40 protein-coding genes and 1 tRNA gene are annotated in these 46,893 nt (G+C 69.8%); 16 read left to right on the forward strand and 25 right to left on the reverse strand.

Translation table 11 applies throughout. The features are described from left to right. From AC1HC7_RS07555 to AC1HC7_RS07565, 3 genes are all read left to right on the forward strand, one after another. Positions 1 to 928 (forward strand): TIGR01620 family protein (locus AC1HC7_RS07555; protein WP_479498895.1); only part of this gene is annotated, 928 nt, incomplete at its 5' end. 109 nt (positions 929 to 1,037) lie between these two features. Further along, positions 1,038 to 2,243, forward strand: coding sequence for a Na+/H+ antiporter NhaA (gene nhaA / locus AC1HC7_RS07560; protein ID WP_479496189.1), 1,206 nt, complete (start codon positions 1,038 to 1,040; stop codon positions 2,241 to 2,243). Between the two features lie 112 nt (positions 2,244 to 2,355). Then, positions 2,356 to 3,705 (forward strand): Nramp family divalent metal transporter, encoded by a 1,350-nt coding sequence (locus AC1HC7_RS07565; protein ID WP_479496190.1) that lies wholly within the window; start codon positions 2,356 to 2,358, stop codon positions 3,703 to 3,705. Positions 3,706 to 3,724: 19 nt separating this feature from the next. Here AC1HC7_RS07565 and AC1HC7_RS07570 read toward each other — a convergent pair whose 3' ends face one another. Next, on the reverse strand, positions 3,725 to 4,738 hold the full coding sequence (locus tag AC1HC7_RS07570) for an adenosine kinase (RefSeq protein ID WP_479496191.1): 1,014 nt from the start codon (positions 4,736 to 4,738) through the stop codon (positions 3,725 to 3,727). Positions 4,739 to 4,830: 92 nt separating this feature from the next. Continuing rightward, positions 4,831 to 5,475: an endonuclease III gene (nth, locus tag AC1HC7_RS07575; protein ID WP_479496192.1), complete on the reverse strand. Its 645-nt coding sequence runs from the start codon at positions 5,473 to 5,475 to the stop codon at positions 4,831 to 4,833. A 121-nt stretch (positions 5,476 to 5,596) separates the two neighbouring features. Here nth and AC1HC7_RS07580 point away from each other — a divergent pair, with 121 nt between their 5' ends. Further along, on the forward strand, positions 5,597 to 6,493 hold the full coding sequence (locus AC1HC7_RS07580) for a bifunctional transcriptional activator/DNA repair enzyme AdaA (protein ID WP_479496225.1): 897 nt from the start codon (positions 5,597 to 5,599) through the stop codon (positions 6,491 to 6,493). A 41-nt stretch (positions 6,494 to 6,534) separates the two neighbouring features. On the opposite strand, the gene AC1HC7_RS07585 is transcribed toward AC1HC7_RS07580, so the two are convergent. Further along, positions 6,535 to 6,771 (reverse strand): DUF1127 domain-containing protein, encoded by a 237-nt coding sequence (locus AC1HC7_RS07585; protein WP_479496193.1) that lies wholly within the window; start codon positions 6,769 to 6,771, stop codon positions 6,535 to 6,537. A gap of 270 nt (positions 6,772 to 7,041) precedes the next feature. On the opposite strand from AC1HC7_RS07585, the gene AC1HC7_RS07590 reads away from it, so the two are divergent. Then, positions 7,042 to 8,250 (forward strand): MFS transporter, encoded by a 1,209-nt coding sequence (locus tag AC1HC7_RS07590; RefSeq protein ID WP_479496194.1) that lies wholly within the window; start codon positions 7,042 to 7,044, stop codon positions 8,248 to 8,250. A gap of 29 nt (positions 8,251 to 8,279) precedes the next feature. Here the strand turns inward: AC1HC7_RS07590 and guaD are convergent, their stop codons facing one another. Together guaD and AC1HC7_RS07600 are read right to left on the reverse strand one after the other, a co-directional pair. Further along, a complete protein-coding gene (guaD, locus tag AC1HC7_RS07595; protein ID WP_479496195.1) occupies positions 8,280 to 9,605 on the reverse strand; it encodes a guanine deaminase in 1,326 nt (441 codons plus the stop codon). Beyond that, positions 9,595 to 10,824, reverse strand: coding sequence for a urate hydroxylase PuuD (locus AC1HC7_RS07600; RefSeq protein ID WP_479496196.1), 1,230 nt, complete (start codon positions 10,822 to 10,824; stop codon positions 9,595 to 9,597). Before AC1HC7_RS07600 ends, guaD begins: the two co-directional genes overlap by 11 nt. Positions 10,825 to 10,936: 112 nt before the next feature. On the opposite strand from AC1HC7_RS07600, the gene AC1HC7_RS07605 reads away from it, so the two are divergent. Further along, positions 10,937 to 11,869 carry a LysR family transcriptional regulator gene (locus AC1HC7_RS07605; protein ID WP_479496197.1) on the forward strand — a complete coding sequence of 311 codons (933 nt, stop codon included), beginning with the start codon at positions 10,937 to 10,939 and terminating at the stop codon, positions 11,867 to 11,869. Here AC1HC7_RS07605 and xdhC read toward each other — a convergent pair. From xdhC to xdhA, 3 genes are read right to left on the reverse strand one after another with little or no spacing between them, the layout of a single operon-like run. Continuing rightward, positions 11,866 to 12,738, reverse strand: a complete 873-nt coding sequence (xdhC, locus tag AC1HC7_RS07610; protein WP_479496198.1) for a xanthine dehydrogenase accessory protein XdhC — start codon at positions 12,736 to 12,738, stop codon at positions 11,866 to 11,868. The two genes, AC1HC7_RS07605 and xdhC, sit on opposite strands and share 4 nt — an antisense overlap. A gap of 1 nt (position 12,739) precedes the next feature. Then, positions 12,740 to 15,055: a xanthine dehydrogenase molybdopterin binding subunit gene (gene xdhB, locus AC1HC7_RS07615; RefSeq protein WP_479498896.1), complete on the reverse strand. Its 2,316-nt coding sequence runs from the start codon at positions 15,053 to 15,055 to the stop codon at positions 12,740 to 12,742. Next, positions 15,052 to 16,515: a xanthine dehydrogenase small subunit gene (gene xdhA, locus AC1HC7_RS07620; RefSeq protein WP_479496200.1), complete on the reverse strand. Its 1,464-nt coding sequence runs from the start codon at positions 16,513 to 16,515 to the stop codon at positions 15,052 to 15,054. Before xdhA ends, xdhB begins: the two co-directional genes overlap by 4 nt. 179 nt (positions 16,516 to 16,694) lie before the next feature. On the opposite strand from xdhA, the gene puuE reads away from it, so the two are divergent. The 4 genes from puuE (at position 16,695) to AC1HC7_RS07640 (ending at position 21,061) form a co-directional block, all read left to right on the forward strand. Further along, positions 16,695 to 18,116, forward strand: a complete 1,422-nt coding sequence (gene puuE, locus AC1HC7_RS07625; RefSeq protein ID WP_479496201.1) for an allantoinase PuuE — start codon at positions 16,695 to 16,697, stop codon at positions 18,114 to 18,116. Between the two features lie 69 nt (positions 18,117 to 18,185). Continuing rightward, the gene (gene alc / locus AC1HC7_RS07630) at positions 18,186 to 19,193 is read left to right on the forward strand and encodes an allantoicase (protein ID WP_479496202.1); all 1,008 of its coding nucleotides are present in this window, start codon (positions 18,186 to 18,188) and stop codon (positions 19,191 to 19,193) included. Further along, positions 19,190 to 19,678 (forward strand): ureidoglycolate lyase, encoded by a 489-nt coding sequence (locus AC1HC7_RS07635; RefSeq protein WP_479496203.1) that lies wholly within the window; start codon positions 19,190 to 19,192, stop codon positions 19,676 to 19,678. Before alc ends, AC1HC7_RS07635 begins: the two co-directional genes overlap by 4 nt. A 24-nt stretch (positions 19,679 to 19,702) precedes the next feature. After that, a complete protein-coding gene (locus tag AC1HC7_RS07640; RefSeq protein ID WP_479496204.1) occupies positions 19,703 to 21,061 on the forward strand; it encodes an 8-oxoguanine deaminase in 1,359 nt (452 codons plus the stop codon). 186 nt (positions 21,062 to 21,247) lie between these two features. On the opposite strand, the gene bhcB is transcribed toward AC1HC7_RS07640, so the two are convergent. Further along, positions 21,248 to 22,201 (reverse strand): beta-hydroxyaspartate dehydratase BhcB, encoded by a 954-nt coding sequence (bhcB, locus tag AC1HC7_RS07645; protein WP_479496205.1) that lies wholly within the window; start codon positions 22,199 to 22,201, stop codon positions 21,248 to 21,250. Between the two features lie 186 nt (positions 22,202 to 22,387). Here bhcB and AC1HC7_RS07650 point away from each other — a divergent pair, with 186 nt between their 5' ends. The 3 genes from AC1HC7_RS07650 to AC1HC7_RS07660 are packed head-to-tail and all read left to right on the forward strand — an operon-like array spanning position 22,388 to position 25,388. Further along, positions 22,388 to 23,575, forward strand: coding sequence for a 3-hydroxybenzoate 6-monooxygenase (locus AC1HC7_RS07650; RefSeq protein WP_479498897.1), 1,188 nt, complete (start codon positions 22,388 to 22,390; stop codon positions 23,573 to 23,575). 18 nt (positions 23,576 to 23,593) lie between these two features. After that, the gene (gene gtdA, locus AC1HC7_RS07655; RefSeq protein WP_479496207.1) at positions 23,594 to 24,679 is read left to right on the forward strand and encodes a gentisate 1,2-dioxygenase; all 1,086 of its coding nucleotides are present in this window, start codon (positions 23,594 to 23,596) and stop codon (positions 24,677 to 24,679) included. A 13-nt stretch (positions 24,680 to 24,692) separates the two neighbouring features. Beyond that, positions 24,693 to 25,388, forward strand: a complete 696-nt coding sequence (locus AC1HC7_RS07660; protein ID WP_479498898.1) for a fumarylacetoacetate hydrolase family protein — start codon at positions 24,693 to 24,695, stop codon at positions 25,386 to 25,388. A 50-nt stretch (positions 25,389 to 25,438) separates the two neighbouring features. Here the strand turns inward: AC1HC7_RS07660 and AC1HC7_RS07665 are convergent, their stop codons facing one another. The 5 genes from AC1HC7_RS07665 to AC1HC7_RS07685 form a co-directional block, all read right to left on the reverse strand. Beyond that, on the reverse strand, positions 25,439 to 27,526 hold the full coding sequence (locus AC1HC7_RS07665; protein ID WP_479498899.1) for an oxidoreductase: 2,088 nt from the start codon (positions 27,524 to 27,526) through the stop codon (positions 25,439 to 25,441). Positions 27,527 to 27,620: 94 nt separating this feature from the next. Beyond that, positions 27,621 to 28,670 (reverse strand): extracellular solute-binding protein, encoded by a 1,050-nt coding sequence (locus tag AC1HC7_RS07670; protein WP_479496210.1) that lies wholly within the window; start codon positions 28,668 to 28,670, stop codon positions 27,621 to 27,623. 83 nt (positions 28,671 to 28,753) lie between these two features. After that, the gene (locus AC1HC7_RS07675; protein ID WP_479496211.1) at positions 28,754 to 29,569 is read right to left on the reverse strand and encodes an ABC transporter permease; all 816 of its coding nucleotides are present in this window, start codon (positions 29,567 to 29,569) and stop codon (positions 28,754 to 28,756) included. Between the two features lies 1 nt (position 29,570). Continuing rightward, positions 29,571 to 30,494, reverse strand: coding sequence for an ABC transporter permease (locus AC1HC7_RS07680; RefSeq protein ID WP_479496212.1), 924 nt, complete (start codon positions 30,492 to 30,494; stop codon positions 29,571 to 29,573). Between the two features lie 19 nt (positions 30,495 to 30,513). Next, positions 30,514 to 31,635, reverse strand: a complete 1,122-nt coding sequence (locus tag AC1HC7_RS07685; RefSeq protein ID WP_479496213.1) for an ABC transporter ATP-binding protein — start codon at positions 31,633 to 31,635, stop codon at positions 30,514 to 30,516. Between the two features lie 126 nt (positions 31,636 to 31,761). Here AC1HC7_RS07685 and argE point away from each other — a divergent pair, with 126 nt between their 5' ends. Beyond that, positions 31,762 to 32,916: an acetylornithine deacetylase gene (gene argE / locus AC1HC7_RS07690; protein WP_479496214.1), complete on the forward strand. Its 1,155-nt coding sequence runs from the start codon at positions 31,762 to 31,764 to the stop codon at positions 32,914 to 32,916. Here the strand turns inward: argE and AC1HC7_RS07695 are convergent. From AC1HC7_RS07695 to AC1HC7_RS07715, 5 genes are all read right to left on the reverse strand, one after another. Beyond that, positions 32,913 to 33,848: a LysR substrate-binding domain-containing protein gene (locus AC1HC7_RS07695; protein ID WP_479496215.1), complete on the reverse strand. Its 936-nt coding sequence runs from the start codon at positions 33,846 to 33,848 to the stop codon at positions 32,913 to 32,915. The genes argE and AC1HC7_RS07695 overlap by 4 nt on opposite strands. Positions 33,849 to 33,891: 43 nt before the next feature. Then, a complete protein-coding gene (locus AC1HC7_RS07700) occupies positions 33,892 to 34,566 on the reverse strand; it encodes a DUF1028 domain-containing protein (RefSeq protein ID WP_479496216.1) in 675 nt (224 codons plus the stop codon). After that, a complete protein-coding gene (locus AC1HC7_RS07705) occupies positions 34,563 to 35,018 on the reverse strand; it encodes a RidA family protein (protein ID WP_479496217.1) in 456 nt (151 codons plus the stop codon). The genes AC1HC7_RS07700 and AC1HC7_RS07705 overlap by 4 nt, the downstream gene beginning before the upstream one ends. A 49-nt stretch (positions 35,019 to 35,067) precedes the next feature. Then, positions 35,068 to 36,363: a flavin-containing monooxygenase gene (locus AC1HC7_RS07710; RefSeq protein WP_479496218.1), complete on the reverse strand. Its 1,296-nt coding sequence runs from the start codon at positions 36,361 to 36,363 to the stop codon at positions 35,068 to 35,070. A 279-nt stretch (positions 36,364 to 36,642) separates the two neighbouring features. Continuing rightward, positions 36,643 to 36,717 (reverse strand) — tRNA-Gly (locus AC1HC7_RS07715). 191 nt (positions 36,718 to 36,908) lie between these two features. Between AC1HC7_RS07715 and AC1HC7_RS07720 the strand changes: the two genes are divergently transcribed. After that, a complete protein-coding gene (locus tag AC1HC7_RS07720; protein ID WP_479496219.1) occupies positions 36,909 to 39,131 on the forward strand; it encodes a glycosyltransferase in 2,223 nt (740 codons plus the stop codon). A 181-nt stretch (positions 39,132 to 39,312) separates the two neighbouring features. Further along, positions 39,313 to 39,969, forward strand: coding sequence for a carbonic anhydrase (locus AC1HC7_RS07725; RefSeq protein ID WP_479496220.1), 657 nt, complete (start codon positions 39,313 to 39,315; stop codon positions 39,967 to 39,969). A gap of 54 nt (positions 39,970 to 40,023) precedes the next feature. On the opposite strand, the gene AC1HC7_RS07730 is transcribed toward AC1HC7_RS07725, so the two are convergent. From AC1HC7_RS07730 to AC1HC7_RS07755, 6 genes are all read right to left on the reverse strand, one after another. Continuing rightward, entirely contained in the window at positions 40,024 to 40,371 is a 348-nt protein-coding gene (locus AC1HC7_RS07730; protein ID WP_479496221.1) for a hypothetical protein, read from the reverse strand. Position 40,372: 1 nt separating this feature from the next. After that, complete coding sequence (locus tag AC1HC7_RS07735) at positions 40,373 to 41,071, reverse strand: hypothetical protein (RefSeq protein WP_479496222.1); 699 nt, start codon at positions 41,069 to 41,071, stop codon at positions 40,373 to 40,375. Then, positions 41,064 to 41,771 carry a response regulator transcription factor gene (locus AC1HC7_RS07740; RefSeq protein ID WP_479496223.1) on the reverse strand — a complete coding sequence of 236 codons (708 nt, stop codon included), beginning with the start codon at positions 41,769 to 41,771 and terminating at the stop codon, positions 41,064 to 41,066. The genes AC1HC7_RS07735 and AC1HC7_RS07740 overlap by 8 nt, the downstream gene beginning before the upstream one ends. Beyond that, positions 41,764 to 43,467: a sensor histidine kinase gene (locus tag AC1HC7_RS07745; protein WP_479498900.1), complete on the reverse strand. Its 1,704-nt coding sequence runs from the start codon at positions 43,465 to 43,467 to the stop codon at positions 41,764 to 41,766. The genes AC1HC7_RS07740 and AC1HC7_RS07745 overlap by 8 nt, the downstream gene beginning before the upstream one ends. After that, positions 43,464 to 45,731, reverse strand: coding sequence for a PAS-domain containing protein (locus tag AC1HC7_RS07750; protein WP_479498180.1), 2,268 nt, complete (start codon positions 45,729 to 45,731; stop codon positions 43,464 to 43,466). The genes AC1HC7_RS07745 and AC1HC7_RS07750 overlap by 4 nt, the downstream gene beginning before the upstream one ends. Then, a partial coding sequence (locus AC1HC7_RS07755; protein ID WP_479498901.1) for an FIST N-terminal domain-containing protein occupies positions 45,728 to 46,893 on the reverse strand: 1,166 nt, incomplete at its 5' end. The genes AC1HC7_RS07755 and AC1HC7_RS07750, both read right to left, overlap by 4 nt.

The raw sequence follows: 46,893 nt of genomic DNA on the forward strand, positions 1-46,893 counted from the left end.
GCGGGCGGCCCGCGCCCGGCGCCGCCCCCCCCCCCCCCCCGGCCCCGGCTGGGTCGGGCGCATGTTCTGGGGGGCGCTGGGCGGGCTGCTGACGCTGGCGATTTCGGTGGCGGCGTGGGATTTCGTCGCCGGGCTGATGGCGGCCTATCCGGCGCTGGGCTGGCTGGCGCTGGCGCTGGCGGCGACGCTGGTCCTGGCGCTGCTGATCGCGGCGCTGCGCGAGGCGGCGGCGCTGGCGCGGCTCGGCAAGGTGGAAACGCTGCGTCTGGCGGCGGAACGGGCGCTGCGCGGCGACGCCGGCGACGGCGCCACGTCGGAGGCGCGAAAGGTGCTTGCCGGGATCGACCGGCTTTACGCCGCGCGCCCCGATCAGGACTGGGCGCGGGGCCGCGTGGCGGCGCGCGCCGGCGATCTGGTGGACGCCGAGGCGCTGATCAGGCTCGCCGAGCGCGAATGCCTTTCGCCGCTCGACGCCGAGGCCCGCGCCGCGATCGAGACCGCCGCGCGGCAGGTGGCCGGGTTCACCGCCTTCGCCCCCGTGGCGCTGCTGGACGTGACCGCGGCGCTGACCCTGAACCTGCGCATGATCCGACGCATCGCCGAAATCTACGGCGGGCGCGCCGGGGCGCTGGGGTCGTGGCGGCTGCTGCGCGCGGTGGCCACGCATCTGATCGCCACCGGCGCCGTGGCCATGGGCGACGATCTGCTCGGCCCGCTGCTGGGCGGCGGCGCGTTGTCCAAGCTGTCCCGGCGGTTCGGCGAGGGGCTGGTCAACGCCGCCCTCACCGCCCGCGTCGGCGTCGCCGCCGTCGAGGTCTGCCGCCCGCTGCCCTTCGCCGCCCTGCCCCGCCCCAGAGCGCGCAATCTCGTGGCCCGGGCGCTGCGCGGCATCGTGCCGGGCGCGGATCGCGCCGCGCCCCCGGACTGACCCGCGCTCTTCCGGCGTTCACGCCGTTCACGCATTGGCGCCATTGGCGCCGCACTCGCCGCCGCGCCCGCCCCCCCGGGCCAAGACCCAGTTGAAAAGGACACCGACCATGGCTCCTCGCATATTCGGACTGCCCTCGGACATCGCCGGCGGGCTGGTGCTCGCCCTCGCGGCGGCGCTGGGCCTGGCGTTCAAGAACATCGGCGGGCTGGAACCGCTCTACGACGCCTTCCTGTCCACCTACGTGACGGTGAAGGTGGATGACGCCGGGATCTCCAAGCCGCTGCTGCTGTGGATCAATGACGGGCTGATGGCGCTGTTCTTCCTGGTGGTGGCGCTGGAAATCAAACGCGAGGTGGCGCGCGGGTCGCTGTCGACCTGGAACCGCGCGGCGCTGCCGGTGTATTCGGCGGTGGGCGGCATGGCGGCGCCGGCGCTGGTGTTCCTGCTGGTGGTGGGGTTCGACAGCCCCGAGGCCCGCGGCTGGGCGATCCCCGCGGCCACCGACATCGCCTTCGCGCTGGGGGTGCTGAGCCTGTTCGGCAGCCGCGTGCCCACGGCGCTGAAAACTTTCCTGCTGGCGCTGGCGGTGGTGGACGACCTCGGGGCCATCGTCATCATCGCCGCCTTCTACACCGCCGATCTGTCGACCACCGCGCTGCTGGCGGCGGGCGGCGCGCTGGTCGCGCTGGCGGCGCTGAACTTCGCCGGGGTCAAGCGCGGCGCGCCCTATGTGATCCTCGGCGTGGTGCTGTGGGTGGCGGTGCTGAAATCCGGCGTGCACGCGACGCTGGCCGGCGTGGCGCTGGGCTTCGCGATCCCGCTGGAGCCCGACCGCGAGGGCCGCTCGCTGGCCGAGGATTACGAACACGGCCTGCACCCCTGGATCGCCTTCGCGGTGATGCCGCTGTTCGCCTTCGCCAATGCCGGGGTGCCGCTGGCGGGCATGTCGGTGGACAAGCTGATGCAGCCGACGCCGCTGGCCATCGCGCTGGGGCTGTTCCTGGGCAAGCAGATCGGCGTGTTCGGCACCGCCTGGGTCTGCATCAAGCTGGGGCTGGCCTCGCTGCCCGCCTCGATCAGCTGGCGCAAGCTCTACGGGGCCTCGCTGCTGGCGGGGATCGGCTTCACCATGAGCCTGTTCATCGGCTCGCTGGCCTTCTCGGACCCGGCGCAGGGGGATCTGGTGCGGCTCGGCGTGCTGACCGGCTCGATCCTGTCGGGGCTCGCCGGGGCGCTGGTGATGCTGACCACCAGCAAGGCCGGCCCCGAAAAGCCCGAGGAATTCTCGGACGCCACGCGCGCCCCGGTGTGACCGGGCGCGGGGGCGGCCCTTGATGCGAATGATTTGCATTTACACCGGCAAACGGCTGGTGTAGCTTCGCGGCGAAATCAACAGATCCGCGAACCGCAAAGGCCGCCCGCCCATGTCCGACGCCAACGCCATAGACGCGCCGCGCGACCGACGCCCGATCGCCGGAGACACGCCGTCCATGGTGGACTCCTTCCGCTCGGTGCCGGTGCCGGCGCGCGGCCGTTTCATGCGCAGCTTCTTCGCGTTCATGGGCCCGGGGTTTCTGGTGTCGGTGGGCTACATGGACCCGGGCAACTGGGCCACCTCGATCGCCGGGGGCTCGCAATTCGGCTACACGCTGCTGGCGGCGGTGCTGGCCTCGTCGCTGATGGCGATCCTGCTGCAGGCGCTCTGCGCCCGCTTCGCCATCGCCACCGGGCGCGATCTGGCGCAGGCCTGCCGCGACAATTATTCGAAACCGACGGCCTTCGCGCTGTGGGCGCTGGCCGAACTGGCGATCATCGCCACCGACCTCGCCGAGGTCATCGGCGCCGCCATAGGGCTGCAATTGCTGTTCGGCCTGCCGCTGATCTGGGGCGTGGCGATCACCGCGCTCGACGTGTTCCTGATCCTGTGGCTGCAATCGCGGGGCTTTCGCTATCTCGAAGCCTTCATCGCCGCGATGATCCTGGTCATCGCCGGCTGTTTCGTGGGCCAGCTGATCCTGGCGCAGCCGTCGCTGTCGGGGATCCTCGCCGGGTTCCTGCCCTCGCCCGAGATCGTCGCCAACGACAAGATGCTGTATCTGGCGCTGGGCATCCTCGGGGCCACGGTCATGCCCCACAACCTGTATCTGCACACCGGCATCGTGCAGACCCGCGCCTATGACACCGACGAACGCGGCAAGAAGGACGCCATCCGATTCGCGGTGCTCGATTCCACCGTCGCGCTGGGGCTGGCGCTGCTGGTCAACGCCTCGATCCTGATCCTCGCCGCCGCCGCCTTCTACGACAGCGGCCAGGGCGTGGTCGATGATCTGGCCGAGGCCCACGCGCTGCTCGCGCCGCTGCTGGGCGCCAGCATCGCCCCGGGGCTGTTCGCGGTGGCGCTGCTGGCCTCGGGGCTCGCCTCGACGGTCACCGCGACCATGGCCGGGCAGATCATCATGGAGGGGTTCCTGCGCCTGCGCCTGCCGCTGGCGGCGCGGCGGCTGATCACCCGGGGCGCGGCGATCGTCCCGGCGGTGGCGATGATCTACATGTTCGGCGAACGCGGCGCCACGGACCTGCTGATCCTGAGCCAGGTGGTGCTGTCGCTGCAGCTGCCCTTCGCGGTGGTGCCGCTGGTGATGTTCTCGCTGGACCGCAGGCGCATGGGCGCGTTTCGCGCGCCCGTCTGGATGCTGGCGCTGGCGGTGTTCATCGCCGCGACGGTGATCGCGCTGAACCTCAAGCTGCTGATCGATTTCGCCGCCACGCTCTGACCCCGGCGGCGGCCCCTTTTCAGACCAGCCCGAATCGCGCGAACAGCTGCTTCAGGTCCTCCTCGGGCCGCGCCCCGATATGCGAGATCACCTCGCCCGCGCAGACGCAGCCCATGGCGCCGCAGGTCAGCAGGTTGCGCCCCCGCGTCAGCCCGAACAGGAAACCGGCGGCGAACAGGTCCCCCGCCCCGGTGGCGTCCACCCGCGCCATGGGCGCGGCGGGGGCGTGCACCGTGCGCGCGCCGTTGATCACATAGGCCCCCGCCGGGCCGACGGTGACGGCGGTCATCTCGACCTCGGCGCGGGCGGCCTCCATGGCGTCCTCCAGCGAGGCCGACTGGTACAGCGACACCAGTTCGAATTCATTGGCGAACAGCAGGTCCGCATCCTCGCGGATCAGCTTGCGGAACAGGTCGCGGTGGCGCTCGATGCAGAACGGGTCGGACAGGGTGATCGACACCTTGCCCCCCGCCGACTTGACCGCGGCGATGGCCTTGCGAAACGCCGCCTGACTGTCCAAGCCGTCGAACCGGTAGCCCTCCAGATAGATCCACTCGGCGCTGGCCATCAGGTCCGCGTCGATGTCGCCGGGGCCGAGATCGGCGGACACGCCCAGATAGGTGTTCATCGACCGTTCGCCGTCCGGGGTCACCAGCACCATGCAGCGACCGGTTTCCTCGCCGGTCACCGCCATGGGGGCCATGGGGGTGTCGAACCCGACCCCGAGCGCGCGGATGTCATGGGCGAAGATCGCCCCGAGCTGGTCGTCGCGCACCTTGCCCACATAGGCGGCGCGCCCGCCCAGCATCCCCAGCCCGGCGATGGTGTTGGCCGCCGAGCCGCCGGAGATTTCCTGCGCCGGGCCCATCCTGGCGTAAAGCTCCACCGCGCGCGCGGCGTCGATCAGCTGCATGATGCCCTTCTCGACGCCGTTCGCGGTCAGAAATTTGTCCGGCACCCGGCCCAGCACGTCGACGATGGCGTTGCCGATCCCGACCACGTCATAGGTTTTTTGGCTTGCGGTTTGCGACACGAAACATGTCCTTCCAGATTCAGCAGCGCGTTGGTCCCGCCGCGTTTCGGCGGCGGTCGATCAGTTTTCGGTCCCGGCGGCGCCGAGGCGGATCACGGCGTTTTCTCGTCGAACAGGCAAAGGTCGCGGATCAGGCAGCCGGCGCAGGCGGGTTTTCGCGCCTTGCAGTCGTAGCGGCCATGCAGGATCAGCCAGTGATGGGCGTGACCGGCGAATTCCACCGGGGTCTGGTCCTCGATGGCGCGTTCGACGGCGATCACGTCCTTGCCGGGCGCAATGCCGGTGCGGTTGCAGACCCGGAAAATATGCGTGTCCACCGCCTGCGCCGGGTAGTGGAACCACATGTTGAGCACCACATTCGCGGTCTTGCGCCCCACGCCGGGCAGGCTTTGCAGCGCGGCGCGCGACGAGGGCACCTCGCCGTCGAAGGCGTCGATCAGGCGCTGAGACAGCTTGATGACGTTCTTCGCCTTGTTGCGGAACAGCCCGATGGTCCTGATATGCTCGATCAGCCCGGCCTCGCCCAGCGCCAGCATCTTCTGCGGCGTGTCGGCGATTTCGAACAGCCCGCGGGTGGCGCGGTTCACGCCCTTGTCGGTGGCCTGCGCGGACAGGGCCACGGCGACCAGCAGCGTGAAGGCGTTGGTGTGTTCAAGCTCGCCCTTGGGCGCCGGCTCGCGAAGCCGGAAACGGCGGAAGATCTCGCGGATGGCGCGGTAGTCGAGCTGCTGGGTCATGGCGGCGCGGACTATGCGACGATGAACCGGGCGAGCGCAAGCGGCGCGGCGCAAGATTCGGGTGGCCCGGGCGCGCCGAACGCGCGATATCCGATGCCCAGGGAGACAAGCCATGACCGAGATGCGCAAACCCGACCGCGGCTACGCCGGGTCGGGACAGGGGTTTCACTACGATCTCGTGGGGGCGGCGCTGGCGATGATCGAGGCCAACGCCGCCGAACAGCCCTCGCTGGAGGATCTGGCGGCGCGCATGGGGCTGAGCCCGACGCATTTCCAGCGGCTGTTCAGTCAGTGGGTCGGGGTCAGCCCGAAACGCTACCTGCAATTCCTGACGCTGGACCACGCGCGGGCGCTGCTGCGTGAGCGCCACACGGTGCTCGACGCCACCTACGCGACCGGGCTGTCGAGCCCCGGGCGCCTGCATGACCTGTTCGTGCGGTGGGAGGCCATGAGCCCCGGCGCCTATGCCAGCGGCGGCGCCGGGCTGACCATAAGCTGGGGCTGGTTCGACGGCCCGTTCGGCGACACGCTGGCCATGGGCACGGCGCGCGGGCTCTGCGCCATGGGATTCGCGGCCGAGGCCGGGCGTGCGGCGACGCTCGCGGATCTGCGCGCGCGCTGGCCGAAGGCGGATTTCATCGAGGCGCCCGAGGCGCTGGCGCCCTGGGTCTCGGCGGCGTTCGGAAAAGGCGGCGAGGCGCGGTTGCAGCTGATCGGCGCGCCGTTCCAGATCAAGGTCTGGGAAGCGCTGCTGGCCATTCCGTCAGGCCACGTCACCACGTATTCGGACATCGCGCAGGTCATTGGCGCCCCCAGGGCGGCGCGCGCGGTGGGCACGGCGGTGGGGCGCAACCCCATAAGCTGGCTGATCCCCTGCCACCGGGCCCTGCGCAAATCCGGCGGGCTGGGCGGCTATCACTGGGGTCTGCCGGTGAAGCGGGCGATGCTGGCCTATGAAACCGCCCGGCTGGAAACCCGCGAAGGCGCGGCGGCGGGCGGCGGCCCCCCCGCGCCCTGAGGGCGCGGGGTTCGGCAATGGTCGTTCGGCTGGCGGAGGCCTCAGGCCTCCCGCTTGCCGTAGACGGCCTCGTAGGCGATGCCGGCGAGACCGCCGCGCGGCAGGCCGATATCGTCGAGTTCACGGGCGTCGAGCGTCGACAGCTCGGCCAGGGTCTGGCGATACAGGCGCCATTTGGCGAAACGCTCGCGCAGGGCGGCGATGCGGCCGAACAGGCCGAAGAGAATCGAATCGTAAGTCGCGGACGCGACCGGGAGCTGATGAGCGAGAGTGGCCATTGCGGTGTCCTTTCAGTTTGCGGCGGGCGACGCGGCGCGTGCGCCCGTCCGGTGACGCCCTGCGGACGATCGCCGCCATCGGGCGGCGTCGGCAGGTGTTGTTGCACTGCGATATGACTATGTGCGCCGCAACATTCAATGCAGGATCGCGCAAGGCCGCGTTGCGCCGAATGCATGACTGGCCCGGCGAAACGCCCTGAACGCAAGGTTATTTCGCGCCGGGCGCGCGCGGCGCTGGACCCGGGCGCGGTTTCGCGCGAAACACGGGCCATGCTGTCATCCGGGATCCCCGCGCCGCTGCGCCACAAGGCGTTTCGCCTTTACCTGATCGGCGGGTTTTTCGGGCTCAACGGCATGTGGATGCTGCGGCTGGTGATGGCCTGGCTGGCCTGGGACCTGACCGGGTCGGCGACCTGGACCGGGATCGTGGCGTTTCTGGGCTTCGCGCCGACGATCTTCGTCGGACCGCTGTTCGGGGTGGTGGCCGACCGGGTCGATCCGCGCCACGGCATCATCATCACCCAGATATGCCAGGCCGGGTTCGCGATGCTGCTGCTGGGGCTGGCGCGGGGCGGGGCGCTGTCCATCGCGCCGCTGGCGGCGACGGCGGCGGGGGTGGGGCTGGCGTCGAGCGCCTATCACCCCATGCGCATGACCCTGGCCCCGCGCCTGGTGCCGCGCGCCATCGTCGGCCAGACCATCGGCGTGGCGGCGGTGAATTTCAACCTCAGCCGCATGATCGGCCCGGCGCTGGGCGGCTGGCTGGTGGCCCATGCGGGGGCGGGCGCGGCGCTGGGGCTGGCGGCGCTGTGCTTCGCGCCGCAGGTGCTGGTGATGACCCGGCTGCCGGCCCTGGGCCCGGCGACGCGGAGGCCGGAGGCCGACCCGCCCCGGCGCGACATGATCGCCGAACTGCGCGAGGGCGCGCGCCACGCCTGGACCGAGGGCCGCCTGCGCGAGGCCATCGCCATCAGCGGCGCCTATGCGCTGATCGGGCGCGCGGTGCTGGAAATCCTGCCGGTGGCCGCCGACGGGCTGTTCAACCGAGGCGCGGCCGGGCTCGGCGCGCTCAGCGCCGCGGCAGGGGCGGGCGCGATGCTGACCTCGCTGCATCTGGCGCGGCGCGCGAAGGAAAAGGCCGGCCTGCTGCGCATGAGCCGCCGCGCCGCCTATCTGGGGCTGACCCTGACGGCGCTGCTGGGGCTGAGCCAATCCTGGCCGCTGGCGCTGGGGCTGGTGGCGGGGATCGGGCTTGCCGGCACGGCGGTCGGGGTCGGCACTCAGGCGGTGGTGCAGATGGAGGCCCCGGACGAACTGCGCGGCCGCCTGGCGTCCCTGTGGATCGTGGTCAGCATCGGCGCCGCGGCGCTTGGCGCGGCGACGCTGGGCGGCGTCGCCGACCTGCTGGGCCTGCGCGCGGCGCTGGAGATCGGCGCCGCCGCGGCGGCGCTGGCGCTGTTCTTCGCCGGCCGCCGCTAGCCCCGTCGGGCGGCCGGCCCCCGGCGCGCTCAGCCCGGATCGACCGCCCGCCCCGCCACATAGGTCGCCGCCACCGCGCGGTCGTCGCCCAGGGTCTGCACCACGAACAGCTCCTGCGCCAGCGTCTCGACGGTCTCCATGCGCAGCGCCATCGCCGGGGTGGCGCGGCTGTCGATGACCGCGATATCGGCCTCGGTCCCGGCGTCGAGCGTGCCGATCTTCGCCTCGAGCGACAGCGCCCGGGCGTTGCCCAGCGTGATCCAGTAGAAGGATTTCAGCGGGTTCATCTGCTGGCGGCGCAGTTGCAGCGCCTTGTAGCCCTCGTCCAGCGTGCGCAGCATGGAAAAGCTGGTGCCCCCGCCCACGTCGGTGGCGATGGCGGTGCGCACGCCGTCGCCGCGCAGCCCGGCCTCGTCGAACAGCCCGCTGCCCAGAAACAGGTTCGAGGTCGGGCAGAACACCGCCACGGATCCGGATTCGGCCATCGCGGCGCGCTCGCGCGGCTCCAGATGCAGGCAATGGCCGAACAGGCTCCTGCGCCCCAGCAGCCCGTGGCTTTCGTAAACGTCCAGATAGTCCCGCGCCGTTGGGTGCAGCCGTTTGGTCAGGGCGATTTCGTCATGATTTTCCGACAGATGCGTCTGCATGTAGCAATCGGGGTTTTCGCGCAGCAGGGTCCCGGCCATCCGCATCTGCGCCGGGGTCGAGGTGATGGCGAAGCGCGGCGTGATCGCGTAATGCGCCCGCCCCTTGCCATGCCACCGGGCGATCAGCGCGGCGCTGTCGTCATAGGCGGATTGCGGCGTGTCGAGCACGCCGCCCGGCGCGTTGCGATCCATCATCACCTTGCCGCCGATCACCCGCATGTTGCGGCGCGCGGCCTCGGCGAAATACGCCTCCGCGGACGCCCGGTGCGACGAGCAATAGGCCACGACGGTGGTGGAGCCGTGGCGGGCGAGTTCGTCGAAGAACCGCACGGCGATGCGGGCGCAATGATCCGGGTCGGCGAACCTGGCTTCCTCGGGGAAGGTGTAGTCGTTGAGCCAGTCCAGCAGCTGTTCGCCCCAGGACCCGATCACCTGCATCTGCGGGAAATGGATATGGGCGTCGATGAAGCCGGGCATCAGCAGATGCGGGCGGTGGTCGATCACCGCGACGGTTTCGGGCGCGGCGGCGCGCACCGCGTCGTAATCCCCGACCGCCGCGATCAGCCCGTCGCGCAGCAGCACCGCCCCGTCCGGGCGATAGAGGCAGGCGTCGAGGTCGTCGACCCCCCGGGGTTCGGCGCGAAACGACAGCACGCGCCCGCGCAGCAGGGTCGCGGCGGCGGTTTTCGCAGACGGGTCACTCGCCATTGGCGACGCTTTCGAACCAGGCGACGATCAGCGCGCGCTCCTCCGGCTCCATCATCGAGGCGTTGGCCGGCGGCATGGCGGTGGTCCGCCCGGCGTGAAGGTAGATTTCCCGCGCGCGCTCGGCCACCTGCGATGCGGTCTCCAGCAGCACCCCCTTGGGGGCCCGGAGGATGCCGTCCCAGCCGGGTTCGCGCGCATGGCACATGGAACAGCGCCCCAGCACCGTGTCATGCACCTCCTCGAACAGCTCGGCGGCGGCGAAGCGCTCGGCGCTCGGCGACAGGCGGGCCTCCGCGTCATCGGCGTCCGGGCCGGGCAGCGTCGACAGCCACATGATGGCGGCGAACAGCAGCGCGGTGGCGGCCCAGGTCCAGTAGGGCGCGCCCTTGCGCGCGTGCCTGGAATTGAACCAGTGCCGGATCGTCACCCCCATCAGGAACACCAGCGCCGCGATCGCCCAGCTGTAGGGCGTGGCGAAGGCCAGCGGATAATGCGTGGACAGCATCAGGAAGATCACCGGCAGCGTCAGGTAGTTGTTGTGGGTCGAGCGCTGCTTGGCGATGCGCCCGTATTTCGGGTCCGGCACGCGCCCGGCCTTCAGGTCCGCGACCACGATCTTCTGGTTGGGGATGATGATGAAGAACACGTTCGCCGACATGATGGTGGCGGTGAAGGCCCCCAGATGCACGAAGGCCGCGCGCCCGGTGAACACCTGCGCATAGCCCCAGGCCATGACCACCAGGATGGCGTAGAGCAGGATCATCAGGCGGCGGTTGTCATCGCCGAATTTCGACTTGCAGATCAGGTCGTACATCACCCAGCCGATGCCGATCGAGGCCAGCGACACGATGATGGCGACGCCCGCCGACACGTCCCACACCGCCGGATCCACCAGATACAGGTCGGCGCCCGCGTAATAGACCAGCGCCAGCATGCCGAAGCCCGACAGCCAGGTGGCGTAGCTTTCCCATTTGAACCAGGTCAGGTGCTCGGGCATCTCCGCCGGGGCCACCAGGTATTTCCGGATGTGGTAGAAGCCGCCGCCATGCACCTGCCATTCCTCGCCATGGGCGCCTTCGGGCAGGCCGGGGCGCTGGCGCAGCCCCAGATCCAGCGCGATGAAGTAGAAGGACGAGCCGATCCAGGCGATGGCGGTGATCACATGCAGCCAGCGCATGGCGAAACCCAGCCAGTCCCAGACGATTGCGTATTCGAACATGACGCCTCCCAGATCGCGGTGCACGGCACTGTCGCAGATGCGCACAGCTTGAAAAACCGCGGAAATCCGGGTTTACTATCAATATTCCATTGATAATCGAAACGGACGGCGAATGCCTTACCTCGACAGCATGCGCGTCTTCATCCGCACGATTGAACTGGGCTCCATCACCGCCGCCGGGCGCGACCAGCGCCTGACCCCGGCGGTGGCCAGCAACCGCATCAAGGAACTGGAAAAGCGGCTCGGCATCCGCCTGTTCAACCGCACCACGCGCAAGATCGCCGCCACCGAGATCGGCCGCGTCTATTACGACCACGCCTTGAAGGTGATCGAGGCGCTGGACGCCGCCGAGGCGGTGGTCGCGAGCCGCGCCGGCAAGCCCCAGGGCGCGATCCGGGTCACCGCGCCGCTGGGGCTGGGGCGGCGCGTGGTGGCGCCGCTGATCCCGGATTTCAACGATCTCTACCCCGATATCGAGGTGCGCCTGCGCCTGTCCGACCGCCGGGTGGACATTCTGGACGAGGGCGTGGACGTGGCCTTCGTGCTCGGCGATCTGCAGGATTCCAACATGAAGCTGCGCTTGATCATGGACTGCCGCCGCGCGCTTTGCGCCGCGCCCGCCTACCTGCGGGCCTTCGGCGCCCCCGAGACCCCCGAGGACCTCGCCCGCCGGCACCGCTGCCTGCTGCTGCGCTATCCGGGCTCGAAGGAATACTACTGGACGCTCGACACCCCGTCCGGCCCGCGCAAGCTGCTGATCTCCGGCCCCTATGACGCCGACGAGGGCGACGTGCTCACCGACTGGGCGCTGGCCGGGCGCGGCATCGTCAACAAGCCGTATTTCGAGGTCGCCGCGCATGTCGCCAGCGGCGCGCTGGTCCCGGTGCTGGAGGATTTCCCGCCGCCGAGTTCGCGCTGCGCCTGCCTCTACCCCCATCGCCGCCTGCAGGATCCGAAGGTGCGGCTGTTCGTCGATCACATGATCGCGCAATGCCGCGTCCGGCTGAAGGCGATGCTCGAGCCGGTCGGGCAGGGCGACGGCTAGGCGCGGGTCTTCGGCGCGGGGGCCAGCGACGGAGGGGGCGACGGGGGGGCCAGCGACGAGAGGGCCAGCGACGAGAGGGCCGGGGCGCCGGCCAGCGCCGCGACGATCTCCGCCGCCGCGAACGCCGCGATGACCGCCGGGCGCTTGTCCCCGCGCCCCGCCGCCGCGATCGGGCAGATCAGCGGGGTTTCGGCCTCCGGCGCCCCGGTTCCGCGCCGCCAGCTGTCGAAGGCGGCGCGCTTGGTGCGCGAGCCGATCATGCCGACATAGCCCGCGTCGCCCCGGGCCAGCGCCTCCTGAGCCAACAGGAAATCCAGCGCGTGATCATGGGTGAGGATGACGAAGGCGTCGCCGGGACGCGCGGCGCGGATCTGCGCCTCGGGCAGCGCGCAAAGCCGCTTTTCCACGCCCGCCGGCCCCAGCGCCAGTTCCGCCGCGCGGCTGTCGATCAGCGCCGCGCGCAACGGCAGGGGCGCCAGCGCCGCGGCCAGCGCCCGGCCCACATGCCCGGCGCCGAACACCAGCACCCCGGGGCGGGCGGCGCGCGCGGCCGCGCGCCGCGCCTGAACCGCGGCCTTGCCGGGGCGGTCCAGCCGGGCGAGCGCCAGCGCCACCCGCCCGCCGCAGCACTGGCCGATCCCGGGACCGAGCGGGATGTCGAGCCGCCGCGCCGCGCCGCCGCGCGCCAGCAGCGCGCGCGCCTCGTCGATGGCCATGTATTCGAGCTGCCCGCCGCCGATGGTGCCGAACGCGCCGTCGCGCGAGACCAGCATCCACGCGCCCGCCTCGCGCGGGGTCGAGCCCCGCGCGCGCGCCACCTCCACCAGCACGCAGTCATCCGCCAGGACCGTCGCGAAGCCGTCGGGCATCTCAGCCCTCCCCGCGCTGCAGCCGATCCACGGCCAGCAGGATGCGCTCCGGCGTGGCCGGGGCCTCCAGCCGCGGGCAGACCCGGCGCGGGGCCACGCTCGCCACCGCCATGGACAGCGCCTCCAGCACCGAGATCGCCAGCATGAAAGGCGGCTCGCCCACCGCCTTGGAGCGGCGGATGGTGGCGGCGGCGTTCTCGGACCACGCCGCCAGCCGGGCGTTGAAGACGCGCGGGCGGTCCGAAGCCAGCGGGATCTTGTAGGTCGAGGGCGCGTGGGTGCGCAGGCGGCCCTTGCCATCCCACCACAGTTCTTCCGTGGTGAGCCAGCCCATGCCCTGCACGAAGGCGCCCTCCACCTGCCCCAGATCCAGCGCCGGGTTCAGGGATTTGCCCACGTCATGCAGGATGTCCACGCGATCGACCTGATATTCGCCGGTGAGCGTGTCGATGGAGACCTCCGACACCGCCGCGCCATAGGCGAAGTAGTAGAACGGGCTGCCCTTGCCGGCGTCGCGGTCCCAGTGGATGTCCGGGGTCTTGTAGAACCCCGCCGCCGACAGGTGGACCCGCGCCATGTAGGCTTCCATTATCAGGTCCGGGAACGGCTTGCGCTGGTTGCCGATCCGCACCGCATTGGGTTCGAACGCCACCTGATCCGGCGCGACGCCGTATTTCTCGGCGGCGAAGGCCACCAGCCGCGCCTTGATCTGCTCGGCCGCGTTCAGCGCCGCCATGCCGTTCAGATCCGTGCCCGACGAGGCCGCGGTGGCCGAGGTGTTGGGCACCTTGGCGGTGGTGGTCGCGCTGACCCGCACATGGTCGAGATCCACCTGGAACGCGTCCGCCACCACCTGCGCCACCTTGGTGTAGAGCCCCTGCCCCATCTCGGTCCCGCCGTGGTTGAGCCGGATCGAGCCGTCATTGTAGACATGGATCAGCGCCCCCGCCTGATTGAACCAGGTGGCGGTGAAGGAGATGCCGAATTTCACCGGCGTCAACGCGATCCCCTTGCGGATTATCTTGTTGTTTTCATTGAATTTCACTATGTCGGCGCGGCGGGCGGCGTAGTCGCTGTCTTGCTCCAGCTCCGCCACCAGACGATCCAGGATGTTGTCGCGCACCTTCTGGTGATAGGGGGTCGCGTCGCGCCCCTCGCCGCCATAGAAATTCGCCTTGCGCACCGCCAGCGGGTCCATGTCGCGATGAAAGGCGATCTCCTCGATGATGCGTTCCGCCGCGATCACGCCCTGCGGCCCGCCAAAGCCGCGAAACGCGGTGTTGGACACGGTGTTGGTCTTCATGGGCCGCGAGGTCAGGCGCGCATTCGGGTAGAAATAGGCGTTGTCGGCATGGAACAGCGCCCGGTCGGTCACCGGCCCGGACAGATCGGCGGAAAACCCGCAGCGCGCGGCGAATTCGCCCTCCACCGCCAGGATCCGGCCGGCGTCGTCAAAGCCGACCTCGTAGCGGATCAGGAAATCATGGCGCTTGCCGGTGGCGATCATGTCGTCGTCGCGATCCGGGCGCAGTTTCACGGCTTTCCCATGCTTCTTGGCGGCGATGGCGGCGACGGCGGCGAACAGGTTCGGCTGGGTTTCCTTGCCGCCGAAACCGCCGCCCATGCGGCGGATGGAGACCTCGACGGCGCTTGACGGCACGCCCAGCGCGTGGGCCACCATGTGCTGCACCTCGCTGGGATGCTGGGTCGAGGATATCACCGTCACCTCGTCATCCTCGCCGGGCAGGGCCAGCGCGATGTGGCCCTCGAGATAGAAATGATCCTGCCCGCCGACGCGCATCTCGCCCTTGATGCGATGCGGGGCGGTCCGCATCGCCGCCGCCGCGTCGCCGCGTTCAAGCTTCAGCGGCGCGGTGACATGGGGGTGGCCGGCGGCCATGGCCTCGGCCACGTCCACCGCATGGGGCAGCGGCGCGTAATCGACCCGGGCCAGACGCGCGGCGCGGCGCGCCGCGTCGCGGCTGCGCGCGATCACCGCGAAGATCGGCTGGCCGTGGAATTCGACGCGGGTCTCGGCGAAGATCGGTTCGTCATCCAGCCCGGTGGGGCTGATGTCGTTGGCGCCCGGAACGTCGGCATGGGTCAGCACGTCGACCACGCCCGGCGCGGCGCGCACCGCCGACAGGTCCAGCGCCGCGATATCGGCATGCGTCGCCTCGGACAGCCCCAGATACGCGTGCAGCATCCCCGCCGGCGCGGGCAGGTCGTCGGCGTATTCGGCCTCGCCGGTGACGTGCTTGCGGGCGGAATCGTGGCGCTGGTCGCTGTGCACGGCGCCCTTGATGATCCGGCTCATGACGCACGCCCCCTCGCCAGCCGCGCCGGCTGCGCGAAATCCGAGTTTTCCAGATAGAAGCGCCGCAGCAGGTTGCGCGCCGCCAGCGCCCGGTATTGCGCCGATGCGCGCCAATCGCCGATGGGCGCGAAATCCTCGGCGAAGGCCGGGGCGGCGGCGATCATCGTCGCCTCGGCCCAGGGCTGGCCGATCAGCGCCGCCTCCACCGCGCCGGCGCGTTTGGGGGTCGCGGCCATGCCGCCGAAGGCGACGCGCGCGGCGACGATCTCGCCGCCGTCCAGCGCCACGCCAAAGGCGCCGCAGACCGAGGAAATATCCTCGTCCCGCCGCTTGGTGATCTTGTATGCGCCGTTGATCGCCCCCGGCCCGGGGCGCGGGATGCGGATCGATTCGACGAACTCGCCGGGCGCCCGGTCCTGCTGGCCATAGGCGACGAAGAAATCCTCCAGCGCGAGGACGCGTCGCGCGGCGCCCCGGCGCAGCGTGACCTCGGCCCCGAGCGCGATCAGCGCCGGCGGCGTGTCGCCGATGGGCGAGCCGTTGGCGATGTTGCCGCCGAGCGTGCCCATGTTGCGCACCTGCCAGCCGCCGATGCGGTCCCAGAATTCCGCCAGGTGCGGGAAGGACCCGGCGATCGCGTCCTGACAATCCGAATAGCTGGCCCCGGCGCCGATGGTCAGCGCGTCGCCGTCCAGCTCCACCCGCTTCAGCGCGTCGAGATGACCGATGAAGATCGCCGGGGACAGGTCGCGCAGGAATTTCGTCACCCACAGCCCCACATCGGTGGCGCCGGCGATCACCGTGGCCCCGGGGAGCGCCGCGTAGATCTCGGCGAAATCATCGACGTCGCGCGGCAGGATGGCGCGATCCGCGCCGCGCGCCGTTTCCACCCGGGCGCCGTCATCCAGGGCGTCGAGCCTGGCGCGCACCGCCGCGCGCGCGCGCATCAGCGGGTCCGCCGCCGGGTCGCCCGACACCGCCATGGCGGCGCGGACAATCGGCTGGTAGCCGGTGCAGCGGCAAAGATTGCCCTGCAGCGCGGTCTCGATATCGGTTTCCGAGGGCGCGCCGCCGCGCATCCACAGCGCATACAGCGACATGACGATGCCCGGCGTGCAGAACCCGCACTGGCTGGCGTGATGATCGACAAGCGCCCGCTGCACCGGATGCAGGGCGCCGTCGCGGGCCAGATGTTCGACCGTCACCACATGGCAAAGATCCACCGAGGCCAGCAGCCGGATGCAGGCGTTGACGCTTTCATAGCGCAAGCCGCCCGAAACCCTGCGCCCGACCAGCAATGTGCAGGCCCCGCAATCGCCCTCGGCGCAGCCCTCCTTCGTGCCGGTGAGCCCGCGCGCGAGCCGCAGATGGTCCAGCAGCGTGTCCGAGGCGCCGATTTCGGCCAGCCGGACCTCGCGGTCATTCAGCAGAAAGCGGATTTCGCGTCGCGTGGCGCTCACGGGTTCATGTCCTCGAATGATGCAATGCAGGGCGACTTGGCGCCCCGGGGATTATTCGCCGACGCGCCGCCGCCTGGAACGACGCGCTGCGTAGAAGTATTTCCACGGATTCTTGATAATCGCAGCAGATTAATTGCATTATCAAGGACAATCAAAATTCCTGCGACAGGATTCCGCCGATGAATCGCTATCCTCGCGACCTGCATGGCCATGGCGGCGAGACGCCCGATCCGCAATGGCCGGGCGACGCCCGCATCGCGGTGCAGTTCGTGGTGAATTACGAGGAGGGCGGCGAAAACTGCCTGCTGCACGGGGACGCCGCATCTGAGGCGTTCCTGTCCGAGACGATCGGCGCCCAGCCCTGGCCCGGCCAGCGCCACTGGAACATGGAATCCATCTATGAATACGGCGCCCGCGCCGGGTTCTGGCGCCTGCACCGGCTGTTCGGCGAGATGCACGTGCCGGTCACCGTCTACGGCGTCGCCACGGCGCTGGCCCGATCCCCCGCGCAGGTGGCGGCGATGCAGAGCGCCGGATGGGAGATCGCCAGCCACGGGCTGAAATGGATCGAATACAAGGATTTCGCGCCCGAGGACGAACGCGCCCACATGCGCGACGCGATCCGCCTGCACGCCGAGGTCACCGGCGAACGCCCGCGCGGCTGGTATCTGGGGCGCTGTTCCATGAACACCGTGGACATGGCGACCGAGGAAGGCGGCTTCGACTACATCGCCGATTCCTACGCCGACGACCTGCCCTATTGGCGCCGCGCCGCCGGGCGCGATCAGCTGATCATCCCCTACACGCTGGATTCCAACGACATGCGCTTCGCCTCGCCCCAGGGGTTCAATTCCGGAGACCAGTTCTTCACCTATCTCAAGGACAGTTTCGACGCGCTCTACGCCGAGGGCGAGGCGGGATCGGCGAAGATGCTGTCCATCGGCCTGCATTGCCGGCTTGCGGGGCGGCCCGGGCGGGTGATGGCGCTGCGCCGATTCCTCGATTACGCGAAAGGCAAGCGGGGCGTCTGGTTCGCGCGCCGCATCGACATCGCCCGGCACTGGCGGGCGCATCACCCCGCCCCCGCGCCGTGGGAGCGGCCCTCGGAAATGCCGCTGGAGCGCTTCGTCGAACGCTATGGCGGGATGTTCGAGCATTCGCCCTGGATCGCCGAGCGCGCCCACGCGCTGGAGCTCGGCCCCGCGCATGACACCGCCATCGGCCTGCACAACGCGCTGTGCCGCGCCTTTCGCGCCGCCGACGAGACCGAGCGGCTCGGCGTGCTGAGCGCCCATCCCGACCTTGCCGGCAAGCTCGCGGCGGCCAGGCGGCTGACCGAAGCCTCCAGCGCCGAGCAGGCCTCGGCCGGGCTCGACGCGCTCACCGATGAGGATCGCGTGGTGTTCCAGAACCTCAACGCCGCCTACATGGCGAAATTCGGCTTTCCCTTCATCGTCGCGGTGAAGGGGTTGAGCTCGGACGACATCCTGCGGGCTTTCCGCCAGCGCATCGGTCACGACCGGGACGCGGAATTCGCCCAGGCCTGCCGACAGGTGGAACGCATCGCGCTGCTGCGCCTGCAGGACATGCTGCCTGCCTGACGCATCGCCCCGCGATCCGGATTTCAGCCCCCCTGCGACGCGGGGGGGCGCGCAACAAGGACGACAACCATGACCGCCGAACCCGCCCTGCCCGCCTTCGCGCGCGCCGCCGTGAACCTCGCCTCCGCCGGGCTCGGCGCCAGGGTGCTGTCGGCGAGCGACGATTTCTTCGCCGCCGCCGATCGGATGCTGGCCGACAGCGCCCCGGTGTTCATCGACGGCAAGTTCGACGATCACGGCAAGTGGATGGACGGCTGGGAAAGCCGGCGGCGGCGCGACGGCGGCCATGACCACGCGGTGGTGGCGCTGGCCGTGCGCGGGCGCATCGACGGGTTCGACGTGGACACCGCGCATTTCACCGGCAACTACCCCCCCGCCTGCCGCATCGAGGCCTGCCGCAGCGACGGCGATCCCGACGCGGCGACCGAGTGGGTCGAGGTCCTGGGCATGCGCGCGCTGGGCCCGGATTCGCATCATTTCTTCGCCTGCGACAGCGCCGAAATCTGGACCCATCTGCGCCTGCGCATCCTCCCCGACGGGGGCGTTGCGCGGCTGCGGGTCTTTGGCAGGCCGGAACTGGATCCCGCCTCGCTGACGGGGGGCGAGATCGACCTCGCCTCGGCCCTGAACGGCGGGCGCTGCCTGGCGTATTCGGACGCCCATTACGGCGATTTCCAGCGCCTGCTGGCGCCGGGGCGCGGGCGCGACATGGGCGACGGCTGGGAAACCCGGCGCCGGCGCGAACCGGGCAATGACTGGATGATCGTCGCGCTGGGGGCGCGCGGGACGGTGACCCGCGCGCTGATCGACACGGCGTTCTTCAAGGGCAATTTCCCGGATCGCTGCTCGATCCAGGGCGCGGACCTCGCCGGATTCGACGGCGACCTGACCGGGGCCATCGTCACCGCCTCGATGTTCTGGGACGAATTGCTGGGGGAACGCAAGCTGTCGGCGGACGCGATCCACGAATTCGGCCCCGGCGACATCGCCGCCATCGGCCCGATCACCCATGTGCGGCTCAACATCTTTCCCGATGGCGGGGTCAGCCGGCTTCGCCTGTTCGGCGCGCTGGCGTGACCCGGGTTCTGCGCGCCCGGCCGCTGACGCCGGAGGCCTTCGCGCCGTTCGGCGCGGTGATCTGCGCGCGCGAAAGACCGGATTTCCTCATCAATGCCGGGCGCTGCGAACGTCATCACGACCTCGCCCGTCCCGAGACCGACGCGGAGGGCGCCGTGGCGCTGAGCGTGGCGCGCAGCGAAAGCGTCGCCCTGCCCATGACGCTGGCGCTGATGGAGCGCCACCCGCTCGGCTCGCAGGCTTTCGTGCCCATGACCGGCGGGCGCTGCGTGATCACCGTGGCCGAGGACGAGTCGGGCCGCCCCCGCCGCCCGCTGGCCTTCGTGACGGCGCCGGGGCAAGGGGTGCAGTATCGTCGCAACTGCTGGCACGGGGTGCTGGCGCCGCTGGACGGCGCGGCGGATTTTCTCATCGTCGACCGGGTCGGGCCGGGCGACAACCTGCAAGAACATGTTTTCCACGCGCCCTATGTCATCGAGGCCTGAGCGGCGCGCGAACCGGAGGCCGCCATGGCCCGCATCCTGATCCGCAACGCCGACATGCTGGTCACCATGGACGCCGCGCGGCGCGAGATCGCCGGCGGCGCGCTGCTGATCGAGGACGGCGTCATCACCGCCGTTGGCCCCGAAATCGCGCCGGGCCCCGCCGCCCCCCGACATCCCGACACGATCATCGACGCGACGGGCTGCGTGGTGACGCCGGGGCTGGTGAACACCCATCACCATCTGTTTCAGACCCTGACCCGCGCGGTTCCCGGCGGGCAGGACGCGCTGCTGTTCGGCTGGCTCAGGGCGCTGTATCCGATCTGGGCGCGCATGACCCCCGAAGACATGTTCGTCTCGGCGCAGCTCGGGCTCGCCGAACTGGCGCTGTCGGGGTGCTCCATGTCGTCGGATCATCTGTATCTGTTCCCCAACGGCGTGCGGCTGGAAGACACCATCGAGGCGGCGCGAACCATCGGCCTGCGCTTTCATCCCACCCGCGGCGCCATGAGCGTCGGCGAAAGCGACGGCGGGCTGCCGCCGGACGCGCTGGTGGAAAGCGAGCGCGCGATCCTCGACGATTTCATCCGCGTCACCGACGCCTTCCACGACCCGCGCGAAGGGGCGATGCTGCGGGTCGGGCTGGCGCCGTGCTCGCCGTTCTCGGTCAGCGCCGGGCTGATGCGCGACACCGCGCTGCTGGCCCGCGACAAGGGGGTGACGCTGCACACCCACCTGGCCGAAAACGACGAGGACGTGGCCTATTCGCTGGAAAAATTCGGCTGCCGCCCGGGGCAATACGCCCAGGACCTCGGCTGGACCGGCGCCGATGTCTGGCACGCCCATTGCGTGAAGCTGGACGCCGCCGAAATCGGGCTGTTCTCGGCCAGCGGAACCGGGATCGCCCATTGCCCCTGTTCGAATTGCCGGCTCGGGTCCGGGATCGCGCCGGTGCGCGCCATGCGCGACGCCGGCGTCAAGGTGGCGCTGGGGGTCGACGGATCGGCGAGCAACGATTCGGGGCATCTGCTGGGCGAGGCCCGGCAGGCCATGCTGCTGCAACGGGTCGCCAACGGCGCCGACGCCATGAGCGCGCGCGAGACGCTGGAAATCGCCACGCTGGGCGGCGCGGCGGTGCTGGGGCGCCCGGATCTGGGATCGCTGGAGCCGGGCAAGCGCGCCGACATCGCGGTCTGGGACATGTCCGGGATCGAGGCCGCGGGCGCGTGGGATCCGGTGGCGGCGCTGATGCTGTGCGGGCCGTTCCGGGTGCGCGATCTGCTGGTGGAGGGGCGCGAGGCGGTGCGCGACGGCGCGTTGCAGGGCGCGGACGAAGGCGCGATCCAGCGCGCGGCGACGGCGCGGATGCGGCGGTTGGCGACGTGAGGCGCCCCGGCCGGCGGAACGCAACGCAGGACGCGAACGCTCCCCGGTCACTCTGACCCGAACGCGGCATTCAAGCGAATTCAAGTCGGGCGAAAATTGCCTCGACCCATTCCGGATGTCAGGTTCAAGCGCCGGAGGCAATGGCGAAAGCCGCTTTACGTTGCCTCCGCCGCCCCGCGGTGCGGGTCAGGCCGCCAGCCAGGGCGGGCGGTCCAGATCCACGTTGCCGCCGGTGACGATGACGCCCACGCGCCTGCCCGCGAAGGCCGCGCGATTGTTGAGCATGACCGCCAGCGGCACGGCGCTCGACGGTTCGATGACGATCTTCATGCGTTCCCATGTCAGGCGCATGGCGGCGATGATCTCGGCCTCGGTGGCGGTGAGGATGTCGGCGACGCCCCGCGACACGAAATGCCAGGTCAGCGGCTTCAGCGGCGTTTTCAGCCCGTCGGCCACGGTCAGGGGCGCGTCGTCGGCGATGATCCGCCCGGCGCGGAGCGACCGGCGGGCGTCGTCGGCGTTTTTCGGCTCCGCCGCGAAGACCTCCGCCCCCGGCGCCAGCGCCGCGACGCTGAGGCAGGTCCCGGACACCAGCCCGCCGCCGCCGATGGGGGCCACCACGGCGTCAAGCCCGGGCGCCTGTTCCAGCAATTCGCGCGCGCAGGTCGCCTGCCCGGCGATGACCCGCGGGTCGTTGTAGGGGTGGACGAAATCGGCGCCGCTCGCGGCGACGATGGCGGCGAGCGCCGCCTCGCGCGCCGCGTTTGAGGGCGCGCATTCCACAACCTGCCCGCCATAGCCCAGCACCGCCGCCCGCTTGGCGGCGGGGGCGTTGTCGGGCATGACGATGGTGGCGACGACGCCGCGTCGCGCCGCCGCATAGGCCAGCGCCGCGCCGTGATTGCCCGAGGAATGGGTGGCGACGCCGCGCGCCGCGCGCGCCGCGTCAAGCCCGAACGCCGCGTTCGCCGCGCCGCGCGCCTTGAAGGCGCCGGCCTTCTGGAAATTCTCGCATTTGAAGAACAGCTCGGCGCCGGCGAGGCGGTTCATATGGGCGCAGGTCAGCACCGGCGTGCGGCGGACATGCGGGGCGATGCGCGCATGCGCCGCCAGAACGTCGTCGAAATCAGGGATTTTCATCTGCGCTCTTGCTCCCGCCCCGGCCCGCTATCCGCGCCCAGCATGGGCGCGCGGCGCGCCGCTGTCCAACCGCGCTTGCGCGCCGCCCCGACGACAGGGTCGCGGGGCGGCGCAAAACCGGCTAAGACGATTCGACCCCGGCGGCGAACGAACCGGGGCGCGCAAGCCGGGGAGGGGCGCAGCATCATGCGGGAGGACGGGCGGATCATCATCGCCGGCGGCGGCATCGGCGGGCTCGCCGCGGCGGCGGGCCTGGCGCAGAAGGGCCTGCCCTCGGTGGTGCTGGAACAGGCGGAGGCGTTCACCGAACTCGGCGCCGGCATCCAGGTCGGCCCCAACGCCTTTCACTGCTTCGATCATCTGGGCGTCGGCGACGAGATGCGCGCCAAGGCGGTCTATATCGACCATCTGCGGCTGATGGACGCCACCAACGGCGACCAGATCGCCGCGATCCCGCTCGACGCGCCGTTCCGCAAGCGATTCGCCAACCCCTATGCGGTGGTGCATCGCGGCGATCTGCACGGGGTGCTGCTGGATTTCTGCGCGCAAAGCGATCTGGTGGACCTGCGGCCCTCGCACCGCGTCACCGGCTACGATCAGGACGGATCGCGGGTGCGCGCGATCTGCGACGGGCGCGACGCGATCGCCGGCCGGGCGCTGATCGGCGCCGACGGGCTGCGATCGAACATCCGCGCCCAGATGGTGGGCGACGGCGCGCCGCGGGTCTCGGGCCATGTCACCTATCGTTCGGTGATCCCCACCGAAAACATGCCCGAGGATCTGCGCTGGAACGCCGCCACGCTCTGGGCCGGGCCGAAATGCCATATCGTGCATTACCCGCTGAAGGGCTGGAAGGTGTTCAACCTCGTGGTCACCTATCATCGCGGCGCCACCGAGGCGGTGGCCGGGCGCCCGGTCCCCACCGACGAGGTGCGCGAGGGGTTCGAACACATCGCGCCGCGCGCCCGCCAGGTGATCGAACATGGCGCGAACTGGCGGCTCTGGGTGCTGTGCGACCGCGACCCGATCGCCGACTGGGTGGATGGCCGCGCGGCGCTGCTGGGCGACGCCGCCCACCCCATGCTGCAATATTTCGCCCAGGGCGCCTGCATGGCGCTGGAGGACGCGGTGTGCCTGTCGCGCATGTTCGCCGCCCATGATCAGGTCGAAACCGCGCTCGCCGCCTATCTGAAACAGCGCGCGGTGCGCACGGCGCGGGTGCAGATGAATTCGCGCCTGATCGGCGAATACATCTACCATCCCGCCGGGCCGCAGGCGGCGGTGCGCAATCACATCATGGCGGGGATGACCGCCGAGGACTGGCACGACCGGCTCGCCTGGCTCTATGGCGGCGCCGGGCTCGACGCCGTCTGACCCAAGGAGACCGCCCCCATGTCGCCGAAGGAGACCATCGCCATGTCGCCGAATGACCCCAGCCCCGAACGCCCCGTCGCGACCCCGGAGCGCCGCGCCTTCTACGACAAGATCGGCAAGCGCGACTACGCGCCGCTCTGGGCGGTGATGTCGGACATCATCACCCCCGAGCCGAAAAGCGCCTGCCAGCCGCATCTGTGGCGTTTTGACGAGGCCAGGGGCTATCTGCTGGAGGCCGGGGCGCTGATCACCGCGCGCGAGGCCGAACGCCGGGTGCTGGTGCTGGAAAATCCCGGCATGCGCGGCCAGTCGCGCATCACCACCTCGCTTTACGCCGGCCTGCAACTGGTGATGCCGGGCGAGGTCGCGCCCTCGCACCGCCATTCGCAATCGGCGCTGCGCTTCGTGCTCGACGGCGCCGGCGGGCACACCAGCGTCAACGGCGAACGCACCGACATGGCGTTCGGCGATTTCGTCATCACCCCGCCGCGCGCCTGGCACGATCACGGCAATCACGGCGGCGACCCGGTGATCTGGCTCGACGGGCTCGACATCCCCATGGTCACCGCCTTCGACGCCTCCTTCGCGGAAGGCCACGGCGCCGAGGAACAGCCCCTCACCCGCCCCAAGGGCGACGCGCTGGCGCGCTACGGGGCCAACATGCTGCCGGTGGATCACACGCCGGACGGGATCGCCTCGCCGCTGTTCCACTACCCCTATGCGCGTTCGCGCGAGGCGCTGGAAACCATGAAGCGCCAGCAGGATTTCGACCCCTGCCACGGGCTGAAGATGCGCTACGTCAACCCGGTGGACGGCGGCTATGCCATGCCCACCATCGCGCCGTTCCTGCAATTGCTGCCCAAGGGGTTCAAGACCGCCGCCTATCGCAGCACCGACGCCGCCATCTGCGTCGCCGCCGAGGGGCGCGGGCGCTCCACCGTCGACGGGCGGGTTTTCGAATGGGGGCCGAAGGACATTTTCGTCATTCCGAGCTGGAAATGGGTGTCTCACGAGGCCGATGAGGAAACCGTGATGTTCAGCTTTTCCGACCGCGCGGCGCAGCAGAAGCTGGGCCTGTGGCGCGAAGACCGCGGCAACGCCTGAGAAGGACGCGACAATGGATTACGTTTTCCCCCCCGCCCCCGCGCCCTCGGTCGCCGTGGCCGGCGCCGAGACCCGCTTCCCGGTGCGCCGCATCTTCTGCGTCGGGCGCAATTACGCGGCCCATGCGCGCGAGATGGGCAAGGACCCGGATCGCGAACCGCCGTTCTTCTTCACCAAGCCCGCCGACGCGGTGGTGGATGACGGCGCGACCATCCCCTACCCGCCGCTGACCGAGAACCTGCATCACGAGGCCGAACTGGTGGTGGCCATGGGCCGCGGCGGCGCCGACATCCCCGAAGCGAAGGCGCTGTCTCATGTCTGGGGCTACGCCGTGGGCAACGATCTGACCCGGCGCGATCTGCAGACCGCGGCGAAGACCGCCGGGCGCCCCTGGGACTGGGGCAAGGCGTTCGACCGCTCCGCCGTCTGCGGGCCGGTGCATCCGGTCAGCGCCGTGGGGCATGTCGCGCAGGGGCGCATCGGGCTTTCGGTCAATGGCGAGACCCGGCAGGCGGGCGACCTGAACGAGCTGATCTGGTCGATCCCCGAGATCATCGCCATCCTGTCGCGCAGCATGGAAACAAGGCCCGGCGACCTGATCTACACCGGCACCCCGGCAGGGGTCGGCAAGCTGGTCCCCGGCGATGTCTGCGTGGCGGAGGTCGCCGGGCTCGGCGCGGTGACGACGACCATCGCCCCGCGCGCATAGCCCGGGGCCGAGCGCCGGGACCGCGCAGCGCCGCGCCGGGCAGGCGCGGCTCAGTCCGCCGCCAGCATCGCCACCTCGCGGCGGAACGGCAGAGCGTCGCCGATATCGGGGGTTTCCAGTTCGCGCGCGTAGCGGTGCCCGGCATAGGTGGCCCAGGCAATGGGGCCCGGGGCCTCGGCGTCGCCGATCGCGCGGATGGTGCTGATCCCGGCCCCGGCCCAGTCGGCGCGGCGCGCCTGCAGCGCCCGCCACAGCGCGTCGTCGGACTGGCGCGAGGCGACCATGACCACCGCGTCGGCGGGGCGTTCGGCCAACCGCCCGGTGAACACGCAATTGGTGGTCACCGCATCGCGCCCGATCGCCGTCACGCCGCGATTGAGCGCGATCTCCACCCCCAGATCCGCCAGCCGCGCATGGATCGCCGCCTGCTCCAGCGTGTTGTTGGTCCATTCCGACACATAGGCCGCCGGCGTCACCAGCGTCACCTTCGCGCCGGCCCGCGCCAGCAGCTCCGCCAGCACGCCGCCCATGTAGTAGTGATCGTCGTCATACAGCAGCACCGCGCCCGAGGGCAGGTCGCCGCCCGCCAGATTGGCCGCCATCAGGTCATCCGGCGTCCACAGCGCCATGCCCGGATCGATGGGCATGGGGACCACGTGCTGGCGCGACACCCCGTCGCGCCGCCAGGTCGCGCCGGTGGCGATCGCCACATGCGCGAAGCCGAACTCCAGCACCTCGTCGGCGCTCAGCGCGCTGTCCGGGAACACGTCCACATCGGCCATCTGGCTGATCTGGTATTCGCGGTAATCCGCCACCCGCCCCCAGGCCGCAAGCCCCGGCAGGCGGCTTTCGCGCGCCACCCGGCCGCCCAGCGCGCGCCCGGCCTCGGCCAGCGCCACCTTGTAGCCGCGCATGCCCAGGGCGCGGGCGGCCTCAAGCCCGGCGGGGCCGGCGCCCACCACCAGCACGCCGCCGCCGGCGCCCCTGGGGTTCATGCGTTCCGGGTGCCAGCCCTTGCGCCATTCCTCCATGAAGGTGGGGTTCTGCGTGCAGCGCGACACCGACATGGTCATGTCGCCGGAGATGCAGATGTTGCAGCCGATGCATTCGCGGATGTCCTCGATCCGGCCTTCCTCGATCTTCCTGGGCAGGAACGGGTCGGCGATGGAGGGCCGCGCGCAGCCGATGAAATCCAGCACCCCGGATCGGATCTGCCTGACCATCACGTCGGGCGAGGTGAAGCGCCCCACGCCCACGACAGGCCGGCAGGTCAGCGCCCGCACGCCTTCGACCAAGGCCTGCTGCGCGCCCTCGTCCTTGAAGCGCGAGGGGCCGGAGCAATCCTCCCACGCGCCATGGGCCAGATCCCACAGATCGGGCAGGTCGCCATGCATCTCGATCATGTCGCGCAGCTCGGCGTTGGAGAACCCCAGATCGCCGATCATCTCGTCAAGCGACAGGCGCAGGGTCAGCCCGCAGGCGTCGCCGATGGCGTCGCGGCCTTCGGCGATCAATTCGCGCATCAGCCGGGAACGGTTCTCCAGCGAGCCGCCGTATTCGTCGCTGCGCTGGTTGGTGGCGGTGGACAGGAAATGCTGGATCACCCCGAATCCGTGGGCGCCGTAAAGGCAGACCAGATCGAAGCCGCACGCCTTGGCGCGCAGGAAGGCGTTGCGATGCCAGCGCCGCAGGTCGCGAATGTCCTGGCGGTCCATGGCGCGGGCCTGCACCGGGTCGTTGGTGAAGGTGCGGATCGGCAACGCGGTGGGGGCGCGCGGGGTCTCGCGGCTATACAGATTCGGGCCGTTGATGCCGGAATAGGCCAGCTGGATCCCCGCCAGCGCCCCGTGTTCATGCATGGCGTCGGCCATCTTGGCCAGCATCGGCATGTCCTGGTCGTCCCACAGGCGCAGTTCGATGAACGGCGTGATTTCCGAACTGTGATGCATCTCGCATTGTTCGGTGAAGATCACCCCCCAGCCGCCCTCGGATTTGGTGCGCCGCATGGCCGCCGCCGCCGAGGGGTCGCGATAGCCGCCGCCATTGCAATGGGGCACCTGATAGAACCGGTTCTTGGCGGTGACCGGGCCGATTTGCACCGGTTCGAACAGGATGTCGTAACGTGGGTCGCGGGCCATGGTTCTGACGCGCCTCCGGTTCGGATCTTTCTGTGTCAGGGTCGCGCAGACGGGCGCCGGGCGAACAACCCGCCCGGCGCCATGATTGCCGAGATCACTTCTTCAGGCGGGTCCAGATCGCGTCGTAATAGGCCTGGGTCTGCTCGTCGCACACCGCGATGAAGGTGCCCGCCGGCGCGTCGGCGGGCGGGTTGGCCTCGGGCGAGGCCTTGAGCGCCGCGTCAAGCAGCGCGTCCACGCCCTTCACCCCGGCGGTGTATTGCGCGTAGTTGGTCACCGCCGCGGCGTTTTCGGGCTCCAGCAGGAAATCCATGAACAGGATCGCGTTGGCCCGGTTGGGCGCCTGCTTCAGCAGCACCACGTTGTCCATCCAGGCGACGTAGCCCTGGCGCGGATAGGCGTATTCCACATTCGCGCCTTCCTCGCGCGCCTTGGCGGAAAAGCCGTTGTAGATCATCCCCGCCGCCGCGTCGCCGGACACCAGCACGTCCTTGGCGATGTCCGATCCGAACGAGGCCCAGTATTGCTTGGCGTTCTGCAGCATGGCGTCCAGCGCCTTCAACTGTTCGCGGTCGTTCGAGCATTGCGGGATGCCCATGTGCAGCGAGGCCAGCGCGATCACTTCGCCCTGACTGTCGAGCACGTTGATCTTGCCGCGCAGCTCCTCGGGCGGATCGAAGATGATGTCGGTGGTCGAGATATCGCCCTTGTAGACGTCGCGATTGACCGAAAAGCTGGTGGAGCCCCACTGATAGGGGATCGAATGCTTGCGGCCCGGATCAAACGGCACGTCCACCCATTGCGGCTGGATATTGGCGAAATTCTTCAGTTCGCCCGGCGCGATGTCGTCGAGCAGCCCCTCCCCGGCCATGATCTGCACCATGTAGTCGCCCGGCACCGCCACGTCGTAGGTCCCGAGCCCCCCGGCTTTCAGCGCCGCCAGCATGGCCTCGTTGGAATCGTAGGTGTCCATGGTCACCTCGACGTCGTATTGCGCGCTGAACTTGTCGAGCAGGTCCTGCGGGATGTATTCGAACCAGTGGTAGATCGACAGCTTGCCCTCGGCCTGCGCCGCGCCGCCGGTCATGGCCAGCGCCAGCGCCAGCGCCAGCGCCGAGGCGCCCGATTTCAAAACTCCGTTCATGATGCCTTCTCCTTGTTGGCTGTCTTGTTTCGCCGTCTTGCATGTCGCGCGTTTCATGGGCGCCCCCTCCCCCCGCGGCCCCGTCACCGGCCTTGCCGCGCCCCGATCCTGCCGACGACATAGGACACCGTGACGAACCCCACCGACACCAGCAGCATCAGCGTCGATATCGCCATGATGTTGGGCTTTATCCCCTGTTTCACCGACCCGAAAATCGCCGTGGGCAGGGTCTCGACCCCTGCGCCCTTGACGAAATTGGTGATGATGAAATCGTCGAGCGAGATGATGAAGGCCAGCAGGAACCCCGACACGATCCCCGGCGCCATCAGCGGCGCGAGGATCAGCCGGAACGCCTGCGCGCGGCTGGCGTAAAGATCCATCGCCGCCTGTTCGTAGACCGCCTCGACGCCCTGAAGCCGCGCCGCGATCGGCATGTAGGCGAAGGGGATGCAGAAGGTGATGTGGGCGATCAGGATCGACGCGTAGCCCCGCGTGAAGCCGATGGCGCTGAAGAAGATCAGCGTCGCCACGGCGGTGACGATCTCGGGCACCATCAGCGGCAGGTTGATCAGCGCGAAGCTCGCCGACTTGCCGCGGAAATCGCCGCCGCGCATCATCCCCACCGCCGCCGCGGTGGCGATGATGGTGGCCGCGGTCCCGGCCATGGCCGCGATGGACAGGGAATTCCACGCCGCGGCGGCGAATTTCTCGGCCTCCGGGCCGAAGAACACGTCGCCATACCATTTCAGGCTGAACCCGCCCCAGACGGTGATCGATCTGGATTCGTTGAACGAATAGACCATGACGATGATCAGCGGCGCATAGAGCAGCGCCAGGCACAGGATGGTCGCCGGGAAAAAACCGGGATAGCGGCGGATGTTGATCTTCGGGGCGGCCATGTCAGGCGCGCTCCCGTCCGGCGCGGGACTGCTGGCGCGCGTAGGCCATCAGCACCGCCAGCACCATGGACAGCAGGATCATCGCGGCGGCGGCCCCGAAAGGCCAGTTGCCGGCATTGCCCTTGAACTGCTCCTCGATCAGCGACCCGATCATGAAATTCTTCGCCCCGCCCAGCAGGTCGGGGGCGAGGAAGGCGCCCAGGCTGGGCACGAAGACCAGGATGCAGCCCGCGACGATCCCCGGCATGACCGCCGGCAGCAGGATCAGCCTGAGCGTGGTCCAGCGATCGGCGTAAAGATCCGCCGCCGCCTCGGACTGGGCGAAGTCGTAGCGTTCCACCGAGGCGTAGATCGGCAGCACCATGAAGGGCAGGTAGGAATAGAACAGCCCCAGCTGCACCGCCATGTTGGTGTTGATCAGATGGATCGGCGCGTCGATCAGCCCCGCCGCCATCAGCCATTCGTTGAGCGGCCCGGCGTCCCGGATCAGGAATTTCAGCGACACGGTGCGAATCAGCAGGTTGACCCAGTAGGGAATGGTGATCAGGAACAGCCACAGCGACCGGCTGCGCGTGGGCCGCGTGGCGATGAAGAACGCGGTGGGAAAGCCGATCAGCAGGCACAGCGCCGTCGCCACGCCCGCCTGCCAGATCGAGCGCGCGAAGATGGTGACGTAGGTCCATTCGAATTTCGGCGCCTCGTCGCCGAACAGCCCCCGGTCAAAGAAGAACCGGTCATAGGCGGCCAGCGAGAATTCCCAGATCACCCCGCCGCGAAATTCCTTGGTCAGGAACGAATACACCAGCATCAGCCCGACCGGCGCCACCAGAAACACCCCGATCACCAGCCAGGACGGCGCCAGCAGCCAGCCCCGGATCGCCGCGAACGTGCCCGGCGCCGCGCCGCGCGCCGGCTGTTCGCCCATGCCGCCCCCCGCCACCGGATCAGTCCAGCAGCAGGCGCGCCGCGCCCTCGTCGATGCGGAGCGCGGCGCGGTCGCCGGGGCGGAACGGCGCGCCGGCGCCATGGCCGTTCTGGGTGCGCGCCTTGATCAGCCCGCCGCCGTCCAGACGCAACAGATACTGGGTGTCGGTGCCCAGATACACCAGCCTTTCCACCGTGCCGAGAATGGCGTCGGGCGCCGCGCCGGGGGCGGCATCGGGGGCCGCGTCGGGCGCCGACAGCGCGATGCGTTCGGGACGGATCGACAGATGCCCGGTCTCGCCCGCCCGCGGCGATCCGGCCGCCGCGCACAGGATCGCCGCGCCCCCGGCCATGCGGCACAGGCTGCGCCCGCCCGCGGCGCCGGGGGTTGCCACGGTGACGTCGAGCAGGTTGGTCTCGCCGATGAAATCCGCCACGAAGCGGTTGTCGGGGGTTTCGTAGATCTCGTGCGCGGCGCCGACCTGCTGCACCTCGCCGGCGCTCATCACCGCGATGCGATCTGACATGGTCAGGGCTTCTTCCTGATCATGGGTGACGAACACGAAGGTGATGCCGGTTTCCTCCTGAATGCGCTTCAATTCCACCCGCATGGCCTGGCGCAGCTTCAGATCCAGCGCCGACAGCGGTTCGTCCAGCAGCAGCACCTTGGGCCCCGGCGCCATGGCGCGGGCCAGCGCCACGCGCTGCTGCTGTCCGCCGGACAGCTGATGCGGCCTGCGCTCCGCCAGATCCTGCATCTGCACCAGATCCAGCATCTCGCCAACGCGCGCGGCGATCTCGGCGCGGGATTTCTTCAGCATCCGCAACCCGAAGCCGACATTCTGCGCCACGCTCATATGCGGGAACAACGCGTATTGCTGGAACACGGTGTTCACCGGGCGGCGATTGGGGGGCAGGGTCTCGATTTCCTCGCCATAAAGAAAGATCGCGCCCGCGCTCACGGTCTCGAACCCGGCGATCAGGCGCAGCAGCGTGGTCTTGCCGCAGCCCGAGGGCCCCAGCAGGGTGAAGAATTCATTGTCGCGGATTTCCAGGCTGACCTTTCGCAACGCCGTCACCTGCCCGTAGCGCTTCACCGCGTCGCGCACCTCGACGGCCGTCATCGCGCCGCTGTCCGTCATGCAGTCCCCCCGCCGGATATCCCGATTCCGTTCCACTGGGATCATGCAGTTTCCTTTCGCGAGAAACTACTGTTTACCTTTGTCAGGCTTAGGAAGCGCCTAACCGCGCCCGGGACAAGGACCGCCATGACCGCCGCCGACATCCTCGATCGCCTGATCGGCTTTCCCACGATCAGCCGCGAGTCCAACCTGGCGCTGATCGACTATGCCCGCGATCTGCTGGCCGGGGTCGGGGTGCGATCGACGCTGATCCATGACGCCACCGGCCAAAAGGCCAACCTCTACGCCACCATCGGCCCCGCCGACCGGGGCGGGGTGATGCTGTCGGGTCACACCGACGTGGTGCCCGTGGACGGGCAGGACTGGCGCGCGCCGCCGTTTCGCATGACCGCGCGGGACGGGCGGCTTTACGGGCGCGGCGCCTGCGACATGAAGGGGTTCGTCGCCTGCGCGCTGGCCGCCGCGCTGCGCGCCGCGAAGATGGACCTGAAAACCCCGCTGCATCTGGCGCTGTCCCATGACGAGGAAATCGGCTGCGTCGGCGTGCGCCGCCTGATCGACATGCTGGAAGCCGCCCCCATCCGCCCGGCGCTTTGCATCGTCGGCGAGCCCACCGGCATGGCGGTCGCCGCCGGCCACAAGGGCAAGACCGCCGCCCGCGCCGTCTGCACCGGGCGCGAGGGCCATTCCGCGCTTGCCCCGCTGGCGCTGAACGCGCTGCATCTGGGCTGCGATTTCGTCGCCGAACTGCGCGCCATGCAGGCCGGGCTGGCGGCGACGGGCGCCCGGGACGGCGATTACGACATCCCCTATTCCACGATCCACGCCGGGGTGATGCGGGGCGGAACCGCGCTCAACATCGTGCCCAATCGCTGCGAGGTGGATTTCGAGATCCGCAACCTCGCCGCCGACGACCCCGGCGCGCTGATGGATGAATTGCGCGCGGCCGCCGCGCGGATTTCGCGCCGGGCGCAGGACACGGCCCCCGAGGCGGGGATCGCCATCGACCTGACGAACGCCTATCCGGGGCTCGACACGCCAAAGACCTCGGCGGCGGTGGCGTTCGTGACATCCCTCACCGGGGCCAACGGCGCGATCAAGGTGGCGTTCGGGACCGAGGGCGGGCTGTTCGCGCAGCGCCTCGGCCTGCCGGTGGTGGTCTGCGGGCCGGGCGACATGGCCCAGGGGCACAAGCCCGACGAATACGTGACCGAGGCCCAGCTCGCCCGTTGCGACGCCATGATGGATGCGCTCCTGACGCGGCTGGCCGCGGGTCTCTAACCCGCCAGCGGCGCCAGCCCCGGGATGCCGGCGTCGCTGACCATCTCGCGGCAATGCGCCTCGAAAGCCCGCAGCACGCCGGTCTGGCGGGCGCGCGCCGGACTCGCCAGGCCCATCTTCATGGGCCGGACATCGCCGTCGAGCGGCACGCAGACCAGCGGCTTGCCGTCGGGCGACAGGTCGGCGCGGGTCTTGATGTTGGCCAGCGCGTAGCCAAAGCCGTTGGCCACCATGGATCGCATCACCGCCATGTCGCCGGTGCGTTCGCCGATGCGCGGGCGCAGGCCCCGCTTGCGAAAGATCGACAGGAAATATTCGCGGCTCAGCGGCAGGTCCAGCAGCACCAGCGGATCGTCGAGCAGGTCCTCGGGCGTCACCGAGCCGCGCCCCGCCAGCCGGTGCCCCGCGGGCAGCATGGCGTAGGGGGGCAGCGAGGCCAGCGGCGCGAAATTCAGCTCCGGCGAGATATCCAGGTCATAGGTCAGCGCCACGTCGATCTCGCCGCGCAGCAGCATGTCGAGCAGCGCCCCCTGATGGGTCTCGCATTGATGGATGCGGACCTCCGGATGCGCGGTCTCGAAGGCCTTGCGCAGCTCCGGCAGCACGAATTGCGCGAAGGTCAGCAGGCAGCCGATGCCGAACGGCCCGCGCACCCGCTCGGCGATGTCGGCGGCGATGTCGCGCAGGCCCTCGGCCTCCTGCAGCAGTTTCTGCGCCGCGAGGAAAAACCGCCGCCCGCCGGCGGTCAGCGACAGCCCGTGGCTGTGGCGGCGCACGAAGAACTGCACGCCGAATTCCTGTTCAAGCTGGGTGACGGCGGCGGAGATCGAGGGCGGCGAGACGTTCACCCGCTCGGACGCCTGCACGATGCTGCCCGCCTCGCCGATGGCGACCAGGTATTCGAGCTGCCGGAATGTGAAGCGCAATGCCATGGCGGCGATACTGTCCCGGCGGCGCGCATCAGGCAATAGCGCGCTATTGGTCGCCGGGCACCCCGTAGGAGGGCGCCTCGCGCGGGTCCAGCGCCCGCGTCACATAGGCGTCGAGCTGGGGCAGATAGCGGGTCCAGAGCGCCGCGAGCCCGGCGACCGGGCAGTCGTCGGACCAGTCGACGCGCAGGTCGGCCACCGGCCAGGCGACCCTGTCCACCAGCATCATGCCCGCCGAATGCACCGGCCCGGCCTCGCCCCCCGCCGCCAGCGCCGCGCCCATGACATGGATCAGCCGATCGCCGAGACGCCCGCCCGACGCCGCGAACGCATCGACCATGGCCTGCGCAACCCCGGGATCGGCCAGCAGATTGCCGCCGCAGGCGACGTTTTCGCCCCGGGCCTCGGCCCAGATCCCGAGCGCGTTTGCGCCGGAATGGATCGCCGATTCGCCGCGCGCGTCCACCGCCAGCACCTGCCGATGCGCCATGTGCCCGCCGGTGCGGCGCAGGATCGCCACCGCCTCGGGCGCGTCGGCGCCCAGCGCCATCAGGTCAAGCGCCCGCGCCCCCAGCGCCGGGTCGGTGACGTTCTGGCTTGCGACGGCGCCGACGCCGGCGCGCGCATGGGCGCAGCGCGCCGCGACGGCGGGCGAGGACGACGCCACCGCCACCCCGAACATGCCGGTCTCCGCGCAGCGCGCGACGATGGAAAAGGTCATGTCACGGGCCCCTTGTTCGCCGGATCTTCGGGCAGCAGATGTTCGGGGATCACCGCGGTGGCGTCGATCTCCACCAGCCAGTCGGGGCGGGCCAGCGCCTGCACCACCAATCCTGTGCAGACCGGATGCACGCCGCGGATATGTTCGCCCATGGCGCGATACACGTCCTCGCGGTGGCGGATGTCGGTGATGTAGACCACCAGCTTGACCAGATGCTCCATGGTCCCGCCGCATTCGCCGATCAGCTGGCGGATGTTGGCCATCACCTTGCGGGTCTGCTCGGCGGGGTCGTGGCTGTCGATGTTGCGCGCGTCATCCAGGTTCTGCGGGCACTGGCCGCGCAGAAATACCGTGACGCCGCGCGCGATCACCGCCTGGCACAGGTCGTTGTCGAGCCTTTGTTCGGGATAGGTGTCGCCGGTGTTGAACGGGCGAATGCGCAGATGTTTCACGTTTCAGCTCCCCTTGATCGGACGCCGGGCCGAATGCCCCGGCGCGCCTTCAGTCGCCCTGGTCCTCTGGCGATGCGTCTTCGGCCCGGAGCCGCGCGGAAGGACGGTATGCCAGATACTTGCGTTGCGTGGCGATATGGTCCGCCAGATGCCTGGCGTCATGCCACACCCCCCAGATGAAACTGGACCCCCGCCGCGACAGCCAGGGCAGCCCCAGAAAATAGACGCCGGGCACGGCCGAAACGCCGCGATTGTGCTTCGGCTTGCCGTCTTTGTCGAACGCATCGACCTTCAACCAGCTGAAATCAGTGTCAAAACCCGTTGCCCAGACGATCGAGGACACCCCGGCCTCCGCCAGATTCAACTGCAGAATCGGATCGGTCATGCAGTCCGGGTCCGGGTCGATCCTGCGGGCGTCGGGCTCCTGCGGAAAGTCGAGACCATTGCGGGCGATGTAGGCGTCGGCCTGATCCAGCAGCGACCGGTGACTGGCATCCCCCCGGGCGATATTGTCCGCAAGATCCAACGCGAAGGCCATTGCGCCGGCATTGAAGGATTTCGTCCTTCCGACAAGCGTGACGCCCTGCGCGGCAAGACGTCGGAAGTCGACCGTATGGCCGCCGCGGGCGCCGCTCACCGAGATCGTGACATGCGCCGCGTCCGGCGTCATGGCCTCGGCGTCCCACATGCCGAGAACCCCCAGCCACCAGACGAAGTCACGCCCGCGATAGGATCGAAAAGGACGATCATGCGGGCCGACGGAAAGGTAAACGCGCTTGCCCGCACGCTGGAGTTCGTCGGCGATCTGCACGCCCGAGGACCCCGCCCCGACCACCAGCGCCGCGCCTGCGGGCAACTGAGCGGGATTGCGGTAGGCGCTGGAGTGGATCTGCGCGAATCCCGCATCGTCAGGAACGATGGCCGGGATCACCGGGCGTTGGAAAGGGCCGGTGGCGGACACCACGTTGTCGGCTTCCATCACGCCATCCGACGTTTCAACGCGGAATCCGGGCCGGCCTGCGATTTTCTGCACCTCCGTCACCTCCGCCCCGCAGCGGATGGGCGCATTGATCTTTTCCGCATACTCGACGAAATAATCCGCTATCCGTTCCTTGGAGGCGAAGGCGTCGGGATCGAGGTCGGAGAATTCCAGCCCCGGAAACCGGTCATGCCAGGCCGGACCGTTGGCAACCAGAGAATCCCATCTTTCAGAGCGCCAGCGGTCGGCGATTCGCCGCCGCTCCAGAACCAGGTGATGCACGCCGCACTTGCTCAGATGCTCGCTCATCGCCAGGCCGGCCTGGCCGCCGCCAACGACGAGCACGCCAATTTTTTCAATGGACATTTCCGGACCCTTTTCTGGCTTTTCGGGCATTCTGGCGGATGCACCGGACCTGCAGGCGTTGATCTGACCCATCGGCGGGCATGCGGGCCTTGTCGACGATCGGCTTGACCGATGGCTGCGCGCAAGTGTCAGCCGCGCCGCGGCGCGGGGTAAAGAAAGGCTTGGCGTGGTTTGAATTAGGGAGAGGCTAATTCAGGGGGCCGGGGCGGGGCGCTGCAACACGCAAAAGGCCGGCCCCGTCGGGGGCCGGCCCATGTCGTCGCCTGGCGGCGGAACAATTGGAGCGGGCGATGAGATTCGAACTCACGACCCCAACCTTGGCAAGGTTGTGCTCTACCCCTGAGCTACGCCCGCGTCCTGTGAGGCGGGTATATATAGGAACCGATTGCGAGCGCAAGAGCGAAATGCCCCGCCCCGCCCCGCCGCCCCGGGCGCGTTGACAACCGCCCACCCGCTCGCCAGAACGGGGCGTTGAAGGCGCGCCGCGCAGGCGCGCGCCCTGCGGACCGACGCCGTCGCCCGCCGCTCAGGACGGACCGGATCCCATGCGCATCTTCTTTCTCACCTTCGAATTTCCGCCCCGCTTCGGCGGCGGGCTGGCCACCTATCTGGATCAGGTCTGCCGGCTCTACGCCGGGCGCGGCGACGAGGTGACGGTGATCTCCGCCGAACAGGGGCTGCCCGAACCCGAAGTCGAGGACCGCCTCGGCGACGGCGTGCGGGTGATCCGCTTCAACACCGGGCAGACCCCGCGATACGGCGAATTCGGCCACTGGCCGGCGCTGGCCGTGGACATCGCCGAGCGCGCCGCAGCCATCGCCAGGCGCGACGGCGCGCCCGACCTGATCGAGACCCCCGACGGATTCGGCATCGGCTACATGGCGATGCAGCGCCGCCTGACGCTGGATCCGGCCTTCGCCGGCGTCCCGGTGGTCTGCGTCGCCCACACGCCGACCTACCTGATCGACCGGCTCAACGATCAGCCCACCCACCAGCTGCCGGTCTACTGGCAGGGGGTGATGGAGAAATTCTCGCTGCTCGCCGCCGACGCGGTGGTCAGCCCCAGCCAGGCGCTGATCGACCGTCTGGAGGCGGATCTGGGCAAGCCGCTGAACGCCCGCATCATCCGCAACCCCTACGCCCTGCCCGACGCGCCGCTGCAGGCGGGGGGCGAGGCCGACCATTTCTACATGGCCTCGCGGCTGGCCTACTGGAAAGGCGCCGAACACCTGCCCCGCATCTTCCAGCGCGCCTGGGCCGACGGGCTGGACGCGAAGCTGAAGCTTTACGGCGGCGACACCGATTTCACGCCCGCCGGCATGAAGATGTCCGAGCATCTGAAAACCCGCTTCGCCGCCGACATCGCCGCCGGCAGGCTCGAACTCTGCGGCGCCGCGCCGCGCGGGGACATCGACGCGGCGGCCAAATCCGCCTACGCCCAGATCCACCCCTCGCTGTTCGACAATTTCCCCTATTCGGTGATCGAGAGCATGGCCGCCGGACAGGTGACGCTGGTCAACGCGGCGGGCGGGCACACCGAAATCCTGCGCGGCGGCGACGCCGTGGTCATGGACGTGACCGACATCGAAGCCGCCGCGCAAACCGTGCGCGACCTCGCCGCCATGCCCGCCGCGGCGCGCCGCGCCATGGGCGAGGCGGCGCGCGAGACCATCCGCCAGGCCTGCGATCCGGACGATTTCTACGAGTCCAAGCAAGACCTGTATTCGGAGCTGATCGCGCGCAAGGCGGGCCGCAAGTCGTTCCCCTTCATCGCCGGGCCCGAGACCAAGACGACGGCGCTGCGCGACACGGGGGAGCCGGGTCTGCTGTCGGTGGTCATCCCCTATTACAACATGCAGGATTTCATCGACGAGACGCTGGAATCGGTCTTCGCCTCCACCTACGCGCCCATCGAGGTGGTGCTGGTCGATGACGGCTCCCCCGCCGAGGCCGCAAAGGCCAAGCTGCTGGAACTGGAGGCGAAATACGCCGACCGCCGGTTCCGGACGCTGCGCGGCCCCAATCAGGGCGTCGCCGGGGCGCGCAACACCGGGGCCGAGGCCGCAAGCGGCGCGCTGATGGCGCTGCTCGACGCCGACGACGTGGTGACGCCGGATTACTACCGCCAGGCCGTGGCGATCCTGGAGACCTATGACAATGTGGGGTTCGTGGGCTGCTGGAACGAGGATTTCCGCGATTCCGACGGCAAGACCATTCGTCTCTGGTCCACGTGGAATCCCGAACCGCCCAGCCAGCTGATCTTCAATCTCACCAATTGCCAGGGGCTGATCTACTGGCGCGCGGCGTTCCTTCAGGCCGGGCGCCATGACGGGTCGCTGCGGATGTTTCTGGATGATTGGGACTCGACCATCTCGCTGCTGGCGGCGGGGTATCGCGGGGCGATGATCCCGGCGCCGCTGTTTCGCTACCGCATCCGCGACGAATCCATTTTCCGTTCGAAACGCGGGCTGTGGGAGGTGAATTACGAAAAGATCGCCCTGAAGCACCGGGATTACTACAACATGTTCGGGGCGGAGATCGCCGCCTTTCTCAACGCCAACGGCCCCAACGTCAATTACCACATCCCCGGCCTGCCTCCCGGCCGCCCCGAGGCCCCGGCGCAGATGGAAAACTGGCTCGCCAAGGCGCATGAGCTGAAATACCTCGGCATGCTGCGGCATTTTTCGAATTTCCTCGCCTACACCCGGCTGGGGCGGTTCATCCGCACCAACCGCATGGCGAAACGGCTGCTGGAACGCATTTTCTGATCCTTTGAACCGGGTTTGCGAACCGGGCTGGCGAACCGGGTTTGCGGGGCCCCGCCCCGCGCGATCCATGTTGCGACGCGGCGCCAGCGGCGGCGCATTCGCCGCCGGCAGGGTTGATGTTGCGGCACGGCGCCCGTATGTGCGTGCAGCGACAGGCAGCATCATGACCGGAGGGCGCCTCATGGCCCGGCTGAGACCTCCCCCGAATTACCTGATCGAACGCTACAGGGGCTGGAAGGCCACGCGCTTCGACGACAACCGCGCCTGGTATGCGCGGCTTGCCCAGGACGGCCAGCGCCCGCGCGCCATGCTGCTCAGCTGCTGCGACAGCCGGGTGGACACGGTGGCCATGTTCGGGGCGGAACCCGGGGATCTCTACATCCTGCGCAACGTCGCCAACCTGGCGCCGCCCTTCAAGCAGGATCAGGACCACCACGGCACCTCGGCGGCCATCGAACACGCGGTGAACTGGCTGAAAGTCGCCCATATCGTGGTCATCGGCCATTCCGATTGCGGCGGCATCGCCGCCTGCCACGACATGTGCGCCGGCGAGGCGCCTGAGCTGGAGGAATCCACCAGTTTCATCGGCCGCTGGATGGACATCCTGCGCCCCACCTACGAGGAACTGGCCGGCGAATTCCCCGAGGACCGCGCCACGCGCCTGCGCATGTTCGAACAGCGCGCGGTGACGACCTCGCTCAACAACCTGCTGACCTTCCCCTTCGTCGCCGACGCGGTGGCGCGCGGCGCCCTGACCCTGCATGGCGGCTGGATCGACATCGCCGAGGGCCGCCTGCACGGCTACGACGCGGACAGCGGCGGTTTTCGCCCGGTCTGACCTCGCCTTGCCGCGGGCGCGCGCCCTGTCGGCGCCCGCCTCCGGCCGGACAATTCAAAAACAGCGGATCTCGCCGACCGCCTGCGCGCGGCGCAGATTGGTGACCGCCGCCTTGGCCGGCTCGGCGGTGCGAAAGATCGCCATGCGCTCGCCGCTGCCCTGACGCATGGACAGCACGGTTTCCGCGTCCACGTAATCCTCATAGGGCAGGATCGAGGCGATCACGTCGATGGAGCACGAACAGCGCGACAGCATTTCCCGGGTCTGGCCGTTGGCGGCCATGCAGCCGAACACGTAATCCGCCCGCGCCTCGGTGGGGAAATCGTTGAGCACCGGCACGCTCTGGGCCTGCGCGGCGCCGCCCGCCAGGGCCAGCGCCAGAATACCAGCAACCACGCGCATGTCAGCCGCCCTCCCTGATCTCGATCAGCTTGATTTCCTCGCTGAAGGCCAGCGCGCCGTCCGGCCCGGGCCGCGTCGCCGCCGAGAAGCGCAGGAAACCGCCCGGCGCCGCATCGGACATGACGAATCGCAGTTCCAGATCGGCGAATTCGCCCATGCGCGCGCGGTTCTTGTCCCCGGCGAAGGGGCGGAACACGATTTCCTCTCCCGGCGCCGACTGGCCGGCGAATTCCGTCGACACCGCGACGATCTCGCCGCCGTTGCGCAGCGAATCCTTCATCCGGTTGCGGATGTAGAACGGGCTGCCCCCGGTCATGCGCGCCATGGCCCGCAAGCTCGATTCCAGAAACGTCGGCAGCATCGGGTTGCCCACGGACACCGGAAACGGATGCAGTTCGCGCAGCCGCCCGCCGGAGGTCAGCTTCAGCACCGCCTCCGGGGCGCCGGCGGCGTCGTTGCGGATGGTCAGCGCGATTTCGCCGTCCTCGATGGGGCGCAACCGCTCGTCGCCCCCGGATCCCGAACGGCTGTGGGCGTAGATCAGCGAGGTTCCCGACGCCAGCGTCGCCAGCGACCCTTCGGCGAAGATGCGCTCGCTCGCCGGTCCGGCGAACGCGCCCCCCGCCGATCCCGGGGCCAATCCCATGGCGAGGCCCCCCGCCAGCAGCGCCGCTGTCGCGGCCCGTTTGAAGCTAGTCATCGAGCGTCTCCGTCAACATGAACCCCTTTCCTCTTATCGTGCGGATGCGCGCGCCGAAATCGGACATTGGCGCCAGCTTGCGCCGCAGATAGCCGACATAGACATCGACGACGTTTTCCGACGAACCGCCTTCGGCCTTCCACAATGCATCGAAAATCTCGCCGCGGCTGAGCACATGTTCGCGATGCGTCATCAGGAACACCAGCAGATCGCCCTCGCGCTCGGTCAGGCTGACCGTCCTGCCGCCCCCCGATTCGCCGCCCGAAACCCCGCGGGTCTCCGGGTCGTAGGTCAGGCGGGCGCCGGCGCGGCGGGCGGATCGCGACGCGGCGCGGCGCTGTTCCTGCACGCGCAGGCGGGTCACCAGCTCGGCGAATTCGAACGGCTTGGCGATGTAATCGTCGGCCCCCGCCGCCAGCCCCCGGGCGCGGTCCTCGACCCCGGACAGGGCGCTCAGCATGATGATCGGCAGGTCGAGCCCGGCGCGGCGCATCTCGCGCACCAGATCGTCGCCGCGATCGGCGCCCAGCATCACGTCGACGATGGCCGCGTCGCAGCCCTCGCCCAGCGCCGCCAGCGCCCCGGCGGCGTCATGGGCGACCACCGGGACGTAGCCCTCGCGCGCCAGCCCGCGCGACAGCGCCGAGGCGATGTCGCCGTCATCCTCCGCAATCAGCACCCGGGCCATCCGATCACCCATCCGCGACATGCGCCTTCGCCGCGCCCGCGTCCTTGTCGATCCCCGCCCCGGCATCCGCCGCCGGCAGGGTCAGCGCCGCCTGCGCCCCGCGCCCGCCGGCCGCGCCGCCGGCGGGCGGGCGCGGGGCCGGGCTTTGCAGCGTCACCGCGCCATCCTGCCGCTGCGCCACCCAGGCCGCAAGCGCCAGCCCGACGCCGAACCCGGTCCCGGCGCCTTCGCGGGCGCCGCGCGCGAATCGTCCGAACACCCGCGCCGAATCGCCCTCCGCCAGCCCCTCGCCCTCGTCGGTGACGCTCAGCGTCGCGACCCCGTCCGCCGCCGCGGCGGCGATCTCGATGACGCCGCCCTCGGGGGAATGGCGGATGGCGTTCTCGATCAGCCCGCCCGCCACCTGCCGGCACCAGTCGGCGTCGCCCAACGCCCATGCCGGGTCGAGCCGCGCGGTCAGGGTCAGGCGGCGCTGACGGGCCAGCGGCGCCGCGTCGGCCATGGCGTTTTGCGCCGCCGCCGCCAGGTCGAAGGGCGCGACGGTCAGTTCGATCTGCCCGGTTTCCGAGCGCGCCACGCGCAGCATGTCGTCGATGCGCCGGTTGAGCCGCACCGCCCGCGAACGGATGATCCCCAGCGACGCGGTCAGTTCCGCCGGGTCGGCGCGGGCGCCCAGCCCCAGTTCGGATTCCGCCAGGATCACCGTCAGCGGCGTGCGCAGCTCATGCCCCACATCGGCGAAGAACCGCCGCCGCTCGGCGTCGATGCGCGACAGGCGGTCATTGGCCTCGGACAATTCGCCGGTGCGCCGCGCCACGGTGTCGTTGAGCCGGGCGCGGTCCTCGTCCACCGCGTCAGAACGCCGTTTCAGCCGCGCCGCCATGCGGTTGATGGCGCCGAACAGCCGGCCCAGCTCGTCGCGCTGCGCCGCCGGCAGCGCCACGGCGAAATCGCCGCGCCCGACGCCTTCGGCGGCCTGCTCGGCCAGCCCCAGCCGCGCGATCAGCGGCCGGATCAGCAGCATGTGGAACAGGATCACCAGGGTCAGCGCCGCCAGCCCGGCGCCCAGCGCCAGCCACAGCATCCAGCGGCGCAGATCCGCGACGCTGGCGGCGGCGGCGTCGCGGTTGCGCCTTTCCTCGGCGATGGCGGCGTTCAGCAGCGGCGAAAACCTGACCGCGAACCCGTCCAGCGCCGCGCGCAGCGCCGATTGCGACCGCGCCGCGCGCACCGCGCCGTCGAAATCCGCGAACCGGGCCCGCATCCGCGCCAGCGACAGCGAACGCGCGGCGCGGCGCATCTGCGCCAGATCGCCTTCGCCCGCGTCCGGGGCGGCGCGGTCGGGCGACGCCCCGCCCGCCGCCAGCGCCCGCTCGATGCGCGCAAAAGCGTCGGCGACCATCCCGGCGCTCGATCGCAGCCGCGCCGCGCCGGCGCCCGGCCCCCCGGCGTCCAGCCCCAACCCCCCCGCCGAATCCCCCGCCGAATCCCCCGCCGCCTCCACCGCGATCACCGCGTAATCGCCGATGCGCGCCGACAGCGCCGACAGCAGGTCCATGCGTTGCTGCGCCGCGCCCGACTGTTCGATCCGGCGCACGGTTTCCGCCGCGCCCCAGGCCGCCAGCAGCGCCGCGAAGATCGCCACCAGCGCGATCGCGCCGGCGCCCGCGATCAGGCGAAAGCGCAAGCTGGCCGGGGCGGCGATCACAGCGCCGCCAGACAGCGCCAGGTGATCAGCGATCGCAGCTCCCGCGCCTCCACCGGCTTGGCCAGCAGGTCCACGCCCATGGCCCGCGCCTGCCCGGCCAGCGATTCGCTGCGATCCGCGGTCACCACGATGGCGGGCAGCTTCGCCCCCCAGGCGGCGCGCAGCGCGGCGATCGAGCGCAACCCGGTGTCATCGCCGTCCAGATGATAGTCGGCGATGATGATGTCCGGCGGCAGCCCCAGGTCGTTGAGCGCCGCCGCGGCCTCGTCGGTCGCGGCCGCGGGGACCACGCTGGCGCCCCAGCGCTCCAGGGTCTTGGTCATGGCGAACAGCACTTCGGGTTCGTTCTCGATCACCACCGCGATCAGGTTGGGGATCACCGCGCTTTGCGCGCTTTCATCCTCGGGCGCGGCGTCCGGCGCCGGACCGGGCGCGCGCCGCGTGATCGGCGCCTCCACCGCGAACACCGACCCCGACCCGGGGACCGAGCGCAGCGACAGCGGGTGATCCAGCAGCTTGCAGGCGTGCTTGACGATCGACAGGCCCAGCCCCATGCCGCGGATCTCGTTGTCCTGATCCAGCCGCTGGAATTCCTCGAACACCCGCTGCTGGTCCTCGGGCTTCATGCCGGGGCCGGTGTCCCAGACCTCGAAGCGCAGCGCGTCGCCGCGCCGGCGGCAGCCCACCAGCACCGCGCCGTGGCTGGTGTATTTCACCGCGTTGGCCACCAGATTCTGGGCGATGCGGCGAAAATAGCGCGGGTCCGAGCGGATCCACAGCCCCGAGGGCCGGATCCGCAGCCGCAGCCCCCGCGCCGCGGCCAGCGGCTTGAATTCCTGGTCCAGCGGGTCGAGAATGTCCGACAGCGGAAAATCCGACAGCGTGAACTCCGCGCCGCCGGCGTCCAGAAGCGAAATCTCCAGCAGCGCCTGCAACAGCGTCTCCACCGAATCGAACGCCCCGGCGATGCGCGACGTCACCTCCGCCTGCGCCCGGCCCATGGGCATCTCGCCGAGGGTCGAGATGAACAGCTTGGCGGCGTTCAGCGGTTGCAGCAGGTCATGGCTGGCGGCGGCGAGAAATCGGGTGTTGGAGCGCTTCGCCGCCTCGGCGGCCTCCTTGGCCTCGCGCAGCGCCTGTTCGGTCAGTTCGCGCTGGGCGTTTTCGCGGGTCAGGGCCTCGTTGGCGGCGGTCAGTTCGGCGGTGCGTTCGGCCACCCGCTGCTCCAGGGTCTCGTTGGCGCGGCGCAGCGCCCGCGTCGCCATGCGCTTGGCGGTGACGTCGGTGAAGCTGGCCACGAAGCCGCCGCCGGGCATGTGGCGCAGGCTGACATCCATCACCGCCCCGTCGCCGCGATGGAATTCCGCCGAGACCGGCGCCCGCGACCCCGGCCGCGCCAGCCAGTCGCGCAGGTCCAGCGGCGATTGCACGCCGCGCACGATGCCGTTGCGGAACACGTAATCGACCATCTGCGCCAGGTCGGCGCCGGTCTTGGTCAGGTCGTAGGGCAGGCTCAGCAAATCCCGGAACCGGGAATTGCACGCCGCCAGCCGCTGATCCGCGTCGAAGGTGCAGACCCCCTGGCTCAGATGGTCCATGGTGGCGCGGGCGATGCGGTCATGTTCGTCGATGATCTTGTCGCGTTCGCGCCGCTGCTGGCGAATCATGGCGGTGATGTCGGTCTGCAGCACCGCCGTGGCCCCGGTGGCGGTGCGCCGTTCCGAGACCTGGATCCAGCGATCCTCGGACAGTTCCACGGTGAAGGTGGCGTGGGGCTTGCGGTGCATGTTCTCGCGAAACGCCGCCCAGTCGCGCGGGGTCTGGCCCTCGGGCAGCACCAGATCCCGGCTGACCGACAGGCGGCGCGCGTATTCGGCGAAATCCAGCCCCGGCCCGACGCTGCGCGACACGTCCGAGAACAGCGACCGGAAGCGGGTGTTGCAGATCACCAGCCGGTCGTCGGGATCGAAGAAGGCGAACCCCTCCTGCACCGCCTCCAGCGCGTCGGCGAGATAGGTGCGCGCCTGCACCGCATCGCCATGGGCCTGCTTGAGCCGCGAATTGGACAGGCTGAGGTCATGCAGCGCGCCCTGCAGGTCGTTGGTGCGGGCCCGCACCTCGCCCTCCAGCGCGATCGCGGTCTGGAACAGCGCGAAGCCCGATCCCGAGATGTCCGTGGCGCGTTCCACCCGCGCCATCAGCGCCTGGTTGATCTTGCGCAGCTTGCGGTTCTGGGTCTCGATCGAATCGCGCTGCAGGGTCACCGTCCCGCGCCCCCCCGCCCGGCGGCGCGCCCCCCCGCCGGCGCGTCCGGTTCATGCAGCGCCATGCCGACGAAAGTCTGGTTCACATGCATGCCGTGATACTGTTCGCCATAGGTGGAAAAGCCGATCACCCGGTTGCGGCTCAGCAGGTCGGACACCGCGTGGTATTTCTTCTGCATCTCGGCCTCCAGCCGGCGCAGGATGCAGTCGAATCCCAGCACCAGCGCCGGAGGGCCCATATCGCGCCGCAGGCGCGACAGCTCGCCGTCCAGATGCGTGACCATGTCCTGGGCGCGGCCCACGGCCATCACCAGCCCCTCGTCGATGGCGCACAGGAAGCTCAGCGCGTTGTCGTCCTCGACCTTCTGGATGGCGCGCACGTGATAGGCGCCCCCGACTTTCACCAGCATGGGGTTGGTGGCGAAGACGAAAGGCGACAGCGCCTCGACCGCGCAGCCGACGTGGCGGGCGTATTCCTCGGCCGCCGGCTCGGCGTCGAATTCGCGCACCAGCCGACGCGCGGGGTCGGCCTCGGTGACCACCATCCGCCGCTCGGTGGGCAGGAAATGATCGAAGCGCAATTCGGTGATGCGGTAGTCGGTTTCCACCAGCGCCAGCAGCGCCGCGTCGGAATGGAACCTGCCGCCCTGCAGCACATAGGTCTGCCCGAAGGCCAGCCCGTCCCCGGCCGAGCCCCCCAGCACCGGGATCGGCGCCAGCCCCGGCTCCAGCGCCGACAGCACCGCCTCCTCCTGCCGGCTCATGCCGTCGGTGAGCAGCAGCGCAAAGCGCCGCCAGCCCTCGGTCTCGCCGAATTCGCCGACCAGTTCGCGGCATTCGCCGACCCGGTCATGGATGGAGAATTTCGACAATCCATCCAGCAGCAGCGTGGAAAACCGGAAATGCCGGCGCGGAAAGGCGATCCCGGTCAGGGTGCCGGTCTCGTAGCCCAGCGCGGTGATCTCGCCCGCCGTGGTGCAGCCGATCACCGGCGTGTTTCCAAAGCTTTCCGCCAGCGCCGGGGCCAGCGCGTCGATGTCGTATTCCGGCGACACGAACACCATCACCGCCGCCGCGCCGCCGCCGCCGCCGCCGCTCTGGCGCCCCAGATCGGCGGCGGCGGCCCGCCGGGGGGTGCGCCCCGACCCCCCCCGGGGCCGCG

The organism is Oceanicella sp. (genome assembly GCF_056449545.1).

Bases quoted from the DNA above. Each gene is read 5' to 3' on its own strand.
- AC1HC7_RS07675 (WP_479496211.1), bottom strand. From the start codon at position 29,569: ATGGCCGCCCCGAAGATCAACATCCGCCGCTATCCCGGTTTTTTCCCG.
- alc (WP_479496202.1), top strand. From the start codon at position 18,186: ATGACCGCCGAACCCGCCCTGCCCGCCTTCGCGCGCGCCGCCGTGAAC.
- AC1HC7_RS07605 (WP_479496197.1), top strand. From the start codon at position 10,937: ATGCCTTACCTCGACAGCATGCGCGTCTTCATCCGCACGATTGAACTG.
- AC1HC7_RS07710 (WP_479496218.1), bottom strand. From the start codon at position 36,363: ATGTCCATTGAAAAAATTGGCGTGCTCGTCGTTGGCGGCGGCCAGGCC.
- nth (WP_479496192.1), bottom strand. From the start codon at position 5,475: ATGACCCAGCAGCTCGACTACCGCGCCATCCGCGAGATCTTCCGCCGT.
- bhcB (WP_479496205.1), bottom strand. From the start codon at position 22,201: ATGAAAATCCCTGATTTCGACGACGTTCTGGCGGCGCATGCGCGCATC.
- AC1HC7_RS07585 (WP_479496193.1), bottom strand. From the start codon at position 6,771: ATGGCCACTCTCGCTCATCAGCTCCCGGTCGCGTCCGCGACTTACGAT.
- AC1HC7_RS07685 (WP_479496213.1), bottom strand. From the start codon at position 31,635: ATGACGGACAGCGGCGCGATGACGGCCGTCGAGGTGCGCGACGCGGTG.
- AC1HC7_RS07700 (WP_479496216.1), bottom strand. From the start codon at position 34,566: ATGACCTTTTCCATCGTCGCGCGCTGCGCGGAGACCGGCATGTTCGGG.
- AC1HC7_RS07640 (WP_479496204.1), top strand. From the start codon at position 19,703: ATGGCCCGCATCCTGATCCGCAACGCCGACATGCTGGTCACCATGGAC.
- puuE (WP_479496201.1), top strand. From the start codon at position 16,695: ATGAATCGCTATCCTCGCGACCTGCATGGCCATGGCGGCGAGACGCCC.
- AC1HC7_RS07650 (WP_479498897.1), top strand. From the start codon at position 22,388: ATGCGGGAGGACGGGCGGATCATCATCGCCGGCGGCGGCATCGGCGGG.
- argE (WP_479496214.1), top strand. From the start codon at position 31,762: ATGACCGCCGCCGACATCCTCGATCGCCTGATCGGCTTTCCCACGATC.
- AC1HC7_RS07600 (WP_479496196.1), bottom strand. From the start codon at position 10,824: ATGTTCGAATACGCAATCGTCTGGGACTGGCTGGGTTTCGCCATGCGC.
- nhaA (WP_479496189.1), top strand. From the start codon at position 1,038: ATGGCTCCTCGCATATTCGGACTGCCCTCGGACATCGCCGGCGGGCTG.
- AC1HC7_RS07740 (WP_479496223.1), bottom strand. From the start codon at position 41,771: ATGGGTGATCGGATGGCCCGGGTGCTGATTGCGGAGGATGACGGCGAC.
- xdhB (WP_479498896.1), bottom strand. From the start codon at position 15,055: ATGAGCCGGATCATCAAGGGCGCCGTGCACAGCGACCAGCGCCACGAT.
- AC1HC7_RS07695 (WP_479496215.1), bottom strand. From the start codon at position 33,848: ATGGCATTGCGCTTCACATTCCGGCAGCTCGAATACCTGGTCGCCATC.
- AC1HC7_RS07725 (WP_479496220.1), top strand. From the start codon at position 39,313: ATGGCCCGGCTGAGACCTCCCCCGAATTACCTGATCGAACGCTACAGG.
- gtdA (WP_479496207.1), top strand. From the start codon at position 23,594: ATGTCGCCGAAGGAGACCATCGCCATGTCGCCGAATGACCCCAGCCCC.
- AC1HC7_RS07660 (WP_479498898.1), top strand. From the start codon at position 24,693: ATGGATTACGTTTTCCCCCCCGCCCCCGCGCCCTCGGTCGCCGTGGCC.
- AC1HC7_RS07720 (WP_479496219.1), top strand. From the start codon at position 36,909: ATGCGCATCTTCTTTCTCACCTTCGAATTTCCGCCCCGCTTCGGCGGC.
- AC1HC7_RS07735 (WP_479496222.1), bottom strand. From the start codon at position 41,071: ATGACTAGCTTCAAACGGGCCGCGACAGCGGCGCTGCTGGCGGGGGGC.
- AC1HC7_RS07565 (WP_479496190.1), top strand. From the start codon at position 2,356: ATGTCCGACGCCAACGCCATAGACGCGCCGCGCGACCGACGCCCGATC.
- AC1HC7_RS07730 (WP_479496221.1), bottom strand. From the start codon at position 40,371: ATGCGCGTGGTTGCTGGTATTCTGGCGCTGGCCCTGGCGGGCGGCGCC.
- AC1HC7_RS07670 (WP_479496210.1), bottom strand. From the start codon at position 28,670: ATGAACGGAGTTTTGAAATCGGGCGCCTCGGCGCTGGCGCTGGCGCTG.
- xdhC (WP_479496198.1), bottom strand. From the start codon at position 12,738: ATGCCCGACGGCTTCGCGACGGTCCTGGCGGATGACTGCGTGCTGGTG.
- AC1HC7_RS07680 (WP_479496212.1), bottom strand. From the start codon at position 30,494: ATGGGCGAACAGCCGGCGCGCGGCGCGGCGCCGGGCACGTTCGCGGCG.
- AC1HC7_RS07590 (WP_479496194.1), top strand. From the start codon at position 7,042: ATGCTGTCATCCGGGATCCCCGCGCCGCTGCGCCACAAGGCGTTTCGC.
- guaD (WP_479496195.1), bottom strand. From the start codon at position 9,605: ATGGCGAGTGACCCGTCTGCGAAAACCGCCGCCGCGACCCTGCTGCGC.
- AC1HC7_RS07665 (WP_479498899.1), bottom strand. From the start codon at position 27,526: ATGGCCCGCGACCCACGTTACGACATCCTGTTCGAACCGGTGCAAATC.
- AC1HC7_RS07580 (WP_479496225.1), top strand. From the start codon at position 5,597: ATGCGCAAACCCGACCGCGGCTACGCCGGGTCGGGACAGGGGTTTCAC.